This is a genomic window from Paenibacillus sp. FSL R7-0345 (assembly GCF_038595055.1).
In the GTDB taxonomy this organism is placed as follows: Bacteria; Bacillota; Bacilli; order Paenibacillales; family Paenibacillaceae; genus Paenibacillus_AQ.
Genome location: NZ_CP152002.1, coordinates 4084432 through 4142102 on the forward strand (window position 1 = coordinate 4084432; position 57671 = coordinate 4142102).

The following is a 57671-nucleotide window of genomic DNA, read 5'->3' on the forward strand; positions in this document are numbered from 1 at the left end:
TTCGCAATCAGCGTCAGCTGGCGGTCATGCTGCAGCAGCTCGCGGGAGATGTTGAGCGACAGGTCCTCGGAATCCACCATCCCTTTGACAAAGCTGAAGTAGTCCGGCAGCAGATCCGCACATTTGTTCATGATCAGCACGCCGTTGGAGTAGAGCTCCAGGCCTTTTTCATACTCCTTAGTGTAGTAGTCAAAAGGTGTGTTCTCCGGAATGAACAGAATCGCATTGTATACCACCGCACCATCGGCGCTGATGTGGATGTGCTTAAGCGGCTTGTCGAAGCCGTAACGCTTCTCATTGTAGAAGTTGGTGTAGTCTTCTTCAGTCAGCTCGCTTTTGTTCTTGCGCCAGATTGGCACCATGCTGTTGACGGTTTGCTCTTCCTTTGTTTCCTCGAACTCGCCTTCGCTGCCCTCCTTCGGCTTGCTGCCGGTGATGTCCATCTTAATCGGGAAGCGGATGAAGTCGGAATACTTCTTGATGATCGCTTTCAGGCGGTATTCTTCCAGGAACTCGTCGTAGTTGTCTTCCTCGGTGTTGGCTTTGATTTTGAGGGTGATTTCAGTACCCACGCTGTCTTTCTCTGCAGGCTCGATCGTATAGCCGTCTGCCCCCTGCGATTCCCACTTGTACGCCTGGTCGCTGCCCAACGCCTTACTGATGACCGTAACATCCTCTGCCACCATAAAAGCGGAATAGAAGCCGACCCCGAACTGCCCGATAATGTTATGGCCGTCCTTCGCTTCGTTATCCTTCTTGAACGCAAAAGAGCCGCTGTTCGCGATAATCCCCAGATTGTTCTCCAGCTCTTCCTGTGTCATCCCGATCCCTGTATCGGAAATGGTCAGCGTGCGGCTGTCCTTATCGGCGGTTACTTTGATGTAATAATCCTCTTTATTGAATACCAGGCTGTCGTCGGCCAGTGCTTTGTAATAGATTTTGTCGATAGCATCGCTTGCGTTGGAGATCAGCTCCCGCAGGAAAATTTCCCGCTGTGTATAGATGGAGTTAATCATCATTTCCAGTAGTCGTTTGGATTCGGCTTTGAACTCTCTTTTAGACATGAATATAGAATCTCCTTTCAAAAATGGCCTGCTGATTGCTTCCGGATGATTAGCACTCCATAAGGATGAGTGCTAACACTTCCTTTTATATACCATATTGTCGTTTTTGATGTCAATATCTTGCTGCATATCGGTGGTTAAAAAGCCTCATTATATATGTAACGACCCGCCATGATAGCAGTAATAATGCTTCGCCTTAAGACTCTTCAGCAGCTCTAGGGATTTCTCCGCCTGCGGCAGGTCGAGGCAGTACTGAGGATTCGCTACCAGCAGCTCTGTGCCATTCGCCTCACTGTAGGCAGCATCCCCTGTAATTACACTGTCCAGCTCCGGAAGATACAGAGAGATATGGCCTGACGTGTGTCCGGGTGTTGCCATTACCTTACATGCCCCGCCAAACAGCCATTCCCCGTCCCGGACGGTCTGATCGACCGGAATATGCCGCAGACGGGTCAGCAGCTCAACGAACGATTGGCCGAAGGCCTTCTGCTCCTCAGGCATTTGGGCAAGCAAAGCCTCTGCCTGTTCCAGCCGTTCTGATTTCTCCTCGCCGCTGATATAGACGGCTTCCCGTTCGCTGGAGATCACCGTCACCCACGGGTATTTTTCCTTAAAATCATGTAAAGCCCCAATATGGTCATCATCGTAATGGGTGATCACGATATACTTCAGCTGACCGATGTCGTACCCCTTCTGTTCTATAGCACTCTCAATTAGAGGAAGAAAACCTGGATAGCCTGTGTCAACCAGAGCCAGCTCCTTATTCTCAAGCACAATTAAGCTCGGATAAATAAAATACGGCTGTTCTTCATATGCAAATTCAACCGATAGCTCAATAATGTCCATTGTGTCCTCCAAGCGCTATCGTTTTATAATTTCATTTTTAGCCCGGTGTGAGTCGCTTTGAATCCCAGCTGTTCATAAAAGCGCAAAGCATCATCGCGTGTATTGTCCGTTGTTAGCTGGATCATCCGGCAGCCCCGCTCTTTGGCACGCTCAACCGCCCACAGAATCATATTACTTCCGATCCCTTTCCCCCTTACTGAAGCTGCCGTCCGAACCCCTTCGATTGATGCTCTCCAGCTGCCCTGATGCGTTATATAAGGGGTAAAAGTAAGCTGGAGCACACCAACCGTTTCGTCACCAAGGCAGGCTACAATCAGTTCGTTGTTCGGGTCGGATTCAATCGCTGCGAAGGCTGTAAAATAGCTTTGCGGAAGGGAAGTCTCATAACGTTCCCTTGTACCGCCTAGTTCATCGTCCGCAAGCATTTTCACAATTTTATCTGAGATCATCTGTTGCGGCCATTCGGAAATAAACCATATTTATACCGCAGCCTTCTTGGCTTCAGCATCGGCAAGCAGCATTTGGATCAGTGACTGCAGCGGCAGTGATTTCCACTTCTTCGGATGAATAAGCAGTTGCAGGTCAAAGTGAATCTCCGGGTGGGCAAAATGCAGCTCTGCCAGATTCCCCCGCTCAATCTCTTCCTCGGCCACAATTCTCGGCAGCAGGGCGATGCCCAGGCCGTTGCGTACACAACGCTTGATCGCCTCCAGGTTAGACAGCTCAAAGCCGATCCGGAACACGATGCCGTGCTCGCGGAGCAGATTCTCGAACATACTGCGGTAAATACAGCTTTCCTCCGAGACAATCAGCTCGCAGTTATTCAGATCCTGCAGCGATACCTTGCTGAGCTTCGCCAGCGGATGGCCGGCAGGTGCGACCAGCACGAGCGGCTCATCCCGGATAATCGTCCGTTCCAGTGTGGAATCAGCCGTGCAGCGGTCCAGCATCAGTCCGATGTCCACCTCGCCGTCTCTGATTTTGGATACCAGATTCGCTTCCTGCTCGGTCTGCAGATGAATATTCAGTCCGGGAAACGTTGTCCGCAGCTGCTGCAAGAACGGCGGGAGATAGAATGCAGCCAGCGAATCGATCGTCCCGATGGTCAGCGTTCCGCCAATCTGCTGGGCGATGGTTTCTTTTGACCGGTCGTATAGATCAAGAATCTCCACAAACAGCTTCAGCAGCTCTTCTCCCGGCGGAGTCAGGCGCAAAATGCGGCCGTGGCGCTCCATCAGGGTAACTCCGTATTCTTTTTCAATCTTCTGAATCTGCATTGTGACACTAGACTGGGCATATCCCAGTTCTTCTGCCGCTCTGGTAAAGCTCTGGCGCTTCGCCACCTCACGGAAGGTTCTCATATAGGTTAAATCCATCTCATCACCCTAACATCAATATTATTGATGACCCATATCATTTATTATAGCTAACGCCGATGAATTATTCCATGCTACAGTATAATAAACGGATATACAAATTTGGAGGACGATATTCATGTTAACAGAAGAACAGATTTATGGAATCTATGTTCCCGTGGTAACACCGTTTGATGCAGCCGGCGAGATTGATCTGGATTCGTATCAGCGGTATGTGCAAGGCATTATCAAGAACAACATTCATGGTCTGGTCGTAAATGGAACCACTGGAGAATCGCCGACAGTCAGTATACAAGAATTGCAAGTGTTAATTGATGCCTCTAAACAGCTGCTGCAGGGCAGCGATATTCCACTTGTTATCGGAACGGGTACGAACGACACGATGTCTACCGTTAAGCGTACGGAGCTTGCTGCGAATGCCGGAGCTGATGCTGCACTCGTCGTTGTTCCCTATTACAGCCGCCCTTCGCAGCAGGGCATTATCGCACACTTCCGCAAAGCAGCCGAGGTCGGTATTCCGATCATGGCCTATGATATTCCCGGCCGCGCCGGAGTCGGCATGACATTAGATACGGCACGCACCATCCTGGAAATGGACAATGTTGTCGGCCTTAAGGATTGTTCCGGCTCGCCGCTGCTCGTCTCTGAGCTGTCGCGTCACGGATCGAAGCCGATCCTCTGCGGCGATGACCTTTCCTTCTTTGATATGCTGGGCTGCGGCGCCGCCGGCGGCATGCTCGCTTCCGCCAACGTGCAGACCGCCAGATTCCTTGGCATCTATGAGCAGTACAGAGCCGGCCAGGTTGACGCCGCCAGAGCGGAATACGACCAGCTGGTACCGCTGATGAAGCTGCTGTTCAAGGAATCCAATCCTGCACCGATCAAATGGCTGCTCAGTGCTACAGGAGAGATTTCCTCGGACACTCTGCGCCTGCCGATGACCTCTATCAGCGACGCGCTGCGCGAGGAGCTGGGCGCCCATCTGGCCGGCTAGCTCATTTCTGTATCACAGCGGGTAGACGCTGTAGACGCAAAACCCCGTATTGTACTCTCAGCTGAGAGTGTGCAATACGGGGTTTTGTGTTGTGCTGTGTTTACTGCGCCAATTGCTAACGATTGCTCACGTTATCTTGAATCGCTGCTTAGCGAGGTCAGCTCACTAACACGCGCGGCTATTTCCAGCGGCTGTTTCCACCAAGCTACGTGGTTAACTGCACTCTGTACAACTAAAATGCCTGTTTTTCGTCCAATCATCCGTTTAACTGTATTCCATACAGCTAAAACGCCTCAAAACATGTATTTAGCACATTTCGGACGTTTTTAGTTGCACAAACTACACTTATCTCTCGCCAGCAGTCAAATTCACTGCTTTTAAGTGTACAAAATGCAGTTATCTTTATCAGCCGCCCTATGGAAATTACTCCATAGGGCATCGCTGATGCAGATGTCGGGCAGCTCCCGGGAAGAGGTTCTTCGCGTAAAACACCGATTCACTCTCCCGTCCAAGATGCTGCTAATGGAACTATACTCGTTCCAGCTTTCTATTAACCTCGCGCAGCTCCCGAACTGTTTCTTCCGTTTCCGCCAGCACGGTTACCAGCTGATCTGCCAGCGCCGCCCGCCTTCGCTCTATCCGCTCCAGCAGCCCTTGCTCCGCCAGTGTGTGCCTTACCAGCTCCCGCATCGCGGGCTCCAGCTGCTTGTCCTCTGCCGGCACCTGCAGTCCGCACACTGTCTGCTTGGGCTCTGCCTGCTCCGCCAGCACTGCTCTTGGTACCGCCCGCAGGTCTGCTATCCTTACGGTCCGGCCAGTCCACCTTGCCGCCTTCAGAGCCGCTGCGCGGACGGCTGCCCTTGGTGAACCATTCTTCCTTCGGCTTACGGGCCGGGTTCGTTTTAGCTTTCGGCTTGGTGCCTGCTTGGGCCGGGGCAATAGTCTTCGACGCTTTAGCAACCTCTGCCGCCAGCGCCGGATTAACCTTAATCATCGGGTACGGATGATTCTTCACTTCCGGAATCGTCTTACCGATCAGCTTCTGGATATCCTTCAGATACGGAAGCTCGTCCGCTTCGCACAGGGAGATAGCGATGCCGCTCATGCCGGCACGGCCTGTCCGGCCAATCCGGTGCACATACGTTTCAGGAATGTTCGGCAGGTTAAAGTTGATTACATGCGACAGCTCGTCAATATCAATCCCGCGGGCTGCGATATCGGTAGCTACAAGCACGCGCGTTACGCCGCTTTTGAAATTGCGCAGCGCATTCTGCCGTTCGTTCTGGGATTTGTTGCCGTGAATCGCCTGTGCGGTGATATTCACCTTGGCCAAATCACGTGCGACCCGGTCCGCTCCGCGTTTGGTGCGGGTAAAGACAAGCGCAGATACAATAGATTTATCCTCCAGCAGCCGGTTCAGCAGCTTTTGCTTAAAGCCGTTTTCCAGCAGATAGACGGATTGCTGAATTCTGTCTACTGTAGAAGACACCGGAGTAATTTCGATTTTCACCGGATTCACCAGCAGCGTCTTGATCAGCTGTGAAATCTCCTGCGGCATCGTTGCGGAGAAGAACAAAGTCTGTTTTTTAGCCGGCATCTTGGCAATAATCCGCTTCACATCGTGAATGAAGCCCATATCGAGCATCCGGTCAGCCTCATCCAGTACGAGCAGCTGTACATGCTGGAGGTCAGCATGCTTTTGAGAGATCAGATCGATCAGACGGCCTGGAGTAGCAATCAGAATATCTGCGCCCAGTGCCAGAGCACGTTCCTGCGATCTTTGCGAGACACCGCCGACAACCGCCGTAGAGCGGATACCGGTAAACTTGCTGTAGACCTGAATATTCTCATAAATCTGCAGCGCCAGCTCGCGGGTTGGGGTAAGAATCAGCGAACGGATTGGGCGTTTGCCGCTCCGGTTAACGTTCTGCTTGCTTAACAGCTGAATAATAGGCAGTGAAAAAGCCGCCGTCTTCCCCGTACCGGTCTGCGCACAGCCCAGCACGTCTCTCCCGGTCAATGCCGCGGGGATTGCTTCTCTTTGAATCGGTGTTGGTGATGTATAGTTTGCAAGGTCCAGCGCCTTTAGAATCGACGGGCTCAGACCTAAGTCATTAAAAGTCATAGTTATCTCCTTATTGTCACACTCATATATATTGTCAGATTACCCGGACTTGCGGGATTACGCTCGTTCATACGTTTCCACAGACCGCAGAGCTAAGACATAACACATAATGATACCACAGATTTGCACATAAAATAAGCCCGGATTCTGAATACACACACCGAGCGCCGGCTAACCCTCATTCAGACCGGTATCAGCAGCGCGGCTGGTGCTCTAGTTTTACTAATTCACCATACAAAAAAGAGCGGAGGATCATCCCCCGCCCTTCCCTGCTATTAAGGTAAAACTAATCTAGGATTTCAGCTGTATCGCCGTTGTTGGCACCTGCAGCATTCGCTTCGTCGGTGTCGATGTGCATGTCAAGCTTAAAGCTGTCAGATACACGTGCCAGCACGTTTTCCAGTACCAGACCGCGTTCGCCGCCGAGGCGTACTTTGAGCATTTGCTTGTCAGCAATACCCCAAGCTTCCGCTTCGGAAGTGTGGAAGTGAATGTGACGGGCTGCAATGATTACGCCGGTCTCCAGTTCAACTTCACCAGCTGGTCCTTTAAGAGTAATGCCTGGTGTGCCATCAATATGTCCGGATTCGCGGACAGGGGCTTTCACACCGAGGCTGAAAGAGTCGGTGCGGGAAATTTCAAGCTGCGATGCCGGACGGGCAGGTCCGAGAATTCTTACTTTGTCGAACTTGCCTTTGCTGCCGATAACGGCTACTTGCTCGTTTGCTGCAAATTGTCCTGGTTGGGAAAGTGGTTTGAACTCAGTCAACTGGTAACCTGGGCCAAACAATGCTTCCACATGCTCCTGCGTAAGGTGAATATGCCGGGCCGACACACCTACGGGTACAGTCTTGCTCATTGTAAGTCACTCCTTGTATTTTCTCTAGTATCTGTACAAGCCACTGAACATTATACAACTTCTTACCCAAAAATAAAAAGGTCAGGCTCACATTAAGCGTTAATTTTTCGACATTTCTCCGACAATTCGCTTACTTTTCTCCGCCACGGTCACGTTTTCGTCATTTTTGTGGAGATATTTATTTATTTATCCGGGATGGTAAATGTGTACTTAAAAAACTCAACGCATTGCCGTGCAGCCAGCCCTTCACCTCTACCTCAGGATAATGCTTCAGCAGCAGGCCGGCAAAATCCTCATATTTTCCGGGATGCTCCAGCCCCTCAACCCAGGCATCAATCCCGTCAAAATCCGACCCGAACATCAGCTGCCGCGATCCGCCCAGACTGCAGATATGCTCGATATGCTTCAGTATATCCTCTGCCTTGGCCCCGCCCCCATCACGTACAAACCAGGGAACAAAGGTCAGCCCGATCCGCCCGTCCATAGCTGCCAGTGCTTTGATCTGTCCGTCACTTAAATTGCGGGGATGGCTGCACACTGCGGCCGCATTGGAATGCGATGCGATAAAAGGGCGTGTACTGCGCTCAGCCAGCTCCCAGAAGCCGGCCGGGGCCAGATGTGACACATCCAGCAGCATGCCGCTGGTATTGCACCAATCGATGAGCTGTCTGCCTTTTTCCGTAAACCCGCCGTTTCTTGACTCCAGCACCCCGTCCGCCGCCCAGTTTGCATAATTCCACGTAACCCCGAGAAAACGGAATCCCAGCTCAAACAGCAGCTCTGCATAAAATAAATTCCCCTCCAGACCGTCCACACCCTCAAGCGAGAGCATCGCCCAGGGCGGTTCCGGAGCAGACGTTAATACTGCTTCTTCCTTCCAGCGCAGCCACCGCAAGCCCTCTCCTTCGACGACCCGCTTACGAAACAGCTCAAGCTGCCCCAGTATCCTCGTAAAACCGGGTTTTCCCATAGCCTCTGATAAGTAGACGGCAAACACCTGCAGTCCCACATTACCCGCTACCAGCCGCTCTGCTGTCACGTCCAGCCGCCGGTCGCTTTTGAAATGAATATCCGGCTCAGCCTGCAGCTTGCTCAGTGCATCGCAGTGAAAATCTGCTATTTTAAATTCAGCCGCTTTTCCCATTACCATCCCCGCCTTCCGTGTTAAACAATAGCCTATATGTAATAGCTTATGCCTTCGATCCGCCGCATTTCCCCGCACAGCAAAAAACCTGTTTACATAAGTAAACAGGTCCATCAGAAACATTCATAGATTATCTGGGTTCAACAATAAGTTTAATCGCCGTCCGGTCCTCCCCGTCAATTACGATATCCGTAAAAGCTGGAATGCAGACCAGATCAACACCGCTTGGCGCGACAAATCCCCGGGCGATGGCAACTGCTTTGACTGCCTGGTTCAGTGCTCCTGCTCCAATTGCTTGTAGCTCGGCCGATCCACGTTCTCGAAGAACACCTGCTAATGCACCGGCAACGGAATTCGGATTGGATTTAGCTGATACTTTTAATACATCCATAGTAAGTACCTCCCCTGGGAAAATGATGGTGTTCTTCCACTACTGTAGATGTTATTCGCGGGAGAAGAAATAATTCCTTCTTTTTGCGGACTACGCTGGAGAAATCGGTACAAAAGATACTCTTTTCCGATATAAAAAAGATCACACTTTATCCAAAAACGATGATTTTTCCCGAATTCACTAGTTTCATGTATCCGGGTCTAGCTCATAACCCATTCATCTTCACGCAAACGAACCTTCTCCAGACGTGTCGCTTTACCTGTAGCCTCGTCAATCTCCGCGAATAACCCGTTCAACTGCCATTTGCCTTCGTCTACCACAAACCTCGACGGGAGCTGGGTAGTGAATTTATAAAGGACTGCATCCTTTTCCATACCCAGAATTCCTTCCCTTGAACCAACCATGCCCGCATCGGTCAGATAAGCAGTTCCGCCGGGCAGAATGACATCATCATTGCTTTGCACATGCGTGTGGGTGCCGACTACAATAGATGCCATGCCGTCCATAAAATAACCCATGGCAATCTTCTCCGAGGTCGCTTCAGCATGGAAATCAACAAGAATGCACTTGTGGGTGCGGCGCAGCTCCTCCACAATTTCTTCCCCGATCCGGAACGGATCGTCGATGGCCGGCAAAAAAGTCCGTCCCTGCAGATTAACAATCGCCAGCTGTTTGCCGTTACCTTTAACAACCGTATAGCCTCTGCCCGGAGTTCCCGGCGGAAAGTTGGCTGGACGGATCATCCGCGGCTCATCGTCGATAAAGTCAAAAATATCCTTATTGTCCCAAGTATGATTACCCAATGTAATGCCGTGTACACCCCAATTAAAAAATTCATTCGCAATGGCTGAGGTAATTCCTCTGCCTGCGGCTGCATTTTCACCGTTTACGATAATAATATGCGGCTGGTATTTGCTCTTAAGTGTCGGCAGCATTTCTCTGAGTGCCTTTCTGCCGGTATTACCTACGATATCACCTATGAATAAAACTTTAATGATGCTCTCCTCCTAATTGAAAAGAAAAAAGGCCCCGCAGGGGGCCGATTTCCTTGCTTATTTCGCGTATTCTACAGCCCGTGTCTCACGGATAACGGTAACCTTGATATGACCCGGATAATCCAGCTCACTCTCGATCATCTTCGTAATATCACGTGCCAGACGGAAGCTTTCTGCATCATCAATCTTCTCAGGCTGCACCATTACGCGAACCTCACGGCCCGCTTGAATGGCGTAAGACTTCTCAACGCCCTCAAAGCTCTCGGAGATTTCTTCCAGCTTCTCCAGACGTTTGATGTAGGTCTCCAGTGTCTCACGGCGTGCGCCTGGACGCGCTGCCGACAAAGCGTCAGCCGCTCCAACCAGCATGGCAATAACCGAGGTAGCTTCGCAGTCGCCATGGTGGGATGCGATACTGTTGATAACAACCGGATGTTCCTTGTACTTCTTAGCAAGCTCAACGCCAATTTCCACGTGCGAGCCTTCCACTTCATGATCCAGCGCTTTGCCGATATCATGGAGCAGCCCGGCACGTTTTGCAAGCACGATGTCTTCCCCAAGCTCACCGGCCATAAGTCCAGTCAAATAAGCAACCTCCATGGAGTGCTTGAGTACATTCTGACCATAGCTCGTACGGAATTTCAGACGGCCCAGAATCTTGATCAGATCCGGGTGCAGACCATGAACGCCAACCTCGAAGGTTGCCTGTTCACCGTACTCGCGAATCCGCTCATCCACTTCTTTGCGGGATTTATCAACCATTTCCTCAATTCGTGCCGGATGGATACGTCCATCAGCAACAAGCTTCTCAAGTGCCGTACGGGCCACTTCACGGCGGATTGGATCAAATCCCGACAAAATAACGGCTTCCGGCGTATCATCGATAATGAGATCAATACCTGTAAGAGTTTCCAGTGCCCGGATATTACGGCCTTCACGGCCGATAATCCGGCCTTTCATCTCTTCATTCGGCAGAGTTACAACAGACACCGTTGTTTCGGCAACGTGATCAGCTGCACAGCGCTGGATGGCCAGTGTAATGATTTCGCGGGCTTTCTTGTCCGCTTCCTCTTTGGCCTGCTGTTCAATTTCCTTGATCATCTGTGCGGTCTCATGGCGAACTTCCTGCTCTACATTGCTCAAGATGATACTTCTGGCATCATCGATGCTCAGGTTGGAGATACGCTCCAGCTCGGTAACCTGATTCTTGTAAATAACATCAATTTGCTGTTGTGTTTCGTCAATTCGTTTCTCTTTGTTAGCTACTTGTTCTTCTTTTCGTTCAAGCGATTCCATTTTTTTATCCAGTGATTCTTCCTTTTGCAGCAAACGTCTCTCTTGCCGTTGGATTTCATTCCGGCGTTCACGAGTTTCTTTCTCAGCTTCAGTACGGATTCTGTGTACTTCATCCTTAGCTTCGAGTACCGTTTCCTTCTTCAGCGCCTCAGCGTCTTTCCTCGCGTTCTCCACGATGACGAGTGCTTCTTTCTCTGCGCTTTGAATTTTAGCTTCTGCAAGGGATTTACGAATAAAATAACCGAATCCAAAGAATATTGCAGCTACAACGAGAACGATTATGACCCAGATTGCAGGATGCATCTGTTCACCTCCTCGTTGGTTCCTCCAAGGAACTTGCCCTTGGGAATTGTGCAGTTGTTAAACTATCCGTTCATCACCATACAAAAAACCGGTAATACACCGATTGCCATACTGCACATGCTGCACATGCACACTGCCCGCCTTATCCGGCGATTACATTTCATATGAGTTGTACGCGAACCGGTGGCTAAGAGTCAGCTTTTTGGGAAGGAAAAAGGATTCTTAGTTTATGCCGATTCATGTTATATTTTATTATTTATAAAAAGACATTGTCAAGAGAGTCGATAACGGCATTAAAGTCAAGAGAATGTCAAGATGATTACTCATAATCGTAAAACTCTTCATCATAGCCTTCGGAATTCTCTTCTTCGCGCAGTTTATTCAGTACCTGCCGGACCATTTCCCCGGAAAAACCGCGCCGCATCAGGAATGCTCCTGTCTTTCTGCGCTTGTCGTTAATATCCCCGCGGATCATATTCCACTTCTTGCGCCCTGTCTGCAGGGCACTTGCCAGTTCCTCTTCGGGCGAAATATTCTCCAGCGCTTCAGAGATCAGTGATTTGTCGATCCCTTTCTCCCGCAGCTCCTGACGGATCCACAGCTTGCCCTTACGCTGATTATTAATGCGCTGCTCTGCCCACTGCTTGGCATAGAGCGGGTCGTCGATAAAGCGCTCCTGCTGCAGACGCTGCAGCACTTCTGCAATAATAGTCTCTCCTATTTCTTTCTCCCTTAAACGGCGGGCCATCTCCTGAGCGGTGCGCGGCTTATGTCCCAGATACTTCAGCCCTTCGATATAGGCCCGCTGGCGTTCGTCGGCAACAACAATTTCCTCCAGGTCGGCTTTCATGAACGAATTGCCGGAAATCATCCGGTATTTAATCATGACATCCTCATGAACAGTCATGTTATACGTGCCGAAATATATGATATAGCGGTGATCAGATTTCTTCTGCCGCTCTACTTTTGTGATTTCAAGCCGTTCATTTTCCGGAAAACCGTCCAGCACCTGCACTTCCTGCTCTTCCTCTTCGGGATTAAGTTGAATGACCATTGTATTCACACCTCGCATTCGATCAGTATAAAAAAGCGCCCTGCTGCAGTCATACACAGGGCGCTCTATATTATTAGCTTAACGTATTATTCAATTTCGAGCAAAAGATTATCTTCTTCTTCCTTCTCCGCTGCAGCCTCAGCTTCCGTTGGAGAAGCAACAATCGTAGTCAGATTGCTTGCTTCGCGGATCTTATTCTCGATTACGAGAGCAATTTCCGGATGCTCTTTAAGGAATTGCTTAGCGTTCTCACGTCCCTGGCCAAGACGCTCACCTTCGTAGGAATACCAGGCTCCGCTCTTGTTGACAATATCCATTTCCGTTCCGATATCAACAAGACTTCCTTCCTTCGAAATACCTTCACCATACATAATATCAACATCCGCCTGTTTGAACGGAGGAGCAACCTTGTTCTTCACGACCTTGATCTTTGTACGGTTACCGACAACATCATTGCCCATCTTGATGCTCTCTACACGGCGGACATCAAGACGTACCGAGGAGTAGAACTTCAATGCACGGCCGCCTGGAGTTGTTTCCGGGTTCCCGAACATTACACCAATCTTCTCACGCAACTGGTTGATGAAGATTGCAATCGTGTTAGATTTGTTGATTGCACCTGACAGTTTCCGCAGAGCCTGGGACATCAGACGGGCTTGCAGACCAACGTGGGAATCCCCCATATCGCCTTCAATTTCCGCCTTAGGCACCAATGCTGCTACAGAGTCAACTACAATAATATCTACCGCGCCGCTGCGTACGAGTGCTTCAGCAATTTCCAGCGCCTGTTCACCCGTGTCCGGCTGGGACAGCAGGAGCTCATCAATATTGACACCAAGCGCATTGGCATATTTAGGGTCAAGCGCATGTTCAGCATCGATGAAGGCAGCTTGTCCGCCAACCCTCTGTACTTCTGCGATAGCATGCAGGGCAACCGTTGTTTTACCGGAAGATTCCGGCCCATATACTTCAATGATACGTCCTTTTGGAAGTCCGCCTATACCGAGGGCAATATCAAGTGCCAAGGCTCCGCTTGGTACAACTTCCACTTTCATGTGATTGGATTCACCCAATTTCATGATCGAACCTTTACCAAATTGTTTTTCTATTTGACGAAGCGCCATATCCAGCGCAGCACGACGATCTGACAATCAGACCACTTCCTTCACTTGTTTATAGTAATATAATACCGTGTTTTAGAGGTCTTGCCAAGCTTTTTTTCGAACATACATTCGTTTTTTTTGACTGCAGGCGAAATACTCCCTTATATTGTAAGCCCCCTCTCTCCTGATAAATGCACCAAACATAGTCATTAACCAGCCGGTGAAGCGGACTCACATAAAGAGGCTACTGCAGCCACAAAAACAAAAAACCGCAGCAAAAGGTTCACTATGCCACGGTTCTTCCGTATTAACAATTATATACCGGCCTTCCGGATTATTGCAAGGCTGACCCTTCGAGAGGAGTATCCACCTTGCGTTCCTCCAGCCTGCGCCACAGGCGGTACAGCAGCGCTTTGACTGAACGCAGCCGGATGTTCTCGCGGGTTCCTTTAAGATTAAGCTCATAGACCTCTGTCTTGTGCCCGCGTTCTGCCAGGCCCACAAATACCAGCCCGACCGGCTTACGCTCAGAGTATCCCGGTCCTGCCACTCCGGTAACCGACAATCCGAAGTCGCTGTCGCCCAGCATTCTGACCTGCTCAGCCAGCACCTCAGCTACCTCCCGGCTGACGGCTCCGACAGCATCAGGGCCTTCCAGGTAAGAGGCAGGCACATTCAGCACCTTTTTCTTGATTTCATTGGAATAACAGACAACGCCGCCCTTGAACATGGACGCGCTGCCCGGAATGTTCGTAATACTCTCCATTAACAAGCCGCCGGTACAGCTTTCGGCTGCGGTGAGCGTCAAGCCGGCATCCGCCATCCAGTCCACCAGCAGCTGCTCCAGCGGCACATCGATATTGGCATACATGTTCTCAGGGAGAATGGCCTTGATCTTCTCCTCCAGGACATCAAGCTTCTGCATCGCTTCCCGTTCAGAAGCCGCTTTGGTCGAGATCCGGACCGTCACTTCGCCTTCCTTGGCATACGGAGCGATCGTAGGATCAGTCTGGTTACGGATCAGATCAATCAGCTTGTCCTCCAGCAGTGATTCACCGATACCGGCAAACTTGAGCATCTTGGAGTAGATCGGCATCTCAGTGGTAAGAGCATGCTGCTGCAGCCAAGGCTTGGCTTTATCCGTAAACATTGGCTTCATTTCACGCGGAGGTCCGGGAAGAACAATGTAAAATTTGCTCTCATGAGCAAAAGCAAGACCGACAGCCAGACCGGTTTCATTGGGAAGCGGCGTTGTTCCATCAATAACAATAGCCTGCTTGCGGTTATTCTCGGTCATGACGATTTTGCGTTCATCGAAAAATCTCTGTACATGATCCATCGCGAGCTGGTCAATGTGAAGCGTACGTCCAAGCGCCTCTGCCAGCGCATCCTTGGTCAGATCATCTTCGGTCGGACCGATACCGCCGGTGAACAGAATAATATCAGCCCGGCTCTGGGCAATTTCAATGGCTTCCCTGATCCGGCTTTTGTTATCTCCGACTACAGTCTGAAAATAAACATCAATCCCCAACGCAGCCAGCTCTACCGATAAAAACTGACCGTTGCTGTTTACGATTTGTCCGAGCAAAAGCTCTGTGCCGACGGCAATAATTTCCGCTTTCATAGCTGGCTCTCTCCTCCTGCTGATAATATAGATGAGTAATTACCTGTTGTATTACGGTTAGGCGTTATGCAGCTCCAGCAAATCCTTGTTCTTCACGAAATAATCGATTCCTGAATAAATCGTAATCAGCGCTGCTGCCCAGATTGCAATGTCATCAAGCGGTATGCTTACGAACTGGAACGGGAAGTTATTCAGCAGCAGAAGTGAAATAGCGACAATCTGCGTTACTGTTTTTATTTTACCCCATTTGCTGGCGGCCACCACTTTCCCTTCAAGCAGGGCAACCTGGCGCAGTCCCGTTACTGCAAACTCGCGGCTGATAATAACGATAGCAATCCAGGAGTCGCATCTGCCCAGCTCTACAAGCGAGATCAGAACGGCAGATACCAGCAGCTTGTCCGCAAGAGGATCAAGCAGCTTCCCGAGGTTGGTAACCATGTTATATTTCCGGGCAATATACCCGTCGATCCCGTCTGTACTGGCGGCTAGCAGGAAGATCACTGCTGCGATCAGATGATTGACGGAAAGCTGGAATGAGCCCCAATGAATCGGCTCCGGGTAGAACTTAAAGTCCACCAGCAAGAAAAACATCATAATCGGGATAAGACAAATACGTGCAAGTGTAATACGGTTGGGCAAATTCACTGAAGTTCCTCCCCTGATCCATCCTGATTCCAAAATATGTAGATAAAACACCCCGCTGCGGCATTGCGCAAACTTTGCGGGGTGCATCAGCTTACTTTAAATTGTTAAACTGCAGATCCAGCGGCAAATCAGCTTTGCGCAGGATTTGGATAATCTGCTGCAGATCATCCCGGCTTTTGCCGGTTACGCGGATGGTATCACCCTGAATCTGGCTTTTCACCTTCAGCTTGGAATCACGGATTAGGATGTTGATCTTTTTTGCATTTTCCTGATCGATGCCCTGCTTGAGTCCCAGGCGCTGGCGGATTGTCCCCAGTGCTGCGGGCTCAATCTTGCCGAAGTCAAGATTCTTCAGTGTGATACCGCGTTTCACCATTTTGGACTGTAAAATATCAATGACGGCGTTCAGCTTATATTCATCCTCGGAGGCAATGATAAGCGCGTCCTTTTCCAGCTTGAGACTGCTCTTGCTGTTTTTGAAGTCAAAGCGGTTGTCAATTTCCTTCTCCGTCTGATGAACCGCATTGGTTAATTCCTGCATATCCATTTTGGATACAATGTCAAATGAACTTTCCGAACTCATTCTTCCACGTCCTTTGCTTACAATTATTCTTTTCTATTATATGAGAAAGGGCACTTGAAGTCTAATTATGGAAGGAAGCTTCCGGCATGCAAGAAGAAACGGCTGCGCCGCCCATGAGGACGGCACCCGTTTCTGCGTGAAATAAAAGATGATTCCCGTCCCCCGGCGGAATGATCCGGACCCGGGAGACTACTGCCCTGGCCTTATCTGCTGCGTGCGGGAGCCCGGAACATATCCAGAATCCCCAGCACAATATGCGCCAGTCCAAAACCCAGAATTCCATAGCCCCAGGCGCCCGGTGTCAAATAATACCCGAGGAGGCTGACAATAATGCCAAGCCCGGTCACAATCCAGCTGACAGTCATAAGATACACCTCACTTTGGCGTAAGAACTGTAAATCATTCTTAGGTTCTCCAATTTGCCAAAGTCTATGCAGCACTTACTTTATTCGCCTGTATTGCTCTCACTTCCGGCAGTACCATCCGTTCCCGGGGCTGCGCCGCCGGAAGTGTCCAGCTCCAGCAGCAGGCGGGAAGATGTTTTGCCGTCTGTAATCTCCTGGCCGTTCACAGTAATAGTGGTCGCCGGGGAGTATCCGGACTTGATGTACATATTATCAGCACCAAGCGTAAAGCTCATCGAATCACCAGCTGCTGTATTGCCGAAGCTGAGCTTCTCGCCCTGGGAGTTCTCGCCGTTGTAAACCTCAAGCCAGCTTACGCCGGTAGCTGCAATCTTAACCTGCACAGGCGTGCCGGCTGGTGCACTTACTTTGAAGATCGTTGTTTTACCCGATTTACGGTCCTCCGTTACTGTTACCGGTCCTGCTGTCGGCGAAGGTGCCGGGGTAGCAGTCGGAGCTACTGTAGGTGCCGGGGTCGCAGTTGCCGGGTTGTCTCCGCCAGCTGCCGGAGGATTGCTGACGATACCGCCGCCAACCGCCGTCGGCGAAGGCTCAATCTTGGCCGGATCCTGCTGTTCATTCGTCACATTGGATGAATCAACGGTTTCAGAGTCGGGTTTGTTCATATTCGAGGAGGCATACCAGTAAATCACTGCGATGATCAGCACCGGAAAGGTCCACATCAGGACTGTCGGCAGCCATTTGGCATTGCGTTCTGTCTCTGTCCTGCGGCTGCGCTTCTGGATCACCGTTTCCATTGTGGTATCAACAGGAGCAGCCGGAACATTGCCGTGCTCTTCCATCAGCTCGTCCGGATTTACCCCGACAGCTTCTGCATAGGTTTTGATAAAGGCCCGGACATAAAAACTTCCAGGGAGCACTTTGTAATCCCCCGCTTCGATGGCTTCTAAATATTTTTTGCGAATTTTGGTTACTTCCTGGACATCGTCAAGACTCATCCCTTTTTGCAGACGCGCCTCTTTCAAATGCCGGCCCAGTTCCGACATACCATCACCTCCTAAAAGTTTTGTGAGCAATACTTCCATGAATCAGCTTCGTACAAAACTCGCCTCGGAAGCATATACTTAGTTTTGTAAGCACTGCTTCCACGATTTATCTTCGTACAAAACTCGCCTCGGAAGCATGTGCTTATTTATAGATCATCACTGTAGCTCGTCGTAAACGACTCGTACAATATTTCTTCTGCAGGGTTATTGCGCAGCTCGATAATGATATCAAAATCATCGAAGGTGTACTCGGATTCCCGTACGAATATATCCGGGTGCTCAATCACCTTCGTGCTTGGCATGCTCATAACCTGCTGAAGCAGGTTATAATGCTTTTCATTGGAGCGGATGGTGCTGACAATGCCGTCAATAATGAAGACATTGTTCGCATTCATCTCATCTTCAGCCAGCTGGCTCCGTACCGTCTGTCTCAGCAGCGTGGACGAGACAAAGGTCCAGCGCTTCTGTGCGCAGACACTTCCGGCAATAATCGACTCTGTTTTTCCGACACGCGGCATGCCTCTAAGTCCTATAACCTGATTGCCTTCCCTCTTAAACAACTCACCAAGGAAGTCAACAAGCAGCCCAAGCTCATCCCGGGTAAAGCGGAAGGTCTTGCGGTCATCCGAATCCCGGTCAATATATCGTCCATGACGGACAGCCAGCTTATCCACCAGACGCGGGGAGCGCAGGGCCGTAACCGTAATATTATCCACTTTTTTGAGCATTTCACCCATAAGCATAATCTTCTCATCGTCGCTGGTCTCCAGCAGCATTCCGCGGGTTTTGCCTTCAACCCCGTTGATGGTCAGAATGTTGACTTCCAGCATACCAAGCATTGAAGCGATATCACCAAGCAGACCGGGTCTGTTCTTATGTATCTTGTACTCCATATACCACTGTTTATATTCCACTGATTCGCACCTCATAGATTCCTTTTCCCTGTTAGCTGCCATAACCTCAAAAAAACCGGCTTCGGCATAGCTTCTGAAACACGGGTCATGTTAATGATATATAAAATAAAAATGAAAGGCAAGGTCACCGTTGTAATAATTGCAGAAAAGCTCCCGCGAGGGGAGCTTTTCCGCGTACCTATGCGTTTTTCTTCGCCAGCTTGACCATGAGTCCAGCAATGGTATGCTTCTCATCGTCCGTACCGACATCCCACAGCTCTTTGATTGCCCGGTTGGAATAGTTGCCCGGATCGACTTTTTTGTCGAGGAATTCCCCGATTTCAAAAGCCAGCTTGGTGATGGTTTCTTCACTCATCCCCATTTTTTCAGCCTGGATGACCCGGTCTCCTAAAAAGCTCTTCCAAGTATCAAAGTTTTTTACTACGGAGTCTGTTGACATCTTAAATCCTCCTTCATGGTTACGGTCTGCCGTCATTTACGCCGCCAGCCGTCTTACGTGATGATTTAAAAGCAACAGTTATAATATGTCTCGTACGTGCCGGTTTTATGCTGGAGCATTTCTCCAAGAAGCTGCGAAATGCCCAAGCTACAGCTAAGTAATCCAGCCCCCGTTCGGACTGATTACCTGGCCGGTGATATAACCTGATTCAGGCAGCGCCAAAAAATACACCAGAGAAGCCACCTCGCCAGGCGAAGCCAGCCGGCCAGCCGGAATTTCCTCCTCCAGCATGCGCAGCTCCTCCTCATGGAGATTGTTAAGCATCGCTGTATTTACAGCTCCGGGCGCCACAGCATTCACGGTCACCCCAGAAGGCGCCAGCTCCTTGGCCAGCGCCTTCGTGAACGCATTGACACCGCCCTTGCTGGCGGAGTAAGCTACCTCGCATGAGGCACCGGAGATCCCCCAGACCGAAGACACGTTAATAATCCGGCCGTAGCGCTGGGAGACCATGTAAGGCATAAAAATCTGACTGCACAAAAAAGTCCCCTTAAGGTTAACAGCCATCACTTCGTCCCATTCTTCTTCGGTCACATCAGCAAGCATCCCGTAATGCGCCTTTCCGGCATTGTTAACCAGAATATCCGGCAGCATGCCGCTGCTTTCCAGCCGTTCGGCCATGCGCACAAGCTGGCTGCGGTCCTTCATGTCCGCAGCCACAGTCATTACCTTTGCCCCCATCGCCAGACAGCGGCGGGCTACATCGTTGGCCGCTTCATGCGAATTCATATAATGAATGACGATATTCATCCCGACAGAGGCAAAACGCTCGGCGATCGCGCCGCCGATTCCCCCGCTGCCTCCCGTGATAAGCACAGTCATCTCTTTGATTGGTTTGCTGCTCTCCCCCGTTAGCTCCATTAAGGACTCACCACAAGCGATACGCTAAGCTGTTCCCAGTCGATATGGGCCCGCAGACGTGCATTGACATCATCCAGAGTAATCGACTCATAGACCGGTAGCACTTCAAATAGATCCCCGCCGCGGAACTGATAGCGCGTGAATTCATGGGCGATACTCTCCGGAGAATTCAGCATGCGCAGATAGCCGCCAATTTTCTTTTTGCGGGCCCGCTCAAAGTCCTTCTCGGCAAAGCCGGAAGCAAGTACAGCATTAACCTCTTCCTTAATCCGTTTCAGCAGCAGATCCGGGTCCTTCGTATCCCCGCCAATCGCCGAAAACGCATATTGAGGAGAGCTGTTGAATTCATGACCGAAGCTGTCGGAGATCAGTTCTTCATCATACAGCTTCTGATAGAGCGCCGTACTGCTTCCGAACAGCAGGTCAAGCATCAGCTTGGTGGTCAGGTCACGGCGTACCCCGGCTTTCCCGGTCAGACCCTCAGATTTCTCCTTGAATCCGAACAGGCACTTCGGCATCGAGACGGCCAGCCGGCTCTCCTTATGCTTTTGTGCCACCGCTGCAGGCTCCTCTTCAAAAATACGCGTGATCTCACCCTGCTTGCCGTAGGATTTGGCTGCCTGGTTGCTGCGTACCAGCTCAAACACCTTCTCCGGCTCTACGCCACCGACAACGAACAGCAGCATATTGCTCGGATGATAAAAGGAATTGTAGCAGGTATAAAGTGTTTCTTTGGTTATCGTAGCAATGGAGTCGATCGTGCCGGCAATATCGATATGCACCGGATGCTTGGAGTACATGGCTTCAATTAATCCGAAATAGACGCGCCAGTCCGGATTATCGGCATACATATTAATCTCCTGCCCGATGATGCCCTTTTCTTTCTCCACATTTTCATCAGTGAAATAAGGGCGCTGCACGAAATCCACCAGGGTGCTGAGGTTAGTCTCGATATTTTCGGTCGCTGAAAAGAGATATACTGTCTGGTCAAAGCTGGTAAAAGCGTTGGCAGACGCGCCGTTGGAGGCGAAAGTAGCAAAAATATCGCCTTCCGGCTCCTCAAACATTTTGTGCTCCAGGAAGTGGGCAATTCCGTCAGGTACTGTGGTTTCTTCACCGCCGGCCACTTTGAAATGATTGTCTACTGAGCCGTATTTGGTTGCAAAGGTGGCGTAGGTTTTTTTGAAGGCCGGTTTGGGCAGTACATATACCTGCAGCCCGTTGTCCATAACCTCGTGATAAAGCGTTTCCTGCAGCTTGTCATAATGAATTTTGTTCATCTGCTATTCCCCCTTCCCTGTCAGGAAATAAATCGTATCCAGCTGGAAGGTGTCGGCAGCCGCCTTCACATCTTCAGCACCAATGCCGTCCACTTGTGCAAGCAATTCCTGCGCTGAACGGTCTTTTCCGGACAATTGGCGGTTAAAATCAAACGAGATCAGCTCAAAAGCGGAGTCCTGGATCTCGGACAGCAGGTTGCGGATCATCGCTTTGGTCTGATTCAGCTCCAGATCACTGATATTTCCAGCCTTCAGCTCATCGAGCTGTTTACGGATAATGTCCACGGCCTTGCCGTAATTCTGTGTTTCAATCCCCGACTGGATCGTGCCTATGCCTTTATGGCCGTCATAGCGGGAAGAGGCATAGTAAGCGAGACTTTCTTTTTCACGGACGTTAACGAACAGCTTGGAATGCGGATATCCGCCCAAAATGCCGTTATACATCAGCGCAGAAGCGTATCTGTCGTCGGAATAGGTAATGGAAGTACGCAGCCCCATGTTGAGCTTGCCCTGATTGACATCCAGCTTCTCTTCCACGGTCCGGACTTCTGAAACACTAACAGGCTTGAAGTTGGAGCTGTATCCACCCGTGTCCTTGTGGGCACGGCCAAAATGACGGATAACCAGCTTCTCCACTTCTTCAGGCGTAGTGTCACCAACGACATACAGATCAAGGATTGCGCCGTTCAGCCATGCCGTATAGGATTCATACAGGCTCTTGGGGGTGATGCTGTCAAGATCGGCTCTTTGTCCGAGCGGATGCAGACGGTACGGCTCCTGGCGGCACATTTCTTCAATGCAGCGTTCGGCGGCATAGCGGATTTTATCATTTACGATGGCTTCCAGCTTCTTGCGTACCGTTTCACGCTCTGTTGCCACATAAGAAGCCCGGAAGCTTCCATCCTCCAGCAGCGGCCGGGTCAGCACCTCACCGAGAAAGGCAAACGACTCACCAAGCAGACTCTCTTTGCTCTGGACAAACGAATCGTTGATTGTATCCATCCGGAACTGCACAATCTGATAGTCGCCCCGTTTGTAGATATCAAAACCAAAACCGGCCCCGTAGAGCTCTTCCAGCTGCTCGCGGAACTGCATAGTCTCCGGGTAGGTAGCTGTGCCTCTGCGGAGGACAAAAGGAGCCAGCGCCGTCGGTGTTACTGTGCTCTCATCGAGCGGTACTCCGGCATAGAGGGAAATGGCGAAGGTTTTAAACGCCTTGGTCGGCAGTACGTGAATACGAATGCCTGCAGCGTTACCATGTTGAAATCCATTGTTTGTCAAGTCCAAAACTCCTTTACGGCGTGGATAGATGCTGTACTATTTAAGTTTATGAAGTATTATCCATTCTAAACCATTCCAAAGTAAGGAAGCAACCGGCAGAAGATTTACCGGTTGCTCTGAGTCTGTGCATAGACCTACATACAGAAGATGTGCTCCCCGATCGTCATGACCTGCGGCCGGGTCCAGATCCATTTGGAGGTCGCCGTCTTCGGGTTAAAATAATACAGGCAGCCGCCGGAAGGATCCCAGCCGTTAAGCGCCTGCTGGACAGCCTTGCGGGCCTGCTCATTCGGTTCGAGATAAATCTGGCCGTCGGCTACAGCCGTGAAAGCTCCCGGCTGGAAAATAACGCCGGACGGCGTGTTCGGAAAGCTCGGGGATTTAACCCGGTTCAGGATGACCGCAGCCACAGCCACCTGGCCTTCAAACGGTTCTCCCCGTGCTTCGCCGTAAACGGCATTGGCCATGATCTTCAGATCATTCTCGGACAAGCCCATGGTGTTGCCGGAAGATAGCTCTGCAGTTGTATTATTCTTGCCAGTATCTCCGGTATTGCCTGTTTTGGCAGCAGTTTGATTACCGGTATTCTTTTTAGCCGTAGTGGTTGAAGGCTCTGTCGGCTTCCATGCTTTGGTCGCATTGTACAGCTTCAGCTTTGTTTTAGCCCCGACAACGCCATCAGACTTCATCCCGAATTTCCACTGGAACCAGGTTACCGCATTTTTAGTCTTTGCTCCAAACTGGCTGTCAATCTTCCCGTTATAGTAACCGAGATACTTTAGTCTGCCCTGCAGCTCATATACATCTTGACCCGACGAGCCTACCTTCAGCGGGGTCGTTCCGAAGGCCGGAAGCGCCTCTACCTCACTAACAGGACTTAGTTCTGACTGCTGCGGACTAGCATAAACATCGTGATCCTCGAAGAATCCCCCCGCAAACGGTGCGGCTGCCAGTACCAGAGTCATCAAAGCAAAAATCCACTGCTTATGTTTTTTCATTGGGGTCGCTCTACCTTTCTATTGTAAGTTCAACATGGATGGCTAAAGTTATTATGACGACTGGCAGGACATCCTATGCATGGACAATATGAACTGCACCGCATACCTGCTGCAGCCGTGCCGGACAGCGCAAAAAGCACCCTCTCCGTAAAGGAAAGAGTGCCTTATCATTTGGTAATGCCTTTAAAGTGCCTGTTTATGAGCTGATCCGGTTCTGCTGATACTGTTCCAGCGACATCAGCACCTCACGCGGCTTGCTGCCCTCGTAAGGTCCGATAACCGACCGGGCTTCCATGGCATCAATCAGCCGCGCTGCGCGGGTATAGCCCACACGCATTCGCCGCTGAAGCAGTGAAACAGACGCCTGCTTCGCTTCCAGAACAATCTGAACCGCCTGCTCATACAACTCATCCTGCGGCTCCTGATCCTCCGAGACCATATCATCCACCTCGGGAACAAGGGTTTCGTCGTATTCAGCTTCTCCCTGGCTGCTTACGAACTGCACGATCGTCTCAACCTCCTGGTCGCTCATGAAGGCGCCCTGGACGCGGACCGGCTTGGAGGCACCCATCGGAAGGAACAGCATGTCACCGCGCCCCAGCAGCTTCTCGGCACCCGGCATATCAAGAATGGTCCGTGAATCCACATTGGAGGATACGCCGAAAGCGATCCGTGAAGGAATATTCGCCTTGATCAGTCCGGTGATAACGTCAACCGACGGCCGCTGGGTAGCGATGATCAGGTGAATGCCCGCTGCCCGCGCCATTTGCGCCAGACGGCAGATTGCATCCTCAACATCATTCGCTGCAACCATCATCAGATCGGCAAGCTCATCCACAATAACAACAATATAAGGAAGAATTGCCGCCGGGTTATCCTTCATCAGATTGTTATAGCCTTCCACATTGCGCGTTCCCGATTTGGAGAACAGCTCATACCGTTTCTCCATCTCTACTACGATCTTCTTCAAGGCCAGACTGGCCCGTTTCGGATCTGTAACAACAGGCGCAAGCAGATGCGGAATACCGTTGTAAACATTGAGTTCAACCATCTTCGGATCGACCATCAGGAACTTAACCTCGTCCGGCTTGGCCTTATATAAAATACTGGTGATAATCCCGTTAATACAAACCGACTTCCCTGATCCGGTGGCCCCGGCAACAAGCAGATGGGGCATCTTGGCCAGATTGCCCACAATGGTCTGACCGGAAATGTCACGCCCAAAGGCAATGGACAGCCGGGAATCGGCATCCTGGAAAATCTGCGTCTCCATTACTTCACGCATCGTAACCACCGAGACTTCAGGATTAGGCACCTCAATCCCAATCGCCGACTTGCCCGGAATCGGCGCTTCCATCCGGATATCCTTGGCGGCAAGCGCCAGGGCAATATCATCGGTCAGATTAACAATCCGGCTGACCTTAACACCGATATCCGGCTGGATCTCATAGCGGGTTACAGCAGGTCCGCGTACCACTTCAAGCACCTTGGCCCGGACACCGAAGCTCTCCAGCGTGGCCTCCAGCTTGCGGGCGGTCTGCATGTAATCATTCTGGTCACCCGCTTTGCCGCCGCCGTTCGGCTTGGACAGCAGCTTGAACGGCGGAAGCTTGTACGGCTTGGGCGGCGGCGGAAGGGGCGGAGCCGCAGCAGGCTCTCCGCTGTCTGCCGTACCCAGCAGCCCCTCAAGATCTACATTGATATCCTCAACCGGCACATCATCTGTAACAGGCGGACGGGCAGCTGCAGGCGTGCCAGGAGCATCCGTACTGCGTGACCCCGCACTGCGAGCGGCAGGTGAAAACCCGCCCCATTCTTCGCGTTCCTCTTCACTTAAGCCTTCAGAGCGGATATGCTCAAAGAAATCGCGGATAATCGGCGTTACCGGCTCCAGATCCTCCTCGGGCATTCCTGTTTCAGGACTGTCCTGTACAGCGTACCTGCTGTCCGCTTCCAGCCCTGAAATGACCGGAGACACCGTTGTATTCCGCCCGGCATTTCTCAGATCAGTGCTAATATCCTCGTCGTTTGCTTCAGCAGAACCGGCAGCACCGCCGAGCCAACCGCCGATCCGGCGGAAGAACAGCGGCTGGCTTCTTCTCGGAAGAACCGGCTCGTCCTCTTCTTCCTCTTCATAATCATCGTCATCCGGAGGAGGCGGAGCAGAAGACCTGCCGCCTCTGGAAGAACGCGGTGATACCGGAACTGCAGCCGGGCGGTTCGCCGCCCTCTGCCTGAGGCTCTCCACCAGCTTAACAAAGCGCACCCGCAAGAGTGAGAACAGCTCTACATAGGACAGATTAGTAACCAGCATGAAGCTGATTGACAGCATTACGATCAAAATCAGCTTTGCACCCAGTGTGCCGAACAGCCACAACAGTCCGGCGAATACCAGCGCGCCCACATAACCGCCGCTGATATCCTTGCCCAGCAGATAGACACTGCTATCATTGGTACCGGGCTTAAGTGCACCGGATAGATCATTATGTATTTGTGCCAGCACATTGCCGGGATGCAGCATATTTATCGGTCCCAGCTTCTGCTGCATAGCCGAAATCGAACTCATAAGGCATAGTGACAGAACCAGCAGTACCGCCCCTGTATAACGGCTGTTCCAGCCGGACGGCCATTTTCGATGTATCATTACCATCAGCCCGTAAAGGATACCGGTGAGCGGCAGGACAAAATAAAATCTGCCCAGCAGGTATCCCGCCATACTGGACAGAGACCGCCCTACAGCAGCTTCGCCGGACAGGGCAATTACAGAAATGGTAATAAGCATAATACCGTAAATTTCATATTTAAGAACGCTGCCGATTGTCGCTTTTTTCTTTGACTTTTTCTTCCTCCGATTAGCCACGCCAGCCACCCCCGGCAACATTATACCATATAATGGCGTGGCGTACCTATGTTCTGTTCTGTAAAAAAATGCAACTTCATGGCGCCTTATTATTACTCGTAATCGACAACTGCGCCGGGAGCGAACGACGGATCAAGATATTTGTCGAGCGGACACTGCAGCAGCCGGACTATCCGTGCCTGCCTGCCATCCAGCGGCTCTACCTGCATCAGCATTCCTCCAATCGTCACCTCCTGCAGCTGCTGCCCGTTACTGTAAGCCCCCTCAAACATTTGTTCAAGCGGCACAACGGTATAGAAGGTCATTGTGTCAATCCTCCCTGCACAAGCTCACCAGATACTGCCGGGATGGATGAACCGGCAATCATCCGGTTTAAATGAGCCAGGGCAGCACCAATCCCGCCCACCTCATCCATCAGTCCGAACTTGACAGCATCGTAGCCGCCGACAGCGGTACCGATATCACGGTTTAGTTCCCCTGTTTTGAACATCAGATCCTTGAACATCTGTTCACTGATCCTGGAATGGGAGGTAACAAAGCGCACCATCCGCTCCTGCATCCGTTCCATATATTCAAAGGTCTGCGGCACGCCGATTACAAGCCCGTTCATCCGGATCGGATGAATAGTCATCGTTGCGCTCTCCGCAATAATAGAATAGCTGGACGCTACTGCAATCGGCACGCCGATGCTGTGTCCGCCGCCTATAACCACTGTTACTGTCGGTTTAGAGAGGGAAGCTATCATTTCAGCAATGGCCAGTCCTGCCTCTACGTCACCGCCGACAGTGTTTAGAATGATCAGCAGGCCCTTGATATTCTTATTCTGCTCTGCCGCAACAAGCTGCGGAATAATGTGCTCGTATTTAGTTGTTTTATTATGCGGCGGAAGTACGAAATGCCCTTCGATCTGGCCGATAATGGTCATGCAAAAGATATCCGGCTCAGCACTCGGCACTGTCGTCTGGCCCAGCTCTTTAATCATATTTACAGCAGGCGGTCCTGCTTCAGTAACGGCCGGCTTGGTTTCTTCCGGCTGCATCTCACCACTATTACCTGTTTCTGATCCCTGCTTCATTAACATTTGCAGCTCACCCTTTCCGCTTGCAGCTTTTATGACGCTGCAGCCATACTCACTGTGCTTAGTATGACATTTACGGTTAGCCGCTTATTCAGAGACAGGCCTTCCATTTTAGTATTTGCTGACAACTGCCCCCAGCACCGCACCGCGGACATAGCTCTGGCCCTGCAGGCTGGTGAGACCGGAAGCCGTACCTGTAACAACTACGCCCAGAATACGGACATCACTTGCATCAGGTGCAGCTTTAGCTTTTTTCAAATTCGAATAAATCTGTTTATATTCTTCATAATATTTATCTTTGCGCGACAACCCGTATTGAACAGACTCAACGAAATCTTCAGGCGTTACTTTATCATAATCGGGACGGATACCGATGCCGTATACCCCATAGCCGGACATTGGCAGAGGATAGCTTGTTCCTCCATTTCCGTCATTGCGGGGTTCAAACTGAAATCCTTTACGTTCACCATACGTATCAACCCAATACCAAACCGGTCTTACACCAGCAGGCAGCATGCCCTGAACTTCCTCAAAAGAGTACGGCTTATCAAAAGAGAGCGACATTTCCGCAAGCTTCCCGGGCTCCATCTCATTAAGCAGAGAAAGGTCATTAAAAATTTTCCCGTTATAATCCACCTCCGGAATATAGTAGAGCATTTCCCGCTGGCCATTGTATGGGTTATATTGTCTGCCATATTCATAGCCGGCCTGTTCCAGCTCCGGATTACTGACTGTTAGAGGCGATGTACCTCCATATGCGCCTGTCGTGAAGGGAAACCACCATTCGTTGTAGTTAGTCCACTTTTGCTCCCAGGGAATAGGTACGCCTTCAACAATTTTATACGTATTCGTTTCGAGCACGCCGGATAGAAAACCCCTGGTATCCTTATATCCGGATTCATATTCATTAGGGCTGCTGATCATTCTGTACATCCACTCACTCTGAAGCGTCTCGCCTGACCTGTGGTTCACAATTTGGGCCGCACCAAAAAAGATAGCGGTTAACGTCACCAGCACTACGGCCAGTGAAATGATAATACTGCGTACCGTGCTTTTGCGTTTAGCCTTTTTAAGCACCTGTGACAGCTGTTTATCCTCTTCTTCATTCCATGGGGCAGTCACTATGCCTCACCTCCGTATAATTGTTGAAACTGTTGTCTGGCCCGGTACAGAGACGCTTTAACCGTCCCTTCGCCGATCCCGAGCAGCGCTGCGATCTCTTTGTACGTAAAGCCCATTTCGTATTTGAGCAAAATCAGCTGCCGGTTCGCCGGAACCAGCCGGTTCAGCGTCTCCTCTATCCGCTCCTTCTGCTCACGCTGCAATAACTGTGACTCCGGCTGCTCCTTATCAGGCGCGGCCTGCTCCTCTGCCTCCATCGTGTACTGAAACCGTTTATGCCTGCGGCACAAATCATAATAACGGTTAATCGCAACTTTATAGAGCCAGGCGCTGAAATTGCGCTCTTCAATTCCGCTGATATACTGCAGTGCCTTGCAGACAGTATCCTGCACAATATCCTCCGCATCCTCAGGCGCTGCGCCCAGACGGATCAGGTATCTGCGGATCTCGGCCATCTTGGACCCCAGCAGCTGTTCCTTCAGCTTAGCCCCCATTATGCACCTCCTTGGCAGTATAACGATTGAGCGAAGAAAATGTTGTTTATCTGCTGTAAAAAATAACAAAAGCCCCCTCTCCCCCAGGAAACCGTCCAATATTTCCGGGGGAGAAGGGGCTCTTGAGCCCTGCTTATTTAAATAGAAGAAGCTACCTTCTTAAACTTCCATAATGATCGGCAAAATCATCGGTCTGCGGCGCGTCTGTTCGTACAGGAAGCGGCCGAGCGAATCTTTGACGCTGGTCTTGAGGGAAGCCCACTCGTTGACCTTCTCACTCATCAGGCGCTGCAGCGTGCTGGATACGATGCGGTTGGCTTCGTCCAGCAGTCCTTCGGACTCACGGACATACACAAAGCCGCGGGAAATAATATCCGGACCGGAGACAATCGCCCCGTTCTGCTTGCTCAGCGTTACCACGACTACCAGGATACCATCCTGGGACAGCAGCTTGCGGTCGCGCAGTACGATGTTACCTACATCGCCGACACCCAGACCGTCAATCAGAACGTTACCTGCTGTTACCTTACCGGCTCTGCGGGCAGCACCGCCCTGAATTTCAATGACTTCACCAATTTCGGTGATGTAAATATTGTTTGGCTCTACGCCGACGGATTCAGCCAGAAGCGCATGTCTGCGCTGCATCCGGAATTCACCGTGAATTGGAATGAAGTACTTCGGCTTCATCAGGTTAAGCATCAGCTTGAGCTCTTCCTGGCTGCCGTGACCGGATACGTGAACGCCGGAGTTCGAGCCGCTGTAGATTACGTTGGCGCCGAGACGGAACAGTTCGTCAATGGTACGTCCGACATACTTCTCGTTGCCCGGAACCGGAGTTGCCGCAATAATAACGGTATCTCCCGGCAAGATGTCCACCTTGCGGTGACTGGAACGCGCCATACGGGTAAGCGCCGACATCGGTTCGCCCTGGCTGCCTGTGCAGAGCACAACAACGCGGTTGGCGGCCATGCGGTTCATTTCCTCAGGCTCAATAAGCATACCGTCCGGTACATGCAGATAACCAAGCTCGGAAGCAATGGCAACAACGTTAACCATACTGCGTCCGATAACGGTAATCTTGCGGCCGGTGGATTCAGCGGCATTAACAACCTGCTGAATGCGGTGCACGTTGGAAGCGAAAGTCGCGACAACTACGCGCTGGTCAGCCTTACGGAAAATATCCTCCAGCACGATGCCGACATTTTTCTCCGAAGGAGTAAAGCCCGGCTTCTCGGCATTGGTACTGTCAGACATCAGGGCAAGTACACCCTTCTGGCCGATTTCGGCCATACGGTGCAGGTTCGCATATTGGCCGTTTACTGGTGTATGGTCAAATTTGAAGTCACCTGTATGAACAACATTGCCTTCCGGTGTCTCAATGCATACGCCTACAGAATCCGGAATACTGTGGTTTGTTCTGAAAAAGGTTACCTGCAGGGAAGTTCCCAGATCGATAACAGAATCTTCGTTAATCAGAATACGCTTTGTTTCGCCAAGCAGGTTTGCTTCTTTAAGCTTGTTCTCGACCAGGCCGAGCGTTAGTCTTGTTCCGTAAACCGGAACATTCAGGTTCTTAAGCACATATGGCAGACCGCCGATGTGATCTTCGTGTCCGTGAGTGAGGACAATCCCTCTAACCTTATCACGGTTCTCTGTCAGGTATGAGATGTCAGGAATAACAATATCAATACCGAGCATATCCTCTTCCGGGAACTTGAGTCCTGCATCCACGACCACAATGTCGTTAGCATATTGGACTACATACATGTTTTTACCGATTTCTCCGACCCCGCCCAAAGCGAAAATCGTCAGTTTATCGTGGTTGTTATTTTTTTTGGACAAATGAATCTAACCCTCCTATGATGTTGGACGTCACCCTTTTATTTGCAAATCATTAAGCTTCATATTTCAGCGGCGCTGAACACTTTGTTCAAATTGCCGATAGCTTCCATAATGATGAACAGGGATATCGCTTTAAGTTCTGAATTATAGTCTGCTGTGTAATGCGAAAAATCCCGAAACCGAGCAGTGAGTAGCTTCTTCAAACCGGATAATATCCGTCAAACGCCACTGCCGCGCCCCTCGCGCAAAAAATTGACAGCAATAGCACAGACTTATACAAGGACTTACCCTGTCTCACAATGTAAAATAACATTGACGGAAGATTACCGCATATTTAATTAACCGCACCCAGTCACTTAAGAACATTATACATGATTTTTTTGGCAAAAGACAAGTCATCCACTATGTAAGCTTATTCTTTCCTCAGAATTCAGGCATTATTTGCGGAAAAGTTTATGCAGAAAGCTATCCAAACAGCCGGATTGCATCAAAAAAAACCGGCCCCTTAAAAAGGGATACCGGTTTCTGGCAGATTTGCGTGTAAAAAAAGATAAAGGGCTAATTCAGCAGCGCTTCGATAAAAGCGGCCTCCGCTTCATCCGGTCCGACCAGCGGGAGCCGGACTGAACCGACGTCAATTCCGCGCAGCGACAGCGCATATTTGACTGCTGCCGGATTCGGCAGCGGCCGGGGACACTCGAACAGTCCTTTGAATACAGGGAACAGCTGGCGGTGCAGCTCTCCTGCCCGCTTCACATTACCCGACAGGTAAGCTTGGATCATCTCAGACATCTGGGAGCCGATGATATGACCCGCCACACTGATAATTCCGTGCCCGCCAACCGCAAGGGTAGCCAGACCGGCAGAATCATCACCTGTATAAACATGAAAATCCTCCGGACATGCCGAAGCAATCAGCGTTATCTGATCTACAGAGGCGCACTCCTTCGTGGCCACGATATTCGGAATATCTGCCAGCCGCAGTGTCGTTGCCGCACTCATGCTCACACTTGTACGGCCGGGAACATTATAGAGAATGCAAGGCAGAGAGGTGCTGCCGGCAATGGCTGCAAAATGCTGATACAGCCCTTCCTGATTCGGTTTGTTGTAATAAGGGACGACCAGCAGGACACCGTCCACACCGATCTTTTCCGCTTCTTTTGTCAGATGTATGGAATGTCTGGTGCTGTTGGTGCCCGTTCCGGCAATGATTTTACAGCGTCCGTCTGCTTTGTCCAGCACAAAGGAAAATAACCGCAGCTTCTCCTCATCGGTTAAGGTAGGCGACTCCCCTGTCGTGCCGCAGACAACCAGCGCTTCGGATTTCTGTTCTTCGATCAGGTAATCTACTAAACGGGAGGTTCCCTCCCAGTTGATTTCTCCATCCCCGTCAAACGGGGTTACCATAGCAGTGATTAGTCTTCCGAAATCCACTTGAATTCCTCCTTGTCAGCGGTGCAATTCAAATTTGGTATGCAGTGCACGCAGCGACTGCACCATATCTTCTTTCTTTACAAGAACCCAGATGGTGGTATTGGAATCCGCTGACTGCAGGATCTGGATATTCTGCGAGCTGAGCGCCTCCACGATCCGGGCCATAATGCCCGGTACCCCGTTAATTCCGCCGCCGATGACCGAAACCTTGGCACAGCCGGATAAGCTCTTCGGCCGCAGTCCCAGCTCCTGCAGTGCAGCAATAGCCCGCTCGGATCTGTCGTCATTAACGGTATACAGCGCCTCTGTAGGCGTTACATTGATGAAGTCAACGCTAATGCCGTTGTCGGCCATGCTTTTGAAAATCTGCAGCTGAACGCCTGTGCCGTTGCCGTCAGGACATTCAACCGAAATCTGGGTAATGTTGCTCACATAGGCGATCCCGGTAACAAACCGGTCTACGATGCCATTGGATACATCATTGAATCCTTCAGGATGAGTGACCAGCGTACCCTCTGATTCCGAGAAGGTAGAGCGCACACGCACCGGAATGTTAGCCTGCATGGCAATCTCCACAGCGCGCGGATGAATAACCTTCGCCCCCTGGTAAGCCATGTTGCAGATTTCGGTATAGCTGACATAAGTCAGCGGCTTCGCATCCTCGACAATCCGCGGATCCGCCGTCAGGATTCCGTCCACATCGGTATAAATGTCGACCATATCGGCGCGGAGTGCAGCCCCGAGTGCAGTTGCCGACGTATCGCTTCCGCCTCTGCCAAGAGTCGTGAAATCCCCGGCTTCGGTCTGACCCTGAAACCCGGTTACTATTACTACTTTATGCTCGCGCAGTTCGCGTAGAATCCGTTCGGTACGCACATCGAGAATTCTTGCATTTCCGTAATTGCTGTCCGTCAAAAAGCCCGCCTGGGCTCCTGTCAGTACAGTGGCACGGATGCCCTGCTCCTCCAGCAGTCCGCACAACGTCGTCGCCGAGATGATCTCCCCGCAGCACATCAGCAGGTCCTTCTCGCGGTCAGGCAGCGCATTGCCGTTCTGTACAGCCCAGTCCAGCAGGGTGTCGGTAGCATAAGGCTCGCCTTTGCGGCCCATCGCAGACACGACTACTACAAGATTAAATCCGCCTGCCAGCTCCCGCTTGACGTGGCGGATGACATGCTCTCTGGCCGCTGGTGTGGAAAGCGAGGTTCCGCCGAATTTTTGCACTAGAATACCCATCGTATAATTCCTCCATAACTTCTATGAACAAGCTAAAAAGAGCTGAACCGCCCTCAGCATGAGGACGGCGCAAGTAAGGCTTATAAATCAGGTTAGGTCTGCCCAGGCAGACCTCCATGTTATGCTGAATGAAACCGTTCGATAATCATCGGCTGCAGCTGTTTGCCCTGCAGAGCGGCATAGCAGGCTTCGGGAATAAGCTCCATGCGCGCTACGAGCGAATTGGGCTTGCCCTCAGGGTTATCCTGGCCGAACGGCACAAAATAAATATGTTTGGCTACCAGAAGCTTCGCAATATTCGCCGCATTCAGCCCCAGGCCGTCATTGGTCGAAATGGCCAGCACAAGCGGGCGGCCGTTGCGCATCTGCGACTTCGCAGCCATCAGAACAGGACTGTCTGTCATGGCGTTAGCCAGCTTGCTCGTCGTATTGCCTGTGCAGGGAGCTATTGTCAGCACATCGAGCAGCTTGGATGGACCCAGCGGTTCCGCATCAACAATTGTAGAAATGATATCATTCCCCGTTATATCTTTCAACTGTTTTAGCCAATTTTCCGAAGTGCCGAACCGGGTGTCGGTATTCAGTACAGAGGCGGACACAATCGGCACCACGTTCGCTCCCCCGTCCATAAACCGCTGAATCTGCGGCATCACCTCAGCAAAAGTGCAGTGTGAGCCGGTAATAGCATAACCTACTGTTTTTCCGTGCCAATCCATTTATTGGTCCCCCTTAGTTAGAATCTCCTCCGAGATCGACTGCACCAGCGCGTTGCCCATAATCATCCCGGCACTTTTCGGGGCGACAATCCCGGGCAGCCCGGGTGCAAGAATCGCCTTAATGCCGCGTTTCTCCGCATACCGGAAGTCACATCCGCCCGGCGCCGAGGCCAGATCAATAATGACGCTACTCTTGGGAACACGGGAAAGAATCTGTGCGGTAATAATCATGTTTGGTATCGTATTAAAAATCAGATCGGTGTCGCCCACCTGCTGCAGCAGGTCCCCGGTCATAAACGGCTTCCAGCCCATCTCTGCCGCCCGGGCAAAATGGTCCTGCTTCCTTACGCCCACCTTCACTATAGAGCCCAGCCCCTGCAGCGCCCTTGCCATGGTAAAGCCGGTACGCCCCATCCCGAGCACCATGGAGGTAGAGCCGTGAATGGTAAAATCAGTATTCTGAATAGCCATAACCAGCGCACCTTCCGCTGTCGGAATCGAGTTATAGATCGCCACATCGTCCCGGTTCAGCAGCTCGATGAGCTTGAGCTTATGCTTTGCGCACAGGCTGCGCAGATAGCTTTTAGCTATGCCGGTATATACTGTACAACCTGCCGGCAGGGCCGCAGCATGCTCCTCCAGCAGCTGCAGACGGCCGGATGAAAACAGTGCGTTGATATTCCCTTCCTCATCACAGCCTACTGTAGGCAGCACCAGCACATCCGCATTGCCGAGCAGCTCCAGTGACAGCTCCTCCAGGTTCACCCCCGGGCTAGGAGTTTCCCATTTCTCGAATCCCGCTGCGCTGACCGCCGCATCCATTTCCACACATTTTCGAATCACTTCAAGCTGTCTCGCGTCCCCGCCCAGGAACACGATCCTGATGCCAGTAAGCATAGGGATGACGCTCCTTTCCACATACACTATCGACTATAAAGCATCTTATGCCGGGTCCGGCGGATGGGTGAAAAGCGGAGAAGAATTCCTGGGCGTTAACCGTACATCACATTAAATCACTCAAAGCCTTAAAACGAAAAAAAGCTTGCAGACAGCGCCCGTCACAGGCGTTATCTGCAAGCTTTTGTATCACATTAAATCTAAACAGGCCGTATTACTTTCCGGTGTGGCCAAAGCCGCCGGCGCCGCGCACTGTCTCAGACAGTTCTTCCACTTCCACCATGGTTACTGCGGGAACTGCCTGGAACACCATCTGCGCAATCCGCTCATTGCGGGCAATCGCAAACGGCTCCTGGCCGAGGTTAATCAGCAGCACTTTGATTTCGCCGCGGTAATCGGCATCGATCGTTCCCGGTGTATTCAGGCAGGTGATGCCATGCTTGAATGCCAGCCCGCTGCGCGGCCGGATCTGTGCCTCCAGCCCGTCCGGCATCGCCAGGGCAATACCTGTAGGGATCAGGGCGCGCTCCCCGGGAGCCAGCACTACAGGCTCTGCTACTGAGGCATGAAGGTCAAAGCCTGAAGCCTGCTCTGACATTTTGCGCGGCAGCTGCACATCCTCATTTCCCGGAAGCTTGTTAATTTGAACGTGATAAGACAAGATCATCTCTCCTAACATTGGCAATCGCTTTATCTGTTGAGCCGACCATCGCCAGTGCGAGAGGTTCAGCAAACATATGGTCCAGCAGCCGGTTCACATCGTCCATCGTTACCCGGCTGATTTTTTCAATCATATCGTCAAGTGTATCATGTCTTCCCAGCATCAGCTCGTTTTTACCGATCCGGTTCATCCGGCTGCTCGTGCTTTCCAGACTGAGGATCAGGCTGCCCTTGAGCTGCTCTTTCCCTTTTCTCAGCTCATCCTCACTGATGCCCTTTACAGCCAGCTCCTGCATCATTTCCTTGATCAGCTCTGTAACTTCCTTCGTCTGTTTGGGCGCAGTTCCCGCATACACGGTAAACAGGCCGCTGTCCACCTGGGAGCTGTGGTACGAATAAACAGAATAGGCAAGTCCGCGCTTCTCGCGGATCTCCTGGAACAGGCGTGAGCTCATTCCGCCGCCGACCGTATTGTTCAGCAGCACCATCGGATACTGCAGCGGACCGCCGCTCTGGACGCCCGGCAGGGATATACAGATATGGTTCTGCTCGGTTTTTTTGCGGTGGAACAGCAGCCCGCCCTGATAATCAGGCGCTGTCAGCTCCGGAGCCTGGCCATGATTGTCAAATGCGCCGAAATGGCGCTCCAGCAGTTCGATCAGTCCGTCGTTAATGTTCCCTGCTACGCTGATCACTGTATTTTCAATCGTATACTGCTCTTTCATATAAGCATGCAGATCGTCAGGCGTCATTTCCAGCAGGCGCTCCTTGAGGCCTAGGATCGAATAAGCAAGCGGATGCTCCCCGTAGGCGGCGGCACTCATCAGATCATGCACCAGGTCATCCGGAGTGTCCTCGCACATGGCGATTTCCTCAAGAATGACGTTCTTTTCTTTAGCCAGCTCTTCCGCGTCCATCTTTGAACGGAAAAACATATCCGACAGCACATCCACCGCAATCGGCAGATGCTCATCCAGCACTTTTGCATAATAGCAGGTATATTCCTTTGAGGTAAAGGCATTGACGTTGCCGCCAATCGCATCGAACTGTTCAGCTATATCCTTGGCGCTAAAGCGGCCGGTGCCTTTAAACAGCATATGTTCAATGAAATGCGAAATGCCGTTGTTTAAGGGATTCTCATTGCGCGAACCGGTTCTGACCCAGATTCCAAAGGAAACGGACCGGCCGGTAGGAATTTTCTCCGTCACTACTCGCAGGCCGTTCGATAACACTATTTTTTCCAATTGTACGTCCTCCTGGCATAGCCCTGTTTCTGTCCTGTCTTTTTATTAAGCGAATTTAATCCTACCAGAAAATAGCGGCTCACTCAACATCAGAGGGCAGCAGCCGCTCCGCTGACAATGTCTCGCTGACGGTTCCGAGCTTCAGGCCTTTTGCCTTGACCGCCCGGATCATGCCTTTCAGCGCCTTGGAAGATGAGGCAGTGGGATGCATCAGCACGAGTGTCCCGGGCTCTGCCTTTGCGCTGATTTTGGCGATAATGCTGTCAGGTGCAGGATTGCGCCAGTCTACCGTATCCAGGGTCCAGAGCACCGTCTTCAGCCCGAGCGCCGCAGCGATCTCTACCGTCTCCTGATCAAAATCGCCTGACGGCGGGGCAAACCACTGATTGGTGACGCCCAGGCTCTCTTTTAACAGCAGCTGCGTCTTCTGAATTTCGGCGGTTGCTCTGGCTCTGCTCAATGTACTCATATTCGGATGAGTGTAAGCATGGTTTTCCATCTCATGCCCGCGCTTCTGCATTTCGGCCGCAAGCTCCTTGTTTTTGCTCAGCCAGCTGCCGTCCAGAAAAAAGGTCACCTTCACCTGTTCCTCATCCAGGATATCAAGCATCGGCTTAATATACTCATTGCCCCAGGCCACATTGATCATGAAGGCTACCATAGGTTTGGCCGGATTGCCGCGGTAGATCGGATAGGCTCCCAAATCATTTAAGGAAACCTTGGGCTGCTTCTGGCGGTAGACCAGCTTTAACCCTTCTCCAGGCCCCTGCAGCAGGGTACTCCGGTAAGTAGCCTCTACATCTACCTCAAGACCGTTATAACCCGGAATAGCCTTCCATACGCGGTCCACAGTGGCATCCACCGGCGGTGCGTTAAGCTCGGCTGCTTTTTGCTCAACCTGTGCCCGCAGATCTTTGCTCCCCTTCTTCTCGGGTATGGCAGCATTTACTGCCAGAGCATCCTGCGGCTTCAGCTGTGCCAGCATCTCCTTTACCGGCCCGTCGGTGCTGCCTATTCCGATTACAATAGCGATACAGGCCAGCACAAGGGCCGCCTTATCCGTTTTCATGCGTCTGTCCTCCCCGGCTAGATACGGTCTACACCGTCCCGCACAGCACGTACAGGACGCTTTGTCCCAGCCTATGCCCTAGCGAAGGGGATTATGACAGCAAGAAGAAACGGCTTTGCCGTCCTTAAGGGATGGTATCCGTTTCTGCGCGAAATAGAAGGATTATTTATGGTGTGCAGCATATAAACTCTTATATTTCAAAATGACCCCACAGCGTGGGGTCTTTCCCTTTAGCATAAATATTAAAAAAGAGCCAGAATGCATAAGCTTCTGTCTCTTCTTCATACATATCCTTAGAACGGTATGTGAAGGCTTATGCCTTCGCTCCGCTCTCTGCAGTCAATACTGCCTTACGCGACAGGTTAACGCGGCCCTGCTGGTCGATTTCGGTTACTTTTACGGTAATGGTATCACCGATAGCAACAACGTCCTCTACCTTGGCTACGCGCTCTGTGGACAGCTGGGAAATGTGAACCAGGCCGTCTTTGCCGGGAATCAGTTCCACAAACGCACCGAACTTCTCAATACGGCGGACTGTACCCACATAGATTTCACCAACCTGAACTTCCTTCACAATACCTTCGATGATACCGCGGGCTTTCTGGATCATTGCTTCATCGGAAGATCCGATAAATACGCGTCCGTCCTGTTCGATATCGATCTTCACGCCGGTTTCTTCAATGATCTTGTTGATAATCTTGCCGCCTGCACCAATAACATCGCGGATTTTGTCCGGGTTGATGTTGATGATGATGATCTTAGGCGCATATTGGGACAGGCTAGGTCTTGGCTCAGAGATAGCTTCCATCATTTTGCCGAGGATGAACAAACGTCCTTCTCTGGCTTGCTCCAATGCTTCCTGCAGGATCTTACGGTCAATACCGGCAATTTTGATATCCATCTGGATTGCTGTTACGCCTTCAGCAGTACCTGCTACTTTAAAGTCCATATCTCCGAGGTGATCTTCCATGCCCTGGATGTCTGTCAGGATCGAGACATGCTCTCCGTCTTTGATCAGACCCATTGCTACACCGGCTACAGGAGCCTTGATCGGTACGCCTGCATCCATCATTGCGAGGATACTCGCACAGATACTTGCCTGGGAAGTCGAGCCGTTGGATTCGATGGCTTCCGATACCAGACGAATAGTGTACGGGAATTCTGTTTCACTAGGAATAACTTTGGACAAAGCGCGTTCTCCCAGTGCCCCGTGACCGATTTCCCGGCGGCCCGGTGCTCTCAGCGGACGGGCTTCCCCTACGCTGAACGGCGGGAAGTTATAGTGATGCATGAAACGTTTGGTTTCAGTCGGGTCGATTCCGTCGAGAATCTGTACATCACCAAGCGCACCAAGTGTACACACGCTGAGGATTTGGGTCTGTCCGCGGGTAAAGAGTCCGGAACCGTGTGTACGCGGCAGCAGTGCTGTATCGCATTCAATCGGACGGATCTCATCCAGCTTACGGCCATCTGGACGCACTTTATCATGCGTGATCAGGCGGCGCACTTCATCCTTGACGATATCATGCAGTACTTCCTTAACATCCTTCAGCAGCTCAGGTGTTTCTATGTATTTCTCCACGAAATACTCCACTGTTTCACTGTTGATCAGATCGATAGCGTCCTGGCGCGCATGCTTCTCGGCGATTTTAACGGCTTCCACCAGACGGTCTCCGGCAAAAGCACGAACCTCAGTGTTTACGTCAGCATTTACCGCATGCAGCTTCACGGCCATTTTTTCTTTACCGGCTACTGCAACCAGTTCTTCAATAACAGCAACGATCTTGCGGATTTCTTCATGTCCGAACATGATGGCTTCCAGCATCACGTCCTCAGGCACTTCATTCGCTTCCGCTTCCACCATCATAATGGCATCTTTAGTTCCGGCAACCACGACATAGATGTCGCTGGCTTCCTGCTGGGCAACGTCAGGATTAATGACAAACTCCCCATTGATCCGGCCGACAGCTACTCCGCCGATTGGTCCGTCGAACGGCACATCGGAAATGCTCAGGGCAGCAGAAGTACCGATCATCGCAGCGATGTCAGGTGCACAATTCTGGTCCACGCTCATTACCATGTTCAATACTTGAACATCGTTACGGAATCCTTCTGGGAACAGAGGACGGATTGGACGGTCAGTCAGACGGCTGGACAAAATTGCCTTCTCACTCGGTCTGCCTTCGCGCTTGATGAATCCGCCCGGAATTTTACCTACTGCATATAGTCTTTCTTCATAGTTCACAGTAAGCGGGAAAAAATCCAGATCCTTAGGCTCACTGGAAGCAGTGACTGTACACAAGACTGCAGTATCTCCGTAGCGGACCATTACAGCAGCATTTGCCTGTTTGGCAAGGCGCCCGGTTTCCAGCACAAGGCGTCTTCCGCCAAGCTGCATTTCTACACGTTGTTCCATAAAACCCCTCCTTGAATGGTAGTAAGCCTGCCATTATTGCCGCAGGCTTTATCGTTGTTTCATAAAGTGAAATGAACTGAAAACCGTCTAACACCGGTTCTATATGTTCAACAAGCAAAAACGGCTTGTCCTCCATAAAGGTAAAATAGCCGTTTGTGCGAATCATATCCTTTTTACAACTGGAAAAATCTCCGTAAATTTTCAAAAAGCAACCCGGCTGTCCCGTTGTCGATCGTAAGAAGGACATACGGTATACAACCAGGCTGCTTTAAAGTTACTCTTATGGAAATTAGCGACGCAATCCCAGTTTTTCGATCAGGGCGCTGTAACGTCTGATGTCTTTGTTCTTCAAATACGCCAGCAGTTTACGACGTTGTCCAACCATCTTCAGCAGTCCGCGACGGGAATGATGATCCTTCTTGTGCGTACGCAAGTGGTCAGTCAAATTAACGATGTTCTCCGTAAGGATAGCAACTTGCACCTCAGGGGATCCTGTATCGGATTCGTGAGTTTTGTGCTCGTCGATCAATTGGTGTTTACGTTCTTGAGTCAATGCCATCCTGTTCACCTCCTTCATTATAATCGCCAGTAGCCTCGTCACCGTCGGTGAGAACGTGCAACCAAGCTAAGGTTATGATGCTGTCATTCCAGCAACGTTAATCAGTATAGCATCTTCGAAGGCAAAAGTAAACGCATGTCCGATAATATTATGAAGAATAACCCAGCAGCTCTTTTGCTGTCCCGGCATCCTTCGCAATCTGCGAGATCAGCGCGTCAATCGACTCGAACTTCCGTTCAGGTCGGATGAAGGCTTCAAGCTCGACCTTCAGCTCCTGTCCGTAAATGTCTGAGGCGAAATCGAACAGATGCACCTCAAAGCTTGGCGCCGCCATCCCGTCATGGAAGGTAGGCTTAACACCGACATTCATGACTCCGTACAGGATTTCATCCTTATAGAAAACCCTAACGGCATAAACTCCCTTAGCCGGTATCACATAGCGGTCTTCAAGCTGAAGATTGGCTGTCGGGAATCCGATGGTCCGTCCGCGCTTCTCACCATGCCCGACAATTCCGCGCAGATGATACGGGCGACCGAACCAGCTGTTTGCAAGAGTCAGATCACCGCTGTGCAGGCTTCTCCGGATTCCCGAGCTGCTTACCTTCTCCCCGTTAAGCAGGAATGGCGGAACCGTCTCTACGCTCATTGATCCCTGCCCAAGTTCACGCAGCATGTCCGCATCCCCTTCGCCCAGATAACCGAAGCGGAAATCAAAACCGACTACGGCGGTTACAATCTGCAGCGGCAGCAGCATCACGGACACGAAATCCTGCGGACTGACCCGGGAGAGCTGCTCATTAAATTCTATTATATACAAAATATCGACACCCATACCGGCCAGAACTTCCTGCTTGTCTTTAGACGGGGTCAAATATCCATCATAATCGCCTTTGCCCATAACATCCTTGGGATGAGGATGAAAGGTCATCACTGCAGCCGGAATGCCTTGTCTGCGGGCCAGAGCAACAGCGGATGTAATGACGCTGGCATGTCCCCGGTGCAGCCCGTCGAACTGTCCCAGAGCGGCTACTTGTGGCTGAGCCCACTCCGCTGCAGTCTCCGGCAGTATTGGATAGCTTAAGGTTACGGTTCTCACGCTGTTTTTCACCTACAATTCACAAATAAGATTCATAATTAGCGCTGTGCAAATACTTTAACCGGAGCAATGGCTCTCATCTCATCCAGCTTGTAAATACCGAGAAACTCGCCTGCAGTGTCATACAGCCGGAAATCGCCGTTATCCTTCACCTCAGGCACTACAAACCGGAGGGATAGTCGCTGTCCCTGCAGGGCAGCCATTTTCTTCTCATCACTGACTGTATGCCGGGGCAGGTGGGAGATGGCTTCATCCGCAGCAATCAGATGCTGCTGCAGCGTACCGTTGTCCTTGTGCTCCGCAATCTGTTCAAGTGTCAGACAGTGGCTGGCAGAGATTCCGGCAGACATCGTACGTGTGAGTTCAACCATAACGCCGGGCAGTCCAAGCGCACGGCCGATATCGACACATAGCGTACGGATATAAGTCCCTTTAGAGCAAAGTACACGGAAGGTAATGTCAGGATAATTGCCGTTCCAGACCATATCCTTCATTTCAATCTCATAGATTTCCACTTCCCTGCTCTTGCGCTCGACTGTCTTGCCTTCTCTGGCCAGCTCATAAAGACGTTTACCGTCAACCTTGACCGCCGAGTACATAGGCGGCACCTGTGAGATAACCCCTTTGAACGATTCCAGTACAGCCAACACTTCAGCCTCGGTAACCTGTACTTCCTCTACTGATTCCGTAATTGTCCCTGTCATATCCTCGGTATCGCTCGACAGGCCCAGACGCAGTGTCGCTACATATTCCTTGGGAAGCTCTTGTATGTACTCCACTACCCGGGTGGCCCGTCCAAGACACAGCGGCAGCACACCGGTCACTTGCGGATCCAGTGTCCCGGTGTGGCCAATCCGCTTCATACCAAGAATGCGCCGCGCTTTGGCAACCACATCATGAGATGTAAAGCCTGCCGGCTTAAATACCGCCAGTACACCAGTAAGCTCGCTCATAGATGACGTCTGACCTCCTGAAGCACCAGCGCAACCGCTTCATCGAGTGTTCCGTCGATGCGTGCACCAGCTGCCCGGGTATGTCCGCCTCCGCCGAATACCTGTGCCAGTGCAGCCACGTCCACCTTGCCGGCAGAACGCAGGCTTGCTTTAACGGCATGCTCGTTGATTACCTTGAACAGGATGCCGACTTCCACACCGCGAATGTTACGCGGGTAATTCACGATGCCTTCCAGATCTTCATTCGCCGCACCGCAATCGATCATATCCTGCGGAGTGACATGCAGCCAGGCGATATCCCCTTCAGGAGACAGCTGCAGGGTGCCCAGCGCTCGGTTCAACACTTTTACCTGGGCCAGAGTCATTTCCTCCAGCAGATTCTCCGCCAGCTCAGGACCGTTCACACCCATTGCCAGCAGTTCGGAAACGGCTGCCATAACCTTGGGGGAAGTATTTGTATAGCGGAAGCCGCCGGTGTCTGTCAGCAGTCCGGTGTAAATGGCTGTAGCAATATCAAGGTCCCATTCTACCTGAAACGTCTTCAGCAGGTCGAACAAAATTTCTGCAGTCGCAGCCGCATCCGGCTTAATCAGCGTAACGAGGCCGTAACCATTATTGGTTGGATGATGATCAATATTAAGGATGGCCGCATCGCTGGCGAAATGACGCTGAGTCAGGCCCACACGCTGAAAATCCGCACAATCGACACAAATGATATTGCTGTATTGGCGGGGCAGCTCACCTTCCGCCAGGTTCACGATTTCACCGGCATGCCATAAATATTCCATCCGCTGCGGGATCGGACCTTCATTCAGCATAGTATATTTTTTGCCCAGACATGAGAGAAGCCAGCCCACCGCAAGGGTGGAGCTGACTGCATCTCCGTCCGGCTGAACATGCGACACTACAAGATAATCGTCGTGTTCCAGCAGAAACTCACGGGTCTGCTGGAGACTTTGTTCATAGCTCTGCATTCGCCGTCTCCTTTATGTTTCCTAGCTTTCCTCGTGCTTGATCTCACCGAGCAGCTTTTCAATATGACTTCCGTAAGCTACGGATTCGTCAATCTTGAAGATCAGCTCAGGCGTATGGCGCAGGCGGATCGCCTTGCCAAGCTCAGAGCGGAGAAAGCCACCCGCTTTCTCGATCGCTTTGAGTGAAGCATTCTGCTGCTCCGCGTCGCCGAATACGCTCAGATATACTTTGGCCTGCGACAGATCGTTTGTCACGTCTACGCCGGTTACGGTGACGAACCCGACACGCGGGTCCTTCAGACCGCTCTGGATAAGCTGGCTGAGCTCTTTTTTGATCTGCTCGCCAACCCGTCCTGCTCTGATTTTAGACATTTGTATTCACCTCTTCGCTTAGCGCTCTACCTTTTCCATGATGAACGCTTCGATAACGTCCCCCTCTTGGAGGTCATTATAGCGTTCCAAAGTTATGCCGCATTCATAACCTTGCGCCACTTCTTTTGCATCATCCTTGAAGCGCTTCAAGGTATCGATCTTGCCTTCGAAGACGACAATTCCGCCGCGGACCAGGCGCATTTCGGCATTGCGGGTGATTTTGCCGTCTGTAACCATACAGCCTGCAACACTGCCCACTTTGCTGATTTTGAAGACGTTGCGCACTTCAGCGTGACCGATAATATTTTCTTTGAAGACCGGATCAAGCATGCCCTTCATGGCACTTTCGATCTCTTCAATTACGTTGTAGATGATGTTGTGCAGACGCACATCAACCTTTTCCTGCTCTGCAGCAGCTTTGGTCTGAGCGTCTGGGCGGACGTTGAAGCCGATTACGATGGCATTGGATGCTGCGGCCAAAGTAATATCAGATTCTGTAATGGCGCCGGCACCGCTATGAATAATCTTCACGCGTACGCCTTCAACCTCAATTTTCGCCAAGGAGCCTTTCAGCGCCTCAATCGAACCTTGCACGTCACCCTTAATGATTACGTTCAGGTCTTTAATCTCGCCGTCTTTAATGTGCTTGAACAGGTCATCCAGCGTAACGCGGGTATTGGTGTTCAGCTCGGATTGACGCTGGGTAGTCGAACGTCTGTCAGCAATTGCACGGGCTTTACGCTCATCTTCAAAGGCCATAAACGGATCGCCCGCCTGCGGCACTTCGGTCAGACCGGTAATTTCCACTGGAGTGGAAGGTCCCGCTTCCTTGATTTTGCGTCCCTTGTCATTTACCATAGCGCGGACACGTCCGAAGCAGTTACCTGCAACAAAGGCGTCTCCGACTTTCAGCGTACCGTTCTGTACGAGAATCCGGGCAACCGGACCACGGTTTTTGTCAAGCTCAGCTTCTATAACAGTACCGCGTGCCCGTTTGTCAGGGTTCGCTTTGTACTCGTTGACTTCTGCTACAAGCAGGATCATTTCCAGCAGCTCTTCCAGGTTAATGCGCTGTTTGGCGGACAGGTTAACGAAGATGGTGTCTCCGCCCCACTCTTCCGGTACCAGCTCATAGTTGGTAAGCTCCTGCTTCACACGGTCTGGGTCTGCACCCGGCTTATCGATCTTGTTAACAGCAACAATGATTGGAAGCCCGGCAGCCTTCGCGTGGTTGATTGCTTCTACCGTCTGAGGCATAACACCGTCATCGGCAGCTACCACGATAATGGTCATATCTGTTACTTGAGCACCGCGGGCACGCATGGCGGTAAACGCTTCGTGACCCGGAGTATCCAGGAATGTAATTTTCTTGTGGTTGATTTCGACCTGATACGCACCGATGTGCTGAGTAATCCCGCCGGCTTCGCCACCGGTTACGTTGGTCGAACGGATCGCATCCAGCAATGTTGTTTTACCATGGTCAACGTGACCCATGATCGTAACAACCGGCGGACGGCTCTGCAGATCCTCATCGGAATCGTTCTCTTCCACCGTTTCAAAGCTGTCTTCATCAACAGGAATCTTCACTTCTACTTCTACGCCGAATTCTCCGGCCAGGAGCAGAATAGTGTCGATATCAAGCTCCTGGTTGATGGTCGCCATAACGCCCATCAGGATCAGCTTCTTGATGACTTCGGAAGCATCCTTATGCAGCAGTTTGGCTGTTTCGCCAACGGTCATGCTGCCGCGGACAATAATCTTCTTCGGTGTGTTGTCAATCTTCTCACGGTGTACGACCGGCTGGTTTCTGCCGCGGCCATTCTTGCCGCCACGGTTGTTGCGGAAATTGCCGCCTTTACCGTCTTCAAACCGTTTTTGACCGCTGTTGTTGTTCGGTCTGCCACCCGTAGTGTTCTTCTTCGGGCCTCTGTCGCCGCCGCGGGAGAAATCACCGCCGCCGCCCTGTCCTTGCGGACGGCTGTCTGTGCGGGGAGCACTGCTCTGAGGACGGTCGCCGGTACGCGGAGCACCGCCGCCTTGTCCTTGCGGACGGCTGCCTGTGCCGCTGCCCTGCGGACGGTTGCCGCCGCTGTTGCTGCCCTGTGGACGGTTACCGCCGCTGTTGCTGCCTTGCGGACGGTTGCCGCCAGTGGAGCCGCCCTGCGGACGGTTACCGCCGGTGGAGCTGCCCTGCGGGCGGTTGCCGCCGGTGGAGCTGCCTTGCGGACGGTTACCGCCAGTGGAGCTGCCCTGCGGACGGTTGCCGCCGGTGGAGCTGCCTTGCGGGCGGGAGTTCTGGGTGGAGCCTGATGTAGTTCTGCGGGAATCTTGTCCGCTTTGGGGCCTTGACGACGTTGTCGATTGGTTGTTGTTTTGGTTACTGTTCATACCTACCTGCTTTTCCGGTTGATTTTTGTTGGCATTCTGAGTACTTTGGGGTACGGCGGTTACCGCTCCGGCTGAAACCGGGCGGCTGCTGGTGCCCGTGTCCCGCTTGACTGCAGCATTTGATTTAATGTCCTTAAAAAACTGCTCCACTTTATTTACAGAGCCGTTCTCCATCACACTCATATGATTATTCACAGGAACATTCAAACGCTTCAGAATTGTAATAATTTCCTTACTGCTCATATTCAGTGACTTTGCGTACTCATATACGCGCAGTTTATCCTTATTATCTTCTTTAGTCAATAACTCCACCTCCGACAGTATCTCCAAGCGTTCTGGAGATCATTTCCGCGAATCCTTTATCCGTAACGGCCAGCACTACGCGCTGGTCTTTACCAATACTTGCACCGAGTTCATCCCGGTGAAATGCGATTACTAGTGGAATATCGTAGGTTCCGCACTTATCACGGAACTTTTTTTGGGTATTATCTGAAGCGTCACCTGCCAGGACGACCAGCTTCGCCTCTGAAGACCGCACTGCTTTGAGTACAGCCTCATCTCCGGTGACAATCTTGCCTGCTCTCATCGCAAGCCCTAAATAAGAAAGGGTTTTACTCATTGTCCTCACTGTCCTTTGCTGCTAGAAATTCTTCCTCGACGGATGCAAAATCCCTGGCCAGCTGGGCATAGATTTCAGGACTCACCTGACACTTTAATGCTCGGTCAAGCGCTTTGTTTTTTTGTGCCAGTTTAAAGCATTCCAGTTTGCCGCAGATATACGCCCCGCGTCCTGATTTTTTGCCCGTCAGATCAATCATCACTTCGCCGTCCGGTGTACGGACCACGCGGATCAGTTCTTTCTTGGGCATCATCTCCTGACTGGCAACACATTTGCGCAGCGGAACCTTCTTTTGCTTCAATTTAATCGCCTCCCGTCAGTCAACAGCCAGATTAATCGATGGAGACGGAATCCTGATGCATTTCATCGTTATACGTTTTCGGTCTGCCGTATTCCTGCTCCGCTTGCGTCTCGCTCTTGATATCAATTTTCCAGCCGGTCAGCTTGGCGGCCAGACGGGCATTCTGCCCCTTAATACCGATAGCCAGCGACAACTGATAGTCAGGCACGATAACGCGGGCCATCTTCTCAGCTTCAAAGACTTGAACTTCAAGCACCTTGGACGGGCTGAGGGCATTGGCCACGTATTCCTGCACCGCTTCGGAGTAACGCACGATGTCAATCTTCTCGCCGCGCAGCTCAGTCACGATTGTCTGGACACGTGTACCTCTAGGACCTACACAGGAGCCGACCGGATCAACCTCTTCATTGCGGGAAAATACAGCAATCTTCGAACGGAAGCCTGCTTCACGGGCAACAGAACGAATTTCAACGACTCCGTCAAAAATTTCAGGCACTTCCAGCTCGAACAGACGCTTGAGCAGGCCAGGATGGCTGCGGGACAGCATAATCTGCGGACCCTTCGTTGTGTTCTCCACCTTGGTGATGTATGCCTTGATCCGCTCGCTCTGCTTGAACTTCTCCCCCGGCATCAGTTCGCTGAGCGGCAGCACCGCTTCGATTTTGCCGAGATCGACGTAAATATTGCGCATATCCTGGCGCTGTACAAGGCCGGTAACAATATCATCTTCCTTATCAATAAAAGCGTTATAGATAAGTCCGCGTTCCGCTTCACGGATACGCTGGGTAACGACCTGCTTCGCGGTCTGTGCGGCAATACGTCCGAAATCGCGCGGTGTTACTTCAAGCTCGGCGACATCTTCCAGCTGGAAATGCGGGTTGATTTCTCTTGCCGCAGGCAAGGAAATCTCAGTTCTGGCGTCGAGAACCTCCTCGACAACCATCTTGCGTGCAAACACTTTAATTACGCCTGTGTTGCGGTTCATATCCACACGCACGTTCTGCGCCGCATTGAAGTTGCGTTTATAGCTGGAGATCAGCGCAGCTTCGATGGCTTCAAACAGCACATCCTTACTGATGCCTTTCTCCCTTTCCAGTTCATTCATAGCTTCAATAAAATCCATACTCATGAAATTCCGGTCCCCCTTTCAAAACGTTAAAAAATAATGGCCAATCTCGCGCTGGCGACTTTGGCATACGGCACAACATGTTCTTTTTTGCCCGCGGAGATGAGCAGTTCCTCATTCTCGAACGAGAGCAAACGGCCCTCGAATTCCTTAAGGCCCTGAATCGGCTCATAAACCGTTACATATACGTCCTTGCCTACCGCCTTGGCTACATCCGCTGCCTTTTTGAGCGGACGTTCAGCTCCGGGAGAGGAAACCTCCAGGAAATAAGCTTCAGGAATCGGATCATTCTCATCCAGCTTTGAGCTGAAATATTCGCTGATGGCACCACAGTCATCAATATCAATGCCGCCTTCTTTATCTACGAATATGCGCAAAAACCAGTTGGAACCTTCCTTCACGTATTCAACATCCACCAGTTCGAAACCATTGTCCTCAAGATAGGACCCGAGCATCTGCTCTACCGTTTGTTTGATTTTGGATTTGGGTGTGCTCAAAAGAAAATTACCTCCACGAACTTGTCTTTTGCTATATACCAAAGATAAAGAGTGGGTTTCCCCACTCTTTACACAACGGACTTATCTCATTATTACCAAGAAAAATTATACCATAGTGCACCTGCACTGACAAGTACCAGCCCTTGACTGCCAGTCCGGCCAGGCTTTGCCCGGCAGCAAAAACGGGATTTAAAGAGGTTCCCGCCTGATTAAAACAGAGACAGCTGGTTGCTCTCAGGCAGTCCGCGGAAGCAGCCCATGCCGGTCAGCAGCTCAATTACCGTCTTGCTCGCTTTAGACTTCTGCTGGAAGTCCTCAATCGACAGGAACTCGCCGGCATCCTTGGCGGCAGCAATATTGATGGCCGCATTCTCGCCGATTCCGGCAAGCGCGGAGAACGGCGGAATCAGGCTGGTGCCGTCAACGGTAAAGCGGTTCGCATCGGAACGGTACAGATCGATGTTCTTGAAGGTAAAGCCGCGGGCCGTCATCTCCAGTGCCATCTCGAGAACCGGAAGCATTGCTTTTTCCTTAGGCAGCGCCTGGAAGCCCTTGCCTTCGATTTCCCCAATCTGGCGGTTGATCGCCTCATACCCCTGGCAGCAGAGCTCGATGTCAAAGTCAGCCGCACGTACCGAGAAATAGGTCGCGTAATATTCAATCGGATGATACAGCTTGAAGTAGGCGGTCCGCACGGCAGAGATTACATATGCTGCGGCATGCGCCTTCGGGAACATGTACTGGATCTTGAGGCAGGAGTCAATGTACCATTGCGGCACCTTGCATTTCTTCATCTCTTCAATCCATTCGGGCGGCAGCCCTTTCCCTTTACGTACACTTTCCGTAATTTTAAAGGCCAGGCTGGCATCCATGCCCGCCTTATAGATAAGATACAGCATGATATCGTCACGGCAGCCGATTACCGTCTTGATATTGCAGGTGTTGTTCTTGATCAGCTCCTGCGCATTGCCCAGCCAGACACCGGTACCGTGTGACAGTCCTGAGATCTGCAGTAAGTCGGCAAAGCTGGACGGCTTGGACTCGATCAGCATCTGACGGACAAATTTGGTCCCCATTTCCGGTACCCCGTAGGTAGCCACAGGTGTCCGGATCTGTTCCGGACGCACACCAAGCGCCTCTGTCGAGTTGAACATGCTCATAACCTTCGGGTCATTCATCGGTATAGTGGTCGGATCCACCCCGGTCAGATCCTGCAGCATACGCATCATGGTCGGATCATCATGGCCCAGAATATCAAGCTTCAGCAGATTGGCATCAAAGGCGTGATAATCAAAGTGTGTCGTCTTCCATTCGGCAGTCACATCATCTGCCGGAAACTGGACGGGAGTAATATCCTCGATCTCCATATAATCCGGCAGAACCACGATCCCGCCGGGATGCTGGCCGGTGCTGCGCTTGACGCCTGTACAGCCTGCAGCCAGGCGGTTAACCTCGGCACCGCGCCAGCGCTTCTGATGATGCTCTTCATACTTCTTGGTGAAGCCGAAGGCCGTTTTCTCTGCCACCGTACCAATCGTTCCTGCACGGAATACGTTATCCGGACCGAACATTGTCTTGGTAAAGTTATGGGCATTCGGCTGGTATTCCCCGGAAAAGTTAAGGTCGATATCGGGCACCTTGTCCCCTTTGAAGCCCAGGAAGGTCTCAAACGGAATGTCCTGGCCTTCCCCCTTCAGCCTGCCGCCGCAGTCCGGGCAAGCCTTATCCGGCAGGTCAAAACCGCTCGGTATGCTGCCGTCCAGGAACCATTCATTGTGCTTGCATTCCGGATTCAGGCAAATATAATGGGCCGGCAGCGGGTTAACCTCAGAGATACCGAGGAAAGTCGCAACTACTGACGAGCCGACCGATCCACGGGAGCCGACCAGATAGCCGTCCTGGTTCGACTTTTTAACAAGCCGCTCCGAGATCAGATAGTTGGCCGAGAAGCCGTATTTGATTATCGGCGCAAGCTCTTTTTCCAGGCGGGCCACCACAACCTCCGGCAGATCCTCACCATAGATGGATTTAGCTGTGTTATAGCAGGTGCTGCGGATTTCATCGTCCGCCCCTTCAATATTAGGGGTGAACAGATCGCTGGGGAACAGATCGTATTCCTCGAACCGTTCAGCAAGCGCTACAGTGTTGGTAACAACGACCTCCATCGCTTTTTCAGCACCCAGGTATTCGAATTCCGTCAGCATTTCATCTGTTGTCCGGAAATGGGCGTCCGGTTTGACCTGATCCTTCAGCGGGCTAAATCCGGTAATCCCGTGAATGGTAATGTCCCGGAACAGCTTTTGGCGCGGCTCCAGATAATGAACATTACCCGTAGCAATGACTGGTTTGTTCATCTGCTCGCCGATTTCGCAAATTTTGCGCACGACATCCCTTAAATCTTCAGCCGTTGCAACAAACCCCTTATCCACAAGATGCATATACATCGTAAGCGGCTGGATTTCCAGCACATCATAGAACTGGGCAACCTCCATCGCTTCCTCAACCGTTTTGTTGAGCACTGTTTCAAAAAATTCCCCGCGCTCACAGCCGGAAATAACGATCAGCCCGTCGCGGTACTGCTCAAGCTTCGATTTCGGAATACACGGCACGCGCTTGAAGTACTCCGTATGGCTCATTGAGATCAGCTTATACAGGTTCTTTTTGCCGGCCGGATTAAGGGCATAGATTCCGCAGTGGAACGGCCGGACATTGGAAAGATCATTACCGACATAGTCATTCAAGCGCTCCAGCCGGGTCAGGTTCTTCAGCTTCTCTGCATCATTCAAAAGTCCGGTCAGGATGCCGCCGAGCGCAATCGTATCATCGACCGCACGGTGATGGCTCTCCAGCAGTACTTTATATTTATCCGCCAGTGTATTCAGCCGGTGGTTCTTCATGCTCGGATACAGCAGCCGTGCCAGCTCCAGCGTATCGAGGGACGGGTTCGGCAGCTCAGGCTGGCCAAGCTTGCGCAGGGAGGCCTGGATGAAGCCCATATCAAACCTCGCATTGTGGGCAACCAGTACAGCATCGCCTATAAACTCGACAAATTCCTTAAGCACCGGTTCCAGGTCTGGAGCATCCTTGACCATTTCGTCAGTGATGTTAGTCAGCTGCTGGATGTGATACGGGATTTTTTCGTGCGGATTAACGAACGTTGTATAACGGCCGATCTCCTTGCCCTCGCACATTTTAATGGCAGCAAGCTCGGTAATATTATTGCGGGTGATGGACAAACCGGTGGTCTCGATATCGAATACGACATAGGTAGCTGTTTTGAGATCCATCGGCTGGGCGTTTTCCACTATGTTGACCGCATCGTTGACAACGTTAGCCTCCACACCGTAGAGCATTTTGATTTTGTGCTTATGGACAGCATGGTTGGCTTCCGGAAAACTCTGCACGTTACCGTGATCGGACACCGCAATGGCCGGATGGCCCCATTTGGCCGCAGTTTTAATATACTCACCGATCGGAGTAACGGCATCCATTGTGCTCATCGTCGTATGCAGGTGAAATTCCACCCGTTTTTGCTTGGCATTATCTTTGCGGGCCGGCGGTGCGTTTACCTCGGACAGATCCGATGGAATCATTACAAGCTCAGGAATCTGCATGAACCGGTCGTATTCCACCTTGCCGCGCGCTCTGACCCACTTGCCGTTAGCCAGCTGGCTCATAATTTTGAGATCTTCCTTGGTCTTGGCGAACATTTTTATCTGCAAAGAGTCCGTAAAGTCCGTTATGAAGTAGGTGAACAGCGTATTGCCGTTGCGCAGCTCCTTGCTCTCCAGGCCAAAAATCGTTCCCTGAATCGTAATTTTCTTCTCTTCGTCCTGAATCTGCAGAATCGGCGTAGCCTGCTCCTTGATTTCATAGCCGATCTGGAGCTTGATCACTTCATTTGGTTCGGTTTCGTCCTCAGGCTCCTCCGGTTCGCTGTTCATCATCATTAATTCAACGATTTCACGCTGCTCCTGCTGCAGCTTCTGCTGGAATTCCTCATAGGCATCCGCTTTGCTGGTCTCATTCTCGGCAATCTGCAGCTTTATCTTTAGCGTAAGCCCGAAATATTTCTCATAAAATTTAATAATGGCGCCTTCGATTCCCTTTTTGCGGGCAAGCTCCAGTGACATCTTGTCGCTCAGGCTGAGTACAAGCGTACTGTCCTGCAGTTCCTGGGCGGATCTGGTCAGCCAGCCGTTAACCGAAGGAATTTCCCGCTGCACCCACTCTATGAACAGTCCCCAGTACTCTTGTACAAGCTCCTGTCTGCCAACCTTTTTTTCATCATATAAAAACAGGAAGCTGACCTTGGCGATATGCTGCAGCTTCTCACGCATTCTTAAGCAAAATGTCCGGTATGCCTGTGCCGGAACGAGATTCTCCTTAGAGATAACAATATGCCAGTCCTTATTACCCCGGCTGATCTCCACCCGTTCAATCTGTCCGTCCAAAAAATAGGAATCAATCAGTGCAGGCGGAATCTCCCCCTGCTTCATCAGAAGCTCGAACCTTCTTCTTCTCTCCGCGTTCTGTTCCATGCTTCCCCCACCCACTTACACAAGGATAAATTGTAAAAAGCTTCCGGGTCGACAAAGTGTTGGGTTCTTTCGGCCCGCCGACTCCTCTCGCCAGAAGCTGCATTCAGATACTGTCTATTATAATCGTTTCTTGCTTAATAGGCTTTGGCAAAAACCACCGTATGCTGGGCCGGCTTGCCGCAGCAGATGCAGGTGGTCTTCTGCTCTGCAGGATTAAACGGAATGTTGCGGCTGCCCGCTCCCGTTTCTTCTTTAACTTTATCTTCGCACTCCTCGGTTCCGCACCAGCCTGCAAGAGCAAAACCGCGCTTCTCCTCCATCGAGGCCTTCATCTCTTCAAGAGTATCTACGGAGTAGAAATGGTCTTCACGGAATTTCAGCGCACGCTCGAACATCTCGTTATGCACCTGCTCCAGCATGGCCTGCACTTCTTGCACCAGGTTTTCCTGCTGGATAACCTTCTTTTCACCGGTAATACGGGACACGAGCACGCAAACGCCGTTCTCCATATCACGCGGACCCAGTTCCAGACGGACAGGCACACCGCGCATTTCATATTCATTGAACTTCCAGCCAGGAGTCAGATCCGCCCGGTCATCTACACGCACACGCACTCCGGCATCCTTCAGCTGCTTGAACAGCTCGTCTGTCCGGCCGATTACCGCTTCGCGGGTCTTAGGCGGTCCGATTGGAATCATGATAACCTGAGTCGGAGCAACCTTAGGCGGCAGCGCCAATCCGCGGTCATCCCCGTGAACCATGATCAGCGAGCCGATCAGGCGGGTAGTAGATCCCCACGAAGTAGTGTGCACGTGCTCCAGTACATTTTCACGGCTCAGATACTGAATTTCAAAAGCTTCAGCAAACTTGGTTCCAAGATAATGGGAAGTAGCGGCCTGAACAGCCCGTCCATCCTTCATCATCGCTTCAATCGAATAAGTATCCACTGCACCGGCAAAACGCTCTGAAGGCGTCTTCTGGCCGGTAACAACCGGAATAGCCAGATAGCTCTCTACAAAATCACGGTAATTCTCCAGCATCCGCATGGTTTCTTCCCGGGCTTCAGCCTCGTTCTCATGCGCTGTATGTCCTTCCTGCCACAGGAACTCTGTAGTCCGGATAAACGGCAGCGTGCGTTTTTCCCAGCGTACTACATTCGCCCACTGGTTAATCAGCACCGGCAGATCGCGGTAAGATTGAATCCATTTGGAGTACATGTGTCCGAACATGGTTTCCGAGGTCGGGCGGACAGCCAGACGTTCCTCCAGCACATCTCCGCCGGCCTCTGTTACCCATGGCAGCTCGGGATTAAAGCCCTCGATATGATCCTTTTCCTTCTGAAAAAAGCTCTCCGGAATAAACACCGGGAAATAGGCGTTACGGTGACCTGTAGCCTTCAGGCGGCGGTTCATTTCCTCCTGGATGTGCTCCCAGATTTCGTAGCCCTCCGGTTTGAATACGATACAGCCGCGGACCGGCGAATAATCCATCAGGTCTGCTTTTTTGATTACATCAATATACCAGCGTGAGAAATCCTCACTCTGCGGCGTTATTTCCGTAACGAACTGCTTATCTTTAGCCATGTCTTGAAATCCTCCTAAATTGCCCTGCAAAATAGAGCCTGGCTGCACAGCCATCATCCCGTCATTTGCGGGTCCGCCATAAATCAGCTAGCTTAAAGTGAACATCAGCCTGTTATCAGGCGCAGTATATCATTATAGGTTACAGCAATCATTACCAGGAACAGCAGAGCGAATCCTACGAAATGGACCATGCCCTCCCGGTTCGGATCAACCGGCTTGCCGCGCAGCGCCTCAACCCCCAGAAACACCAGACGGCTTCCGTCAAGTGCAGGAATCGGCAGCAGATTAAATATCCCAAGGTACAGGCTGAGAATCGCCGCCCAGTAAGTGAGGTATTCGATGCCCTGCTTTGCAATCTGGCCGGTCATCTGGAACGTGCCTACAGGCCCGGAGACTTCATCCATGTTGAAGTTGTTGATCAGCCGCTTAAAGCCGGTGAAAATAAGCTCCGTGGTGCTTACCATCGCTGTGCCTGATTTGGTTATAGTCTCTCCAACCCCCGCTTTGCGTGTCTCTACATCCCGGGTAATCCCTACCTTGCCGCCTTCTTCCCCTTCCATAGTCCGGGGAATCATCGTCACTTCATAGGTCTCACCGCCGCGCTGCAGCACCCAGTCCATCTCTTTGCCTTTGGAGGCCGAGGTCAGCTCGATCATCTTCATATAATCTCCGCCGATTTGCTCCCCGTTAACAGAGACTACGATATCTCCTACCTGCAATCCGGCTTCTTGTGCAGGCATCCCCGCACTTATATCGCCGATTCTGACCACGGTAGGATTCTCGACTGGAATACCGGCAAGCTGCAGGTGAAGCGCAAACAGGACAAAAGCCAGAATAAAGTTCATCACAGGCCCGGCTACGATCGCCAAAGCGCGCTGTCCGACAGTTTTGCTGCCGAATTGACGGTCTTTAGGGGCGATCTGGGTCTGCTGGCCGCCTTTGATCATCATGGCCTGCGGATGCACGTCATAGGTAGTAACCTCACCGTCTACATCAAGGCGGATCTTCAGCTCATCCTCCAGGTCTGTAAACTGTGCTTCACCGCGGATTACATTTCTGCGGGTGTCCAGCGAGTCGAGATAGATGTTCTTAACCTTGTTGTCCTGCCCGAGCCTGACAGCAATCATCTGCCCCTGGCCGATCTCAACAATTTCGGGATCCTCCCCAGCCATCCGCGCGTAACCGCCGAAAGGCAGCAGACGAAGCGTGAACTGGGTTTCACCGCGTCTATAAGAAAACAGTTTCGGGCCGAAACCGATAGCAAATTCGCGTACAAGAATACCGGCGCGCTTGGCGAAAAAATAATGTCCCCATTCATGGACAGTCACCAGAACAAAAAACATAAGCACCGTCAAAAAAACGACCCTTACCATTTCCATCCGTAACATTCCCCCTTTAGGTGTAAGACCGAAGTATGTCCTCTTAATTTATCATTATTCCAAGGCCCGGCACAAGAGAATCAACAGTCTCAGCCTATTTTTACAGGGCAACGTAAAATCCCCCGCGCGCTAATGCCATTCAACCCTTCAGCAGCGGTTAAAGCTTAGCGGCAATTTCCCGGGTTACTGCATCACAATGCTCAATCTGCTGCAAATCCGGCTTGTCCACATTGACATGCCGCTGCAGTACTTCTTCAATAATTTCTTCTATGCGTAAAAAAGATATTTCCCGGCGGAGGAAACGGGCCACTGCCACTTCATTAGCCGCATTGTAAGCCGTGGTTGCCGTTCCTCCGGTTTTGCCGCAATCGATGGCCAGCTTCAGCAGCGGGTACCGGACATAATCCATCTCACGGAAGGTCAGACGTCCGATTTCAGCCAGTGACAGCCTGGAGGCCGGTGAAGGCCAGCGGTCCGGATAGGTTAAGGCATATTGAATCGGAACACGCATATCCGGGCTGCCGAGCTGGGCGATAATGCTGCTGTCACAAAACTCCACATAGGAGTGG

The 57671-nt window shown here is 51.4% G+C and carries 52 protein-coding genes (2 of these 52 only partly in view); 1 reads left to right on the forward strand and 51 read right to left on the reverse strand.

What is annotated here, in order from left to right; translation table 11 throughout:
- From htpG to NST84_RS17395, 4 genes are all read right to left on the reverse strand, one after another.
- Nucleotides 1–1064, reverse strand: partial view of a molecular chaperone HtpG gene (gene htpG / locus NST84_RS17380; RefSeq protein ID WP_342561433.1) — the 5' portion only. It extends 817 nt beyond the left edge of the window; the window shows 1064 of its 1881 coding nt (coding positions 1–1064); it begins with the start codon at nucleotides 1062–1064; its stop codon lies off the left edge, out of view.
- A gap of 150 nt (nucleotides 1065–1214) precedes the next feature.
- Nucleotides 1215–1910 (reverse strand): MBL fold metallo-hydrolase, encoded by a 696-nt coding sequence (locus NST84_RS17385; RefSeq protein ID WP_342561434.1) that lies wholly within the window; start codon nucleotides 1908–1910, stop codon nucleotides 1215–1217.
- 23 nt (nucleotides 1911–1933) lie between these two features.
- Entirely contained in the window at nucleotides 1934–2359 is a 426-nt protein-coding gene (locus NST84_RS17390; RefSeq protein ID WP_342561435.1) for a GNAT family N-acetyltransferase, read from the reverse strand.
- 30 nt (nucleotides 2360–2389) lie between these two features.
- Complete coding sequence (locus tag NST84_RS17395) at nucleotides 2390–3286, reverse strand: LysR family transcriptional regulator (RefSeq protein WP_342561436.1); 897 nt, start codon at nucleotides 3284–3286, stop codon at nucleotides 2390–2392.
- Nucleotides 3287–3404: 118 nt separating this feature from the next.
- Between NST84_RS17395 and dapA (NST84_RS17400) the strand changes: the two genes are divergently transcribed.
- Nucleotides 3405–4280 (forward strand): 4-hydroxy-tetrahydrodipicolinate synthase, encoded by an 876-nt coding sequence (gene dapA / locus NST84_RS17400; protein WP_342561437.1) that lies wholly within the window; start codon nucleotides 3405–3407, stop codon nucleotides 4278–4280.
- Between the two features lie 550 nt (nucleotides 4281–4830).
- On the opposite strand, the gene NST84_RS17405 is transcribed toward dapA (NST84_RS17400), so the two are convergent.
- The 47 genes from NST84_RS17405 to NST84_RS17635 form a co-directional block, all read right to left on the reverse strand.
- Nucleotides 4831–6405 (reverse strand): DEAD/DEAH box helicase, encoded by a 1575-nt coding sequence (locus NST84_RS17405; protein WP_342561438.1) that lies wholly within the window; start codon nucleotides 6403–6405, stop codon nucleotides 4831–4833.
- A gap of 286 nt (nucleotides 6406–6691) precedes the next feature.
- Nucleotides 6692–7264 carry a phosphate propanoyltransferase gene (locus tag NST84_RS17410; RefSeq protein WP_342561439.1) on the reverse strand — a complete coding sequence of 191 codons (573 nt, stop codon included), beginning with the start codon at nucleotides 7262–7264 and terminating at the stop codon, nucleotides 6692–6694.
- Nucleotides 7265–7442: 178 nt separating this feature from the next.
- Nucleotides 7443–8408 (reverse strand): membrane dipeptidase, encoded by a 966-nt coding sequence (locus NST84_RS17415; protein WP_342561440.1) that lies wholly within the window; start codon nucleotides 8406–8408, stop codon nucleotides 7443–7445.
- 130 nt (nucleotides 8409–8538) lie between these two features.
- Nucleotides 8539–8799, reverse strand: coding sequence for a stage V sporulation protein S (locus NST84_RS17420; RefSeq protein WP_068723905.1), 261 nt, complete (start codon nucleotides 8797–8799; stop codon nucleotides 8539–8541).
- 200 nt (nucleotides 8800–8999) lie between these two features.
- On the reverse strand, nucleotides 9000–9794 hold the full coding sequence (locus NST84_RS17425; RefSeq protein ID WP_342566464.1) for a TIGR00282 family metallophosphoesterase: 795 nt from the start codon (nucleotides 9792–9794) through the stop codon (nucleotides 9000–9002).
- 57 nt (nucleotides 9795–9851) lie between these two features.
- Nucleotides 9852–11393 (reverse strand): ribonuclease Y, encoded by a 1542-nt coding sequence (gene rny / locus NST84_RS17430; RefSeq protein WP_342561441.1) that lies wholly within the window; start codon nucleotides 11391–11393, stop codon nucleotides 9852–9854.
- A 319-nt stretch (nucleotides 11394–11712) separates the two neighbouring features.
- A complete protein-coding gene (locus NST84_RS17435) occupies nucleotides 11713–12447 on the reverse strand; it encodes a RecX family transcriptional regulator (protein WP_342561442.1) in 735 nt (244 codons plus the stop codon).
- Nucleotides 12448–12533: 86 nt separating this feature from the next.
- A complete protein-coding gene (gene recA, locus NST84_RS17440; RefSeq protein WP_342561443.1) occupies nucleotides 12534–13598 on the reverse strand; it encodes a recombinase RecA in 1065 nt (354 codons plus the stop codon).
- Between the two features lie 286 nt (nucleotides 13599–13884).
- A complete protein-coding gene (locus NST84_RS17445; RefSeq protein WP_342561444.1) occupies nucleotides 13885–15174 on the reverse strand; it encodes a competence/damage-inducible protein A in 1290 nt (429 codons plus the stop codon).
- A gap of 57 nt (nucleotides 15175–15231) precedes the next feature.
- Nucleotides 15232–15819 carry a CDP-diacylglycerol--glycerol-3-phosphate 3-phosphatidyltransferase gene (gene pgsA, locus NST84_RS17450; RefSeq protein WP_342561445.1) on the reverse strand — a complete coding sequence of 196 codons (588 nt, stop codon included), beginning with the start codon at nucleotides 15817–15819 and terminating at the stop codon, nucleotides 15232–15234.
- A 91-nt stretch (nucleotides 15820–15910) separates the two neighbouring features.
- Nucleotides 15911–16402 carry a YajQ family cyclic di-GMP-binding protein gene (locus tag NST84_RS17455; protein ID WP_342561446.1) on the reverse strand — a complete coding sequence of 164 codons (492 nt, stop codon included), beginning with the start codon at nucleotides 16400–16402 and terminating at the stop codon, nucleotides 15911–15913.
- Nucleotides 16403–16605: 203 nt separating this feature from the next.
- Nucleotides 16606–16767 carry a hypothetical protein gene (locus tag NST84_RS17460; protein WP_167336664.1) on the reverse strand — a complete coding sequence of 54 codons (162 nt, stop codon included), beginning with the start codon at nucleotides 16765–16767 and terminating at the stop codon, nucleotides 16606–16608.
- A gap of 80 nt (nucleotides 16768–16847) precedes the next feature.
- On the reverse strand, nucleotides 16848–17813 hold the full coding sequence (locus NST84_RS17465) for a RodZ family helix-turn-helix domain-containing protein (RefSeq protein ID WP_342561447.1): 966 nt from the start codon (nucleotides 17811–17813) through the stop codon (nucleotides 16848–16850).
- Between the two features lie 146 nt (nucleotides 17814–17959).
- Nucleotides 17960–18742, reverse strand: coding sequence for a DUF3388 domain-containing protein (locus NST84_RS17470; RefSeq protein WP_342561448.1), 783 nt, complete (start codon nucleotides 18740–18742; stop codon nucleotides 17960–17962).
- 163 nt (nucleotides 18743–18905) lie between these two features.
- Nucleotides 18906–19166: a DUF3243 domain-containing protein gene (locus tag NST84_RS17475; RefSeq protein WP_342561449.1), complete on the reverse strand. Its 261-nt coding sequence runs from the start codon at nucleotides 19164–19166 to the stop codon at nucleotides 18906–18908.
- 153 nt (nucleotides 19167–19319) lie between these two features.
- Nucleotides 19320–20087: a 3-oxoacyl-ACP reductase FabG gene (fabG, locus tag NST84_RS17480; RefSeq protein WP_342561450.1), complete on the reverse strand. Its 768-nt coding sequence runs from the start codon at nucleotides 20085–20087 to the stop codon at nucleotides 19320–19322.
- Nucleotides 20087–21367: a pitrilysin family protein gene (locus NST84_RS17485; RefSeq protein ID WP_342561451.1), complete on the reverse strand. Its 1281-nt coding sequence runs from the start codon at nucleotides 21365–21367 to the stop codon at nucleotides 20087–20089. The genes fabG and NST84_RS17485 overlap by 1 nt, the downstream gene beginning before the upstream one ends.
- Nucleotides 21368–21370: 3 nt before the next feature.
- Complete coding sequence (locus NST84_RS17490) at nucleotides 21371–22648, reverse strand: pitrilysin family protein (protein WP_342561452.1); 1278 nt, start codon at nucleotides 22646–22648, stop codon at nucleotides 21371–21373.
- Nucleotides 22649–22782: 134 nt separating this feature from the next.
- Nucleotides 22783–23646: a spore cortex-lytic enzyme gene (gene sleB, locus NST84_RS17495; RefSeq protein ID WP_342561453.1), complete on the reverse strand. Its 864-nt coding sequence runs from the start codon at nucleotides 23644–23646 to the stop codon at nucleotides 22783–22785.
- Between the two features lie 196 nt (nucleotides 23647–23842).
- The gene (locus NST84_RS17500) at nucleotides 23843–26506 is read right to left on the reverse strand and encodes a DNA translocase FtsK 4TM domain-containing protein (protein ID WP_342561454.1); all 2664 of its coding nucleotides are present in this window, start codon (nucleotides 26504–26506) and stop codon (nucleotides 23843–23845) included.
- Nucleotides 26507–26598: 92 nt separating this feature from the next.
- Nucleotides 26599–26811, reverse strand: a complete 213-nt coding sequence (locus NST84_RS17505; RefSeq protein WP_342561455.1) for a YlzJ-like family protein — start codon at nucleotides 26809–26811, stop codon at nucleotides 26599–26601.
- The gene (locus NST84_RS17510; protein WP_342566465.1) at nucleotides 26808–27545 is read right to left on the reverse strand and encodes an ATP-dependent Clp protease proteolytic subunit; all 738 of its coding nucleotides are present in this window, start codon (nucleotides 27543–27545) and stop codon (nucleotides 26808–26810) included. Before NST84_RS17510 ends, NST84_RS17505 begins: the two co-directional genes overlap by 4 nt.
- A gap of 150 nt (nucleotides 27546–27695) precedes the next feature.
- A complete protein-coding gene (locus tag NST84_RS17515; protein ID WP_342561456.1) occupies nucleotides 27696–28706 on the reverse strand; it encodes an anti-sigma factor in 1011 nt (336 codons plus the stop codon).
- On the reverse strand, nucleotides 28706–29200 hold the full coding sequence (locus NST84_RS17520) for a sigma-70 family RNA polymerase sigma factor (protein ID WP_342561457.1): 495 nt from the start codon (nucleotides 29198–29200) through the stop codon (nucleotides 28706–28708). The genes NST84_RS17515 and NST84_RS17520 overlap by 1 nt, the downstream gene beginning before the upstream one ends.
- 159 nt (nucleotides 29201–29359) lie before the next feature.
- Nucleotides 29360–31042: a ribonuclease J gene (locus tag NST84_RS17525; RefSeq protein WP_342561458.1), complete on the reverse strand. Its 1683-nt coding sequence runs from the start codon at nucleotides 31040–31042 to the stop codon at nucleotides 29360–29362.
- Nucleotides 31043–31600: 558 nt separating this feature from the next.
- Entirely contained in the window at nucleotides 31601–32476 is an 876-nt protein-coding gene (dapA, locus tag NST84_RS17530) for a 4-hydroxy-tetrahydrodipicolinate synthase (RefSeq protein WP_342561459.1), read from the reverse strand.
- Between the two features lie 15 nt (nucleotides 32477–32491).
- Entirely contained in the window at nucleotides 32492–33712 is a 1221-nt protein-coding gene (dapG, locus tag NST84_RS17535; RefSeq protein WP_342561460.1) for an aspartate kinase, read from the reverse strand.
- Nucleotides 33713–33831: 119 nt separating this feature from the next.
- Nucleotides 33832–34428, reverse strand: coding sequence for a dipicolinate synthase subunit B (locus tag NST84_RS17540; RefSeq protein WP_342561461.1), 597 nt, complete (start codon nucleotides 34426–34428; stop codon nucleotides 33832–33834).
- Nucleotides 34429–35325: a dipicolinate synthase subunit DpsA gene (gene dpsA, locus NST84_RS17545; RefSeq protein ID WP_342561462.1), complete on the reverse strand. Its 897-nt coding sequence runs from the start codon at nucleotides 35323–35325 to the stop codon at nucleotides 34429–34431. It abuts the gene before it with no gap.
- Nucleotides 35326–35539: 214 nt separating this feature from the next.
- Nucleotides 35540–35986 (reverse strand): dUTP diphosphatase, encoded by a 447-nt coding sequence (gene dut, locus NST84_RS17550; protein WP_342561463.1) that lies wholly within the window; start codon nucleotides 35984–35986, stop codon nucleotides 35540–35542.
- The gene (locus NST84_RS17555) at nucleotides 35964–37229 is read right to left on the reverse strand and encodes a pitrilysin family protein (RefSeq protein WP_342561464.1); all 1266 of its coding nucleotides are present in this window, start codon (nucleotides 37227–37229) and stop codon (nucleotides 35964–35966) included. Before NST84_RS17555 ends, dut begins: the two co-directional genes overlap by 23 nt.
- Nucleotides 37230–37308: 79 nt before the next feature.
- Nucleotides 37309–38298, reverse strand: coding sequence for a polysaccharide deacetylase family protein (locus NST84_RS17560; protein ID WP_342561465.1), 990 nt, complete (start codon nucleotides 38296–38298; stop codon nucleotides 37309–37311).
- A 313-nt stretch (nucleotides 38299–38611) separates the two neighbouring features.
- On the reverse strand, nucleotides 38612–40714 hold the full coding sequence (pnp, locus tag NST84_RS17565; protein ID WP_342561466.1) for a polyribonucleotide nucleotidyltransferase: 2103 nt from the start codon (nucleotides 40712–40714) through the stop codon (nucleotides 38612–38614).
- Between the two features lie 289 nt (nucleotides 40715–41003).
- The gene (gene rpsO, locus NST84_RS17570) at nucleotides 41004–41273 is read right to left on the reverse strand and encodes a 30S ribosomal protein S15 (protein ID WP_019910460.1); all 270 of its coding nucleotides are present in this window, start codon (nucleotides 41271–41273) and stop codon (nucleotides 41004–41006) included.
- A gap of 148 nt (nucleotides 41274–41421) precedes the next feature.
- Complete coding sequence (locus NST84_RS17575) at nucleotides 41422–42369, reverse strand: bifunctional riboflavin kinase/FAD synthetase (protein WP_342561467.1); 948 nt, start codon at nucleotides 42367–42369, stop codon at nucleotides 41422–41424.
- A gap of 38 nt (nucleotides 42370–42407) precedes the next feature.
- Entirely contained in the window at nucleotides 42408–43322 is a 915-nt protein-coding gene (truB, locus tag NST84_RS17580; RefSeq protein ID WP_342561468.1) for a tRNA pseudouridine(55) synthase TruB, read from the reverse strand.
- Complete coding sequence (locus tag NST84_RS17585) at nucleotides 43319–44296, reverse strand: bifunctional oligoribonuclease/PAP phosphatase NrnA (protein ID WP_342561469.1); 978 nt, start codon at nucleotides 44294–44296, stop codon at nucleotides 43319–43321. The genes truB and NST84_RS17585 overlap by 4 nt, the downstream gene beginning before the upstream one ends.
- Nucleotides 44297–44317: 21 nt before the next feature.
- Nucleotides 44318–44668, reverse strand: coding sequence for a 30S ribosome-binding factor RbfA (gene rbfA / locus NST84_RS17590; RefSeq protein ID WP_342561470.1), 351 nt, complete (start codon nucleotides 44666–44668; stop codon nucleotides 44318–44320).
- A gap of 18 nt (nucleotides 44669–44686) precedes the next feature.
- The gene (infB, locus tag NST84_RS17595) at nucleotides 44687–47359 is read right to left on the reverse strand and encodes a translation initiation factor IF-2 (RefSeq protein ID WP_342561471.1); all 2673 of its coding nucleotides are present in this window, start codon (nucleotides 47357–47359) and stop codon (nucleotides 44687–44689) included.
- Complete coding sequence (locus NST84_RS17600; RefSeq protein WP_036724725.1) at nucleotides 47352–47675, reverse strand: YlxQ family RNA-binding protein; 324 nt, start codon at nucleotides 47673–47675, stop codon at nucleotides 47352–47354. The genes infB and NST84_RS17600 overlap by 8 nt, the downstream gene beginning before the upstream one ends.
- Nucleotides 47668–47976: a YlxR family protein gene (locus NST84_RS17605; RefSeq protein ID WP_042177492.1), complete on the reverse strand. Its 309-nt coding sequence runs from the start codon at nucleotides 47974–47976 to the stop codon at nucleotides 47668–47670. The genes NST84_RS17600 and NST84_RS17605 overlap by 8 nt, the downstream gene beginning before the upstream one ends.
- Before the next feature lie 31 nt (nucleotides 47977–48007).
- Nucleotides 48008–49105: a transcription termination factor NusA gene (gene nusA / locus NST84_RS17610; protein ID WP_342561472.1), complete on the reverse strand. Its 1098-nt coding sequence runs from the start codon at nucleotides 49103–49105 to the stop codon at nucleotides 48008–48010.
- 26 nt (nucleotides 49106–49131) lie between these two features.
- Nucleotides 49132–49599, reverse strand: a complete 468-nt coding sequence (gene rimP / locus NST84_RS17615) for a ribosome maturation factor RimP (protein WP_038593427.1) — start codon at nucleotides 49597–49599, stop codon at nucleotides 49132–49134.
- Between the two features lie 209 nt (nucleotides 49600–49808).
- On the reverse strand, nucleotides 49809–54140 hold the full coding sequence (locus tag NST84_RS17620) for a PolC-type DNA polymerase III (protein WP_342561473.1): 4332 nt from the start codon (nucleotides 54138–54140) through the stop codon (nucleotides 49809–49811).
- A 134-nt stretch (nucleotides 54141–54274) separates the two neighbouring features.
- Complete coding sequence (gene proS, locus NST84_RS17625) at nucleotides 54275–55723, reverse strand: proline--tRNA ligase (RefSeq protein WP_342561474.1); 1449 nt, start codon at nucleotides 55721–55723, stop codon at nucleotides 54275–54277.
- A gap of 104 nt (nucleotides 55724–55827) precedes the next feature.
- A complete protein-coding gene (rseP, locus tag NST84_RS17630) occupies nucleotides 55828–57102 on the reverse strand; it encodes an RIP metalloprotease RseP (protein ID WP_342561475.1) in 1275 nt (424 codons plus the stop codon).
- A gap of 157 nt (nucleotides 57103–57259) precedes the next feature.
- Nucleotides 57260–57671 carry the 3' end of a 1-deoxy-D-xylulose-5-phosphate reductoisomerase gene (locus NST84_RS17635; protein WP_342561476.1) on the reverse strand. The gene runs 728 nt beyond the window's last position, so 412 of the gene's 1140 nt are visible here — the last part of the coding sequence; its start codon lies beyond the right edge, outside the window — the gene reads right to left on this strand; its stop codon occupies nucleotides 57260–57262.

Coding starts and splice junctions, on each gene's coding strand:
- dapA (WP_342561437.1), top strand. CDS start 3,405: ATGTTAACAGAAGAACAGATTTATGGAATCTATGTTCCCGTGGTAACA.
- NST84_RS17445 (WP_342561444.1), bottom strand. CDS start 15,174: ATGAAAGCGGAAATTATTGCCGTCGGCACAGAGCTTTTGCTCGGACAA.
- rny (WP_342561441.1), bottom strand. CDS start 11,393: ATGCATCCTGCAATCTGGGTCATAATCGTTCTCGTTGTAGCTGCAATA.
- nusA (WP_342561472.1), bottom strand. CDS start 49,105: ATGAGTATGGATTTTATTGAAGCTATGAATGAACTGGAAAGGGAGAAA.
- truB (WP_342561468.1), bottom strand. CDS start 43,322: ATGAGCGAGCTTACTGGTGTACTGGCGGTATTTAAGCCGGCAGGCTTT.
- pnp (WP_342561466.1), bottom strand. CDS start 40,714: ATGGAACAACGTGTAGAAATGCAGCTTGGCGGAAGACGCCTTGTGCTG.
- NST84_RS17390 (WP_342561435.1), bottom strand. CDS start 2,359: ATGATCTCAGATAAAATTGTGAAAATGCTTGCGGACGATGAACTAGGC.
- fabG (WP_342561450.1), bottom strand. CDS start 20,087: ATGGAGCTAACGGGGGAGAGCAGCAAACCAATCAAAGAGATGACTGTG.
- NST84_RS17415 (WP_342561440.1), bottom strand. CDS start 8,408: ATGGGAAAAGCGGCTGAATTTAAAATAGCAGATTTTCACTGCGATGCA.
- NST84_RS17520 (WP_342561457.1), bottom strand. CDS start 29,200: ATGGGGGCTAAGCTGAAGGAACAGCTGCTGGGGTCCAAGATGGCCGAG.
- NST84_RS17470 (WP_342561448.1), bottom strand. CDS start 18,742: ATGAGGTGCGAATCAGTGGAATATAAACAGTGGTATATGGAGTACAAG.
- NST84_RS17420 (WP_068723905.1), bottom strand. CDS start 8,799: ATGGATGTATTAAAAGTATCAGCTAAATCCAATCCGAATTCCGTTGCC.
- NST84_RS17385 (WP_342561434.1), bottom strand. CDS start 1,910: ATGGACATTATTGAGCTATCGGTTGAATTTGCATATGAAGAACAGCCG.
- NST84_RS17465 (WP_342561447.1), bottom strand. CDS start 17,813: ATGTCGGAACTGGGCCGGCATTTGAAAGAGGCGCGTCTGCAAAAAGGG.
- proS (WP_342561474.1), bottom strand. CDS start 55,723: ATGGCTAAAGATAAGCAGTTCGTTACGGAAATAACGCCGCAGAGTGAG.
- dapG (WP_342561460.1), bottom strand. CDS start 33,712: ATGGGTATTCTAGTGCAAAAATTCGGCGGAACCTCGCTTTCCACACCA.
- NST84_RS17460 (WP_167336664.1), bottom strand. CDS start 16,767: ATGACTGTCAGCTGGATTGTGACCGGGCTTGGCATTATTGTCAGCCTC.
- NST84_RS17620 (WP_342561473.1), bottom strand. CDS start 54,140: ATGGAACAGAACGCGGAGAGAAGAAGAAGGTTCGAGCTTCTGATGAAG.
- NST84_RS17405 (WP_342561438.1), bottom strand. CDS start 6,405: ATGACTTTTAATGACTTAGGTCTGAGCCCGTCGATTCTAAAGGCGCTG.
- NST84_RS17505 (WP_342561455.1), bottom strand. CDS start 26,811: ATGACCTTCTATACCGTTGTGCCGCTTGAACAAATGTTTGAGGGGGCT.
- dpsA (WP_342561462.1), bottom strand. CDS start 35,325: ATGCTTACTGGCATCAGGATCGTGTTCCTGGGCGGGGACGCGAGACAG.
- NST84_RS17395 (WP_342561436.1), bottom strand. CDS start 3,286: ATGGATTTAACCTATATGAGAACCTTCCGTGAGGTGGCGAAGCGCCAG.
- NST84_RS17600 (WP_036724725.1), bottom strand. CDS start 47,675: ATGAGTAAAACCCTTTCTTATTTAGGGCTTGCGATGAGAGCAGGCAAG.
- rbfA (WP_342561470.1), bottom strand. CDS start 44,668: ATGTCTAAAATCAGAGCAGGACGGGTTGGCGAGCAGATCAAAAAAGAG.
- NST84_RS17475 (WP_342561449.1), bottom strand. CDS start 19,166: ATGTCAACAGACTCCGTAGTAAAAAACTTTGATACTTGGAAGAGCTTT.
- NST84_RS17455 (WP_342561446.1), bottom strand. CDS start 16,402: ATGAGTTCGGAAAGTTCATTTGACATTGTATCCAAAATGGATATGCAG.
- NST84_RS17540 (WP_342561461.1), bottom strand. CDS start 34,428: ATGGATTGGCACGGAAAAACAGTAGGTTATGCTATTACCGGCTCACAC.
- sleB (WP_342561453.1), bottom strand. CDS start 23,646: ATGAAAAAACATAAGCAGTGGATTTTTGCTTTGATGACTCTGGTACTG.
- NST84_RS17585 (WP_342561469.1), bottom strand. CDS start 44,296: ATGCAGAGCTATGAACAAAGTCTCCAGCAGACCCGTGAGTTTCTGCTG.
- NST84_RS17410 (WP_342561439.1), bottom strand. CDS start 7,264: ATGAGCAAGACTGTACCCGTAGGTGTGTCGGCCCGGCATATTCACCTT.
- NST84_RS17485 (WP_342561451.1), bottom strand. CDS start 21,367: ATGAACAAAATTCATTATGACAAGCTGCAGGAAACGCTTTATCACGAG.
- NST84_RS17560 (WP_342561465.1), bottom strand. CDS start 38,298: ATGAAAACGGATAAGGCGGCCCTTGTGCTGGCCTGTATCGCTATTGTA.
- rseP (WP_342561475.1), bottom strand. CDS start 57,102: ATGGAAATGGTAAGGGTCGTTTTTTTGACGGTGCTTATGTTTTTTGTT.
- NST84_RS17435 (WP_342561442.1), bottom strand. CDS start 12,447: ATGGTCATTCAACTTAATCCCGAAGAGGAAGAGCAGGAAGTGCAGGTG.
- rpsO (WP_019910460.1), bottom strand. CDS start 41,273: ATGGCATTGACTCAAGAACGTAAACACCAATTGATCGACGAGCACAAA.
- NST84_RS17510 (WP_342566465.1), bottom strand. CDS start 27,545: ATGCAGCCGGAAGAAACCAAGCCGGCCGTTACTGAAGCAGGACCGCCT.